Origin of the sequence: Paenibacillus sp. ALJ109b (assembly GCF_010747435.1) — a bacterium.
In the GTDB taxonomy this organism is placed as follows: Bacteria; Bacillota; Bacilli; order Paenibacillales; family Paenibacillaceae; genus Paenibacillus; species Paenibacillus taichungensis.
The window spans coordinates 1-46,053 of record NZ_JAAIFP010000032.1 but is presented as its reverse complement, the minus strand read 5'-3'; the positions used below and the strand labels follow the sequence as shown (position 1 = coordinate 46,053).

Here is a 46,053-nt window from a genome sequence, read left to right as displayed (position 1 = left end):
CCCTGTCTCACAAAAGGGGTTCAGTCCCGTGCTCCTAGGGCTTTCTTTATTGTCGTTTTATTACTCTTATATGAATACAAACACTATTCAAACAGATCCAGACGTAGACGCTTCAGGCTGGTATGCTGGATAAGCCATTGACCATCGATTTTGACAAACGTTTCATGGTAATGTCCAAATCCGTGAAAGGATTTATTGTCATTGCCTTCAGGGAACGTCACCCAATCTTCCATTGGAGAGATGACTTTGGCTTCATTCTCGGATACAAATTCAACTTCGGCGCTATGTACATGATGCACAGTTACGGCAACATCCACCAAATCCCGGAATACTTGAACGATGGTGTCCCGACCTGTTAATACCGGGATTGGATTGCCTTCTGTACTGAAATCAGCTACGGCATCCGGAGCGAACACTTCACCTAATGTATCCCACTGCTTCGTATCAATATAACGGCAATAGCGAGCTTTCGTGTTCCGTATGTTTTCTAGTGCAAGCAGTTGTTCCAGTCCTGTGATAGTTGATTGGCTCATGTGTTGTCCCTCCAGAAATCTAAGATGTAAGCAAATATGTATTAATAATTTTCTTCCTTATTGTACCATTCCACTCATATTAGGTACAATGGCATATTATACGTTTGTATATTAACTATCTTCTCCTATCGTTGAAGCACTCTGATGCTGAGGGTATACCTTACATTACTCTCTTCCAGAGTCCACTGTAGACTTATAACTTCAACTTCAATCCTCATCCGAGTACAGCAAAAAATCCTTCCAACTCCCTTAAACGGGGAGAGAAGGATTTTTAATTCGCGCTTCAACAGGCGCAGCGATAGGATCAACTGGACCTCCGATTCAGGTTATACGGAATGTGCAGCTTTCATCTGGGCAGCCAGCTCAGACATTTTTTTATTGTGCAAATAACTCTCCATTTCTTCTTCCGCACGGACCATCACCTGCTGAATCAGGCAGCCTTCGTTATGATCCTGCGAGCATTCGAACAGGGAAGCCTGTCCTTCAATGGCATGGATAATCTCCAGAAAAGAAGGATCCGGATTCCTCCGGCTAAGCCGATAACCACCATTGGCACCAGAAGTTGATTCGATCATGCCGGCTTTGACCAGCTTGGTCAAGATTTTAGACAAATAGGTTGGAGATACTTTTTGCATCTCAGCTAATTGATGTACACTGACCAGTTGTTCCGGTTCGGTCGCAACCAGAAAAAGCATGGTGTGCAGGGCATAGTTTGTAGCTTTCGAATATTTCATGAGGGCACCTCATTATATACGGATTTAATTTATCTATAATAGACTTGATTGAACACTCTGTCAAACGTCGAAGTTTCCGCAGAGTCAAACAAATGGACATCATACCTTTAACTGTGGTAAAGCCCGCGATAATCCGTCGGAGTCATGCCTTCATGGGCTAAAAACTGGCGGTTAAAATAACTGGCATTGGGATACCCCGCCTCCTCTGCGATCTGTCCAATGTTGGCCGTCGGGCGTTCCAGCAGCCACTGCTTCGCCATCTGCAACCGCGAACGGGTTATAAATTCCATCGGGGTCATCTCCACAGCACTCTTAAACATTTTGCAAAAGTAATACGAACTCACACCCGCCATATCCGCCCAATCCTGTAACAAAAACGGTTGGCATGCCTCCTGCTGCATCTGTGGAAGCAGTCCAAGGATACGACTCTCAGCCTTGCTTGTGCGTGTGCTTTTCAATGGAACCGCATGCTGCACGAACTCAGCCAGCACAGCGTAGGTCAGGGTAGATAGTTGGGCAGGACGCAGCATCCGGTTCTGCTCGGCTTCATTTAGTAGGGCCATATGTGCTTCTTCCCATGGAGCCTGCTGTCGCAAAGTCCACAACAGATTGCGGTGCAACCCCCGCTCTATCATATAATCATGCAGCCGTTCACCGTAAAAATGAACCCATCGCACATCCCATGGATCATCTTCGCTGCTGTAGTAATGCTGCCGCTGCAGTGGGAAATACAGTACAGCCTGACCCGCACGAAGCTCATGCACTACTCCCTCCACTTCCACGTACCCCTTGCCCGCAGCAACGTAGTGAATATTGAAATTGTTAAGTGCGCCAGCCTCACGTAATACGGTGTGCTCGGGGTGGTCGACATAAAGTCCAACAGATTCTGGATAACAAAAATATGGAATATCCTGCAAGGTCAGCAGTACAGTCTGTCTCATCATGGCCCATTCTCTTTTCTAAACAATATTGTGTTAACTCATTTCAATATATTATCATTTTCATTCATCCATCTATTACTTATAATCACAATATACATTCATTCATAGGAGGAAACAACAAATGAATTCAGATCGAAAACTGCGCTGGGGAATTCTTGGTAGCGCTAGCATTGCCGTAGGATCCGTTATTCCAGGTTTGCAGCAATCCGAGTTGAATGAAGTGACTGCCATTGCTAGTCGAGATGAAGAAAAAGCAAAACAAACTGCTGACAAACTCGGCATTCCTCAAGCTTATGGCAGCTATGAATCTTTGCTTGCTGACGATTCCATTGATGCGGTCTACATTCCGCTTCCGAACCATCTGCACCGGGAGTGGACACTCCGTGCCGCAGAAGCTGGTAAACATATTCTGTGTGAGAAACCACTGGCACTGACGGAGCAAGAAGCTCAGGAAATGGTGCAAGCCTGCGAAGACGCTGGTGTGCATCTCGCTGAAGCTCTCATGTACCGACATCATCCACGTTATGATCAGATTAAGGATATTATCGCCAGCGGAGAAATTGGTGAAATCCGCGGCATTCATAGTACATTTTCGTTCAACAGTTCAGGCTCAACAGGTAATGTTCGCTTTCGGCGTGATTGGGGCGGCGGTGCGCTGTATGATATCGGCTGTTATTCCATCAGTGCAGCACGCTTGATACTTGGCCAAGAGCCTTCGGCGGCAACCGTCATTGGCATGTTCTCCCCTGAACATGATCATGTGGATATGATGGCTTCCGGCTTGCTTGAGTTCGACAATCATATTGGCGTCACCTTTGACAGCAGCATGTGGGCAGCCTTCCGCAACACACTGGAGGTACTTGGAACAGATGGCATCCTTGAGGTCCCTTCTGCCTTTATCAGCAATCGGGATCGCAGCTCCAACTTCTTCGTAACTGTTGACGGTGAGCGTAAAGAGATTGAAGTCCCACAGGTCAATCACTACTCCCTCCAGGGCGACGATATGGCACGGGCTGTGCTTCAAGGTAAAGCTCTGCGCTTCGATCCATCCGATGCTATAGCCAATATGAAAGTACTCGAAGCTTGCCTTCGTTCAGCGGAAGAACGTACACGTATTACACTATAAGAAGAGAGGATGAACCGAATTATGGAATACATTGAAATTACTGGTGCAGGCAAACCTATCTCCCGATTGATTAAAGGAACCGATTATTTTTACCATGATTCCTATGAGAAAGCAGCTACGAACATGGATGCATTCCTGGCGATTGGCGGTAATACCGTTGACTCCGCGCATATTTATTGTGGCGGGCAGAGTGAAGAAGTGCTCGGACGTTATATGCAGGAACGGGGTAACCGTAACGAGATCGTTATTTTAACCAAAGGTGCGCATCATGACCAGAACGGCCCACGTGTTAATGCTGATGCTATCCGCAGTGACCTTCTTACCAGTCTGGAGCGGCTGCAAACGGAACATGTGGAGCTCTATGCCCTGCATCGGGATGATCCAAACATCCCTGTTGGCGCGATTCTCGAAGCGTTGAATGAGCATATTGAATCCGGCAAAATCGGCGCGATCGGCGCCTCCAACTGGACCTGGCAGCGGCTGGAGGAAGCTAATGCATATGCAGCTGCTAACGGTCTGAAAGGTTTCACATTCAGCAGTCCGAATCTCAGCCTCGCCAAAGCGAATGAACCGTTCTGGGCCGGCTGTGTATCGGCAGACGAAGAAACACTGGCATGGCATGAACGCACCAAGCTTCCTTTGCTGTCCTGGTCATCCCAGGCTCGTGGCTTCTTTACCGGACGATTCACACCTGAAGTTCGGGACAATGAAGATCTGGTTCGTGTATTTTACAGTGACGGCAACTGGGAACGTTTGCACCGTGCTGAACAATTGGCCGAGTCGAAAAAGACTTCCCCCATCCAGATTGCTCTCGCTTATGTATTAAATCAGCCGTTTCCAACTTGTGCGTTGATAGGTGCCCAGAATCAGGCAGAATTGCTCTCCTGTGACGAAGGATCATCTATCACCCTATCTCCTGAAGAAGTAGCATGGCTGGATCTCGGCAGTGATGTGAAGCCTAGTATCTAATACAGATATATACGCTTTGAATCAAGTTTAAAGATTAAGGGACTGACTCTTCCGCGATGTAGCGGAGTGGTCAGTCCTTTTTGAAATGCCAGTTAACGGTCGTATATCTGATAGTCATGAAAGAAGTAACAAAAAGAGACTACCCACCAGAAATATTTCTCTGGAGGTAAGCCCCTTTTTAATATGAGATAGTCACACTAATTAAAGTAATGATAATGATATCCTTACGATTACAGCTTCACGATCTGACCAGTCTTCTCAGATTCAAATGCTGCCAGAATCACTTGCAGAGAACGCAAACCTTCTTCACCGGAAATGCTTGGAGGTGTTTGCGTTACAATCGATTCTACAAAAGCATCAATAACGCCGCTTGGTACTTGTTTCTCGTTGGTAGACATTGCGCCAACTTTGTATGTTTCAACCGTACCGTTAGTCAGCTCAACGATAACCTCGTCACCATCTACCGTTCCGATCTTCATCACACCATTTTCACACCACAGGACCGTACTGTTATCTCCTGCTCTGTATTGTGTCCAGCTCGCTACCAGCGTACCGATTGCACCGCTCTTCATGCGAAGCAGGCATGTTGCGTTATCGTCCACTTTGGTGTTTTCCTTGTGCAGTGTGCTGATGAAACCAGCAACTTCGGATACTTCATCATCCAGCAAATAACGGATAAAGTCCGATTTGTGCACGCCAAGGTCACCCATGGCACCCATAATCGCTTCTTCTTTGCGGAAGAACCAGCTTTCCGCACCGTCTACGCTCCAGCCTTCCGGACCCGGATGACCAAAGGAAGTACGGAAGTTCAGGACTTTACCCAGTTTGCCGGAGTCCAAAATTTCTTTGGCTTTCACGTGTGGAGGCATCAAACGCTGGTTGTGTCCAACCATCAGATACACACCGTTTTTCTTGGCAGCTTCAATCATTTGCTCGCCTTCTTCGGTTGTAACCGCCATCGGTTTTTCCACCAGTACATGTTTACCGGCATTCGCAGCAGCAATGGCCATCGAAGCATGCAGGTAGTTCGGCGTACAAACGCTGACTGCATCCACTTCTTCGCTTGCAAGCAATTCTTCGTAGCTAGAGTAAGCTTTACCGCCGTAAGTTTCGGCCATCTTCTCCGCACGCTCCACGATCGGATCGGCAAAAGCGACAAGTTCTACGTTCTCATTGGCAGCGTACTCTGGAATATGTCTGCGCTCGGCAATGGCTCCACAGCCGAATACAGCAACTTTAATTTTACTCATGTACAAATGTCTCCTTTGACAAATAAATTAGAATTGGTTCAAGTAATTCTGCTTCAGCCAGTTATGGCTGTTGGCTACGCTTTCAAGCGGTGGATTCTGGCAAACGTCCTGTTCCACGATCAGCCATTCTACACCTGCACTTGTAGCTGCTTCAATAACAGCTGGCAGATTAACGGAACCTTGTCCCAGTTCCAATGTCTTCATTTGGCCCTGTTCGTCTTTACTGAAGTCTTTCAAGTGAAGCAACGGCAGACGACCTGCATATTTGTTGATATACTCAATCGGATTTTGTCCAGCAAATTGTACCCAACAAACGTCCATTTCCACTTGAACCGCTTCAGGTGTCGTTTGTACAAACATTGCATTAAAAGCATTTTCGTCGCCAACCTGACCGTGGAATTCGAAATCATGGTTATGATAACCGAAGATCAGACCCTGTTTAGTCGCTTCTGCACCATATTGTTGCAATTCGTTGAACAATTTGGTCCAACCTTCTGCATTCTCTGGACGATCTTCAGGCATCAGGTAAGGGCAGATCATATATTTAGCCCCAATAGTTTTGAGGTAGTCGATTTGTTGTTGCAGATCTTCACGCATAGCATGTAATGAAACGTGGCTGCTGAAACCTTTCAGTCCAAGCTCATCCAATAGCGCTTTCATTTCTTCGGCAGGAATGTCACCATATCCGGCGAATTCGACACCTTCATAACCAAGCTCTGCTACCTTGCGCAAAGTTCCACGGAAATCTGCTGCAGTTTCATCACGGAGTGTAAACAATTGCAAACCAATATTAAGTTTTTTCATAATAGATGCACCTCTGCTCTCAAATTTGCTTTCATTGCTCTATCTGGTATCATCCTAACGCAAAACAGGCTAGAATGAACATATACAATATCGTCAGAACATGAACTATCTGATCAAATTTTTAAATTTGGAGGATTACATCTTTTGGAAACCTCAGTACTGATCTGTGACTATTCCTATCACTATAAGGCGTTTAACCATAATATGAAGGGCGAATTGCAGACTTATCTGTTCCGTCTGCAAACCGAAGGCACTTGCAAGGTATTTGTGCAGGATGAAGAATTTAAGATGACTGGCGGCGATTTACTACTGCTTAAACCCGGAGACGACTATCATCTCGTGGTAGAAGAACCTCATAAAGAGGGCAGGTTATCCAGCGGAGACTATTATTTGTTCTGTGAAGGGGAATGGATTGATAGCTGGTGGAAGCGTCACCATCGATCCACGGTGAGCCATATCGGGCTGGATGATAAATTGGTCAGTCTCTGGCGCAGTATGCTCTTGGAGAAACGCCGTGGACCGCTGGAGGAAAATATAGAACTGAGTGATGCACTGCTGCGCGGTTTGTGCCTCTATATCGATCGGGCCATCAAGGAGAATATCCAGACGGATCGTTCTGTTTCCTCAACACTGAAGCTGAAACGATTCATTGAAGAGCATGCTACCGTCACCTTCAAACTCGAAGAAGCCGCCCGCTACGCAGGACTAAGCCTGTCTCGTGCGGTGCGACTGTTCAAGGAGCACTATGGACAAACGATGATCCAGTATGCGATTGAGATTCGGCTGAACGCTGCCTTGGAGCGTATGAAGTACAGTGATATGACCTTGGAGCATATTGCCGAAACATGCGGCTTTGCAAGCTATTCTTATTTTCACCGGGTATTCCGATCCCATTTTGGAATGTCCCCGGTTGAATATCTCAAATCCCAGGCCCATCAATCCATCGATCTGGAGCATTTATAAGTATAGTTTTGGCTCAATCCTCTTCTTTCTTCATGATGAATGCAGCTGATTTTTAATCGGCTGCTTTCTTTCAAAAAACCTCTTCTAGTTCACATGACTTCACGAAAACAAACCTGTATAGTTAAAATATAGTATTCTTACAGATTCATACAGATTAATACATAGGTTTAGTCTTATACTCTACCACTCTACTATTTGGAGAGATTTCAATGGAAACCAAACGTAAAATCTTAATTATCGAAGACGAACATGATATTTCGCGAATTTTGCGAGACTATTTGACCAAAAATCAGTATGAAGCCGCAGTGGCCAGCAATGGACAAGACGGGTTGCAGATGATGGATATGCTCCAGCCGGATTACATTATTTTAGATATCATGCTTCCGGATATGGACGGAATCGACGTATGCCGGGAAATTCGCCGGAGAAACAACATTCCCATTCTCATATTGAGTGCACGAGGCAGTGATACCGACAAGGTGCTCGGCCTGGGATTCGGGGCGGATGACTATATGACCAAACCTTTCTCCCTGGGTGAATTACTCGCACGAATTAATGCCCACTTTAGACGATATGACAGTTTAGCTTTAGCGAGCGAGCGGGACAGAACAGATCTGCTACGTTTGGCTAACCTGGAAATTGACAAGAAAGCCTATAAAGTTACCCTAGACGGTAACGAGGTTTCTCTCTCTGCAAAGGAATTTGAGCTGCTGCATTATCTGGCGAGCAATAAAAACCAGGTCTTCTCCAAGTCTCAATTGCTGGATGCGATCTGGGGATATGCTGCATACGGAGATGAAAATACGGTAACCGTGTATATTCGCAGACTAAGAGAAAAAATTGAGGCAGACCCTTCCCATCCTGCTATTCTGAAGACCGTCTGGGGCGTCGGATACAAATTCAATCATGAATAGGCAAAGATTGGAGGAGGCAACTTGTCACTAAACACATGGTCCGCACGATGGCTCAAAACAACATTCATCCTCCTGATTATTCTGGTCGGATGCAGTCTGGTTTTATTTCTTAATCTGCTTGAAGCCAGAAATTCGACTGAGTCTACATTGTCGATCCAGCAAGTTCGTCTCCGGGTTAACCCCATCCTGCTCAACCTGGAGCAGAACATTCATCTCCTGCAGGAAACAAGAGTACGAGAACATCTTCTTTCCATCGTCAAGGAAAATGGGGTTGAGCTTTCCTATATTGGATTGGATGGGACTATATTGCTGTCCTCTTCTCCCACCTCCGAAGGAAAACAAGTCAATCTGCGATCAGTCCTGCATTATGATCTGAATCATGCCGTACAGGCCACGAACGGAAACAATTCGCTTAACATCGCTTTTCCTGTTATGAATGGTCCAGAAGGAAGCCAGATTGGTAATGCCCTCTTCACGATTCCTAAGGCAATGGTTACGGTGAAAGAAACGGTGATATTCCCTTTCTTTATTTTGGGTACGCTTTTGATCACCTCCATGGTTCTCGGCATTTATCTGGTGCTGATGAAGAGAAAATTTAAGACACAGCTGCTCTCCCCCATTCATCAGTTGAAGCAACATGCTGAATCCATTCTCAAAGGTAAATATAGTGAACCGATACAGTATAACCGCATGGATGAGATGAGCGAACTATACGCCATGTTTGATCTGATGCGTACAGAAATTATGCATTTAAGCGAACTTCGTATCCGGCAGGAAACTGCGCAAAAAGAACTCATTACCAATATTTCTCATGATATCAAAACACCGATTACAACAGTAAAAGCCTACATAGAAGCTATTCTGGAAGGAATATGCTCCGATAAAGAAACTCTGATGGAGTATATGAAAGTCATGCAGACCAATACGGACAAAACAGCCCGTCTTGTCGAGGACCTGCTTGTTCATGCATTGCAGGAGCTGGGGCAGATTTCTGTGGAGCCGTATGAAGTATATAGCAGCCCCACCTTTGAGCGTATGTTACAACCGATTGGACATATTGTTCTAACCAGTGGAATGATCTATGAAGCACCCAAAAACATTCCAAATGTATTAATCCAAATGGACCCTGTTCGAATTGAACAAGTCATATCCAATCTCGTCTCAAACGCTCTTAAGCATACTGCTCCGGGAGACGCCATTCGTATAAACGTAGAGCTGGAAGGTGACCAACTCAACTTTACAATCGCTGATTCAGGTCAGGGAATACGTGCACAGGACATGCCTTTTGTTTTTGAACGTTATTTTAAAGGCCAGACTTCCTGGTCAAACAGAAACGCTCACGAAGGGACAGGCCTAGGTTTGTCTATCTGCAAAAGCATTATTGAGGCGCACGGAGGACATATCTCCTTTTCAAGCAAAGAAGGACAGGGTACAATCTTTCAGTTTAATCTCCCGATCTGCTGAGCGAATAAGAGACCCCGTCTGGCCATATGGTGCCTGTAATACTTTATTCATAATTTGATAAGGCTTCATCAATATCCCTCCTTTAGAATGAACCCTATATTACAATCGGGAGTGATCATACGTGGCGAAAAAAACCATCATTCGTGCACAAAATCTGTGCAAAACTTACAATACAGGCAGTGAACAATATCATGCCATTCGCAACGTCGATCTTGATATTTATGAAGGGGACTTCACGGTCATCATGGGCAATTCCGGCTCAGGCAAATCAACGCTACTCTATCTGTTGAGCGGGCTTGACCATGTCACGGCCGGCGAAGTCTATTTTCAGGATCAACGTATTGACGCCTTTAGTGAACAGGAAATGTCCGACTTCCGTATTCGTAGGATCGGATATATCTATCAGAGCATCAACCTGGTCCCTGACCTTTCCATCAAAGAAAATATCGCTTTACCGGGATATATTGCCGGAACTAAGAAAAACGAAGTACAAACAAGAACCGCTCAACTAATGAATGCCATGGATATTGACGGTCAGCGTAATCGACTTCCTTCTCAAACTTCGGGAGGCCAGCAGCAAAGGGCTGCCATTGCACGTGCTCTAATCAATTCTCCGGATATTCTCTTTGCCGATGAACCAACTGGAAGCTTGAATTATGAGCATGGCAAAGCTGTGTTGGATATCTTGACGGATATCAACCAAAAAGGACAATCCGTTGTCATGGTTACACATGATATCAAGGCAGCCTGTAGAGCAGACCGGCTTATTTTCATCCGGGATGGTAAGGTTGGCGGCATTATGGAGTTTGAGAAATATGACGAACATCAGATCCAGGATCGGGAATCGATGGTCTTTGCTTTTGTGTCGGGGAAGGAGTAATCTATGGGTGCCATGTTGAAACTGAGCCTCTCCTACCTGCGCAGAAGTAAAATCCAAAACCTATTTATCGCTCTGCTGATTCTTCTTTCTACACTCCTTGTATCTACGGCGGTCATCATCCTGACCAACACAGGCAATCAATTTAAAGATATGCATGATCAAACCAATGGATCTCATCAGATTCTGACGTTTGAGAAAGGGTTGAATAATCCCAACGAAATACATCAATGGTGGGCTGCTCAGGAAGGAATCGAAGTATCTCCATTGCTGACCTATCGCACATTATCAGGTATCGCCTTTAAGGGTACGGATATTCCCAACGTTTATCTTTACATGCTCAACACCCCTCCACCCCCATGGGGTGTGGATGAACTCATTTTTTCAAACGGAACTTCAAGCGCTATTCCTGAGCAAGGTACGGTCTGGATTCCCACTTCATTGGCGAATGCCTACAATATCTCGGCAGGAGATACGATAGGCTTCAAGACAGGTTCCAGCACACTTGATCTGAAGGTATCCGGCATTGTGGTCGATGTGCCATATGGAGCCCCCTTCACCAACACAGCACGAGTATGGATGAATCCCACAGATTATCAAACGGATTTCGATTCAATCGCGGGTAAAGACAATTATATGATGGGTATCCATTTCGACGATTACAGCACCAATTCAAGCTATTGGGAACGTTATGCCAACGAGATGGGAACTCCTTTCCTGGAAACCAAGATGGAGTTCGAGAGCATCTCCTCTTTCTATCTGATCATCAACCAAATCATTGGATTCATCATGATATTTCTAGGTATTGTTATGCTTGTAATCGCCCTTATTACTATCGGATTCACGATTTCGGATGCCATTCTGGCCAACTACAAAACGATCGGCATTCTCAAATCACTGGGTCTTACTTCAAGCAGAACCATAGGTACATATGTTATTCAGTATTCCTTACTATCCGTTATTGCCATTCTCCCAGGCATCGCACTGAGCGTGGTGGTATCGAAATTTATCATTAATATCTCCGTGTCTTCCCTCCAGGTAGGCAATCGTCATATTGTGATTAACGGAATTAGTGAAGCCATGTTAGTAGGTGTGTCCATGTTTTCACTGGTAATATTATTCGTCATTCTGTATGCCATAAAAACACGCAGCATTCAGCCGGTGCAGGCCATCCGCTATGGAATGTCAGAGACGGATCATGCTCGCATGGCAAACCGAATAAATTCGCCACTAGGTAACTGGATTGGTTTTGCCCAATTGCCTGTAGCCGTGGTCATCGGAATCCGCAATTTGATCAAGAACACCAAAAGTTCTGTTTTGATGCTGCTGCTGACCACAATGGCTTCTTCCGTACTGGTACTGGGGTATGTTCTATTGACCAGTATCACCGGAATTTATCAGACTGCCGCCCAATGGGGTTATGACAATAGCAATATCGCAGCTGTAGTTGTTAACAAAAATACATTTCCCCAGGCTGAGCTGAAGCACGTGTTAGAAAAGGATTCGAGGATTAGAAATGTGGGTTGGCAAGGAAATATTACCGGAGTAGTTAGTCCGGAGTCTACATCAGAAATGCAGGGCCAATCCACCAGCCTATATCTGAGTGTACTCGACGGAAGTTATCAGGGGCTTGGGTTTGAGACGCTAAAAGGAGATAATCCTCGTCAAGCGAATGAAGTTGCTATTGGTGTAAGTGTCGCTAAGACATTAAATAAAGAACTAGGTGACCTCATAGACCTTTACATTGAGGGAGAAAAACGCACTTTCATCATCACCGGAATCTATCAAGCAATCGCCAACATGTCCGTATCAGGGCGGATTACCATCGATGCCATGAGAACGGTGAACCCGTCTTACGGTGATTTCGATGCCATTTTCATCAATTTAAAAGATCCAGTGCAAGCGGATACGGTTGCAGGGGAATTAAATGAGCAATTCAAAGCTTCCGCTTCAGTTGTAACCCAAAAAACACTGCTCGATTCGGTCTATGCAGAAGCAGCTGACATCCTCATTTATCCCATGAGCTTAATTGGGTTATTGTTTATCCTTGCTACATTCATCATTATTTTCAGTACCTCCCGGATCAGTATCCGAAAAGAAAGCAGAACGTACGGAATCTACAAATCCATTGGCATGACATCCCGTCGTATTCGATTCTCGGTTGCCATGGGAATTACGATTTTGTCTGCCATTGGAGCGGTACTGGGTACTGTAGTAGGTGTGTATGTACTACCCCTGCTACTTGAGATGGTCCTGTCCGGATATGGTATCGTACATCTTCCACTTATTTTAAATTGGGGAGGCATTATTCTGTTCGCTTGCCTAAGTATTGGCGCTGCAGCTCTTGGCTCCTGGTTCTCATCAAGAGTTATTCGTGAAGCATCCCCTCGTATGCTGGTCATTGAATAGGTTAGGCATAAGAATAGCTTCCCAAGGGGGGCCTCCCCCTTACTTTTAATCCGTCGATGATCCAGAATCTATGATTTTAATTTTCACACTATAAGTTACGGGAATTTGACTAAACGTTTCATCCCAATTTTTTTTGACCTTTTTCCATACTTTAGGGTGTTTGATCCGTAACTGCTCTCCGAATCCGGCCACTTCCACCCGATAAGTGTTCTGCATTTTGCTCATAACTTGATGTATTTGTTCTTTAACTGTATCAGCAAACTGTACCTCCAAGTCCTGAATGTACTTATCTGTTGAAGGGATCTCTGGAGAACTCCAATCTTCCATGAGTTGGCCCTCTGATTCAATCTTTACATGAAAAGAAATGTTATTACCTTGGATTATTGGAATAATCTTACTCTTGGTAGACTTGATTTCATAAGTCACCGTATGCCCCTTAGGTGAAGCGTACGATTTCACAGCTCCTTCTTGGGCCTCCCCTGTGATCCAGGACAATCCTTCAAGCTCAATCTGGTTAAAGGAGCCGATCCACCTTTTCGTTTCCCCTTTATAGATCTCTGCCCCTGAAAATTTATGTTCCCCCTCAGCTGTAATAACATTCTGCAGCAAAAAGCTTGCTCCTGATTGCATTTTCCCGTCAAGTTTCGCGAGAGATACAGGAGGGAGGATCTTATTGGAACGGTACGAGTTAGCCACCACTCCCTTTAAATAAAAGGCTGGGATTTCCCCAGGTTCTTTGGAGCTAAGAGCTTCGAAGGCTGTTCCATGACTCACCAGAACAAGGGAACTGGGACGGATATCATTATCTCGCAAAATAAAATCAAGTAACTGCTCCAAGCTATATTTTTTGGTCAACTCATGGGAAACAACAATGACTTTTAAATGATGACCAATGAGTGGACGGTCTCTTCTTAGAGCAAACTGACGAAAGATCTGAAACAGGGAATCTCCAGTTAACCTTTCATTCAAAAAAGATTGTCCCTCGGAAGCACCGGTATTTTTTTGAGTTTCCTGTTTGGGTCCAATCCGCGGAACAATCTGTACGGTAGTTGTAAAATTGTTATTTTTGGGATAATGGCCTCCTTGTGCATTAATACTCTTTTCAAATTTCGACTCTTCTGCCACGTCCAGCCCCAGACCCACATAAACACTTAGATCTTCGATCTCTTTACTGCTCCAACACCCTGAAGTAAACACTAGCAGCAACAACGTTAACAAAATGGTTAATCGCCTTCTGAACCTGTTCAATTGTACTTTCCTCCTTTTTTTCGGATCATACTCAACAGCAGAAGCAAAAGTGGTACAACACCAAACAAATATATGGAAACATATCCTACAGCATCTCCCAGTTTGAACGTGTCATTCGCATTCTCTGGTAGCATAGCAATGATATAAATGATGGGAAGCAATATGAACATAAATGGCAGCATTTTTTTCCTGAACAATTGCGAACATCCGAGAGAAGCAGCATAATGGGTAATGGTAAAAGTAGAGAAAATCTGCATAAGCCAGATTACAAGCAATAAAGATTCGAATCGTTCAAAGACCAAACCTTCAATTTCGAAGCTACGCATCAAGTCAAGGGTTGGCCACGTTCTTGTTTTCATGCCTTCGATGGATAAGCTGCCAATGACCATAACTAGGGTGATAAAGTAGATTCCCATAGGAATAAGGATTCCCCAGACCATCGCCTTCTTTCCCTTTTCCGGGTTTCTCATAAAAGCCATTACTACAAACATGATTTCATAACCTGTATACGCTAAAGTTGTAGGCTTAAGTCCCTTAATAACAGGCATAATCCCCTCTCCCAGCACAGGTCTCAAATTATTGATTTCAAACAGATTACTGCTCAGAAAAATGGCCAGCACAAAAAGAATTAGCGTAATGGGCAGAATGATCTCATACAAGCGAGCCATGGAGTTGACACCTCCTGAGATCAGATAAAAACCGATCCACATGAACACCATGACAATGGCCCATGCTGGGGTTCCCTCCAATAAATATAAACCGGTGACATCAGCCATCACCCTAATTTCAAAGGCTGAGATGGTAATGAAATATGCGATGATTATTACTCCCAAGACATAAGCAATCCACTTTCCTGTAATTTCTTCAGTGAATTGGAAAACGGTCTTCCCTGGAAATCGTCGGCACAGAGTTACGAGGATTATACCCAATACCATAACGAACAGACCGGACAATATAATTGAAATCCATACGTCAGGCGTACCTGCAGCCGTCACCGTGGTTCGAGGAAGTGTGAGGATTCCTGCACCCAACATGTAATTGATGATAAAGGCTGCAGCTTGAACTGTCGTCAGTTGGTCTTGTTTACGATTCATTGTTCACCTCCTGAATATCCGATATGACTACTTTTTGCGATCAGGGTCTTTCGGATGCATCATACTTGGACGCTTCTTCATCATTCCTAAAGGTGCTCGAATAAAGAAATCTTTCCAATCCGATAGGCTGTAAGGCACAGCCGGAGTGACATAAGGTACTCCAAAGCTTTTTAACCGAACGAGATGGCTGCAGAGCAATAAGAAAAACATGACTACCCCAAACAATCCATAGATCGCCGCACTGAACATTCCTACAAAGCGTAATATACGAAGTGTTATCCCGGCACTATATGTAGGGATGGAGAACGAAGAAATCGCAGTAACTGCCACAACAATGACCAGAAACGGACTGACAATTCCAGCCTGTACTGCGGCATCCCCAATAATCAGACCGCCTACGATGCCCATTGCCGGTCCAATTGGCTTGGGTAGACGAATGCCTGCTTCCCGCAAAATTTCAATGGAGGTTTCCATAATCAACGCCTCAATAATCGAAGGGAACGGCACGCCTTGTCTGGTTTGAATAATCGTTAAGGCCAGCTTAGTCGGAATAAGACCCGGATGGAACGAGATAAAGGAAATATACAAAGCTGGTGCAAGCAGGGCAATCGTAGCCGCCAAGAAACGAAGCATGCGCAGAAATGTCCCCGGAATCCAGCGCTCGTAATAATCTTCGGGAGATTGGAGTAGCATGCTGAAAGTCGACGGTACTATTAATGCAAATGGTGTTCCATCCAGTAAAATAGCTACACGACCCTCTAACAACCCACTGACTACACGGTCGGGTCTCTCTGTATTCTGAATCTGTTGGAAAGGGCTGAGCTCATCATCTTCAATCAGTTGTTCCACATAACCGGATTCCAGCATGATATCCATGTCCAGGTTCTGGACTCGTTTTTCCACCTCGGTGACCAGATCGACATTGGCAATATCTTCAATATACGCAATAACCAGATCCCTCTTGACCCTAGTGCCCACCTGATGTTTGGTCATAAACAGGGCATTGTTTCCTCCGAATTGCCGCAATATTCCGGTATTATCGCTTAACCGCTCGGTAAAACCGATCCTTGGCCCGCGAAGCAGTGCCTCGGATACCGGCTCTTCCAAACTGCGGCTTTTTCCCTTGGCTGAGCCAACAAGAAGGGCTCCGGTCATTCCTTCAATAAATAGAGCGTTTTTGCCTGTAAGAACTGCATGTGCTGTCTGTTGCAACGTCTCTGCTTCATCAACTTGACTGACTGGCAGCAGCTGACTTCTTACGTAAGCTTTGAGTTCATTTGCATCTCTCGGTTGTTCAAATATTTTCCGCTCAGTATCGGGAACCCCTTCAATCATAAGGGGCGTGAACATGTGAGTATCGATCAGATCATGATCTACTAGCCCATCAACGTATATGACAGCCGCAGGAGTATTCGTTCCTCTTATCGTAAACTCCCTTATAAATACGTCCGCATTCTGACCAAACGTTGCTTTTACACTAATCAGATCCTTAGCATAATCCCCGGTAAGCTGTATATTTGCGTAATTTCCAGTCTCTTCGTCCGAAGAAGAATTGGTCGATGCATCCTGATTTTGTTGATCTTTATTGGAAAAGGTCCCTTTTTTTAAGGATGATCGCAACCACTGATACCCTTTCATGTACAATATCGGTATCAAAAATAATAAAAAGGCCTGTCCCCAAATTGGCCACTCCGGCAAATAAGCAAGTATTTTCGACCACATCCGGCTCACCTCATTATCTAGACTTTCTTGGTAACATTGAATATTGTTTCCCTGATTGCTCACAATAATTCCCGTTTTTTCGAACAACAAAAAAAGCAGATGCCTCTATTGGCACCCGCTTCACTATAGGGTTATGGAGTCTACCTGGTCTATACGATTTTGGTTACGTGCTGCGCCTTCTCATCCAGTAGATGTGCAGATGATGCGATGGTAGTAAAATCATTCAACGCTACCTCGATCTGCTGCTGACTACGCTCCACATATCCTTCAACCTTCTGTGTTCCGCCAGAAATGTTCGTAATCTCTTTCGTTATTCCATTCACACTATCCCGAATCTCATTAATGGAATTTTCGACCATGGCCGATAGTTTGCGTACTTCCTTCGCTACAACATCGAACCCGCGCCCATATTCGCCCGCATGTGCCGCTTCAATCGCAGCATTCAGGGCCAACAGCTGAGTCTGCGACGCAATTTCGCGGATTGTTTTAACAACTCCCTGAATAGAGCGAGCCTGTTCTTGCAAATGACTCAGTGTCGCTCGGTTGTGGGCAGAAACTTCAGATATATATGTGATACTGGACATCAGCTCCCGGCTTCGCTCAATACCGATATCAGCATGTTCGTTCAGATCATGTGACATTGTCTTCAGTTCGTTAACTACAGCTGAAATATTATTTTGACGGCTTGTGATGTTGGTAGCTATTTTGGACACACCCAATATATTCTGATTCAGCTCATCATAGACAGGCATATACGTCGCCTCAAGCCATACGGGATTTCCCTTTGCATCCTTGCGTTCAACCTTGTCCTGGAAGCTAATACCGTTAAATATACTGCTCCAAAACGCGTTATAGTCGGGGCTCTTCACGAATTCGTCAAAGCAAAATTGCTCATGCTGCATGCCATACATCTCAGCTACGGTATAGCCCATCGTCTGGGCAAAGACTTCATTTACATACGTAACGCGACGATCCATATCGAATCGAATGATAGCCAGACTTTTCTCCATCGCCTTAATGACCAATGCATCGGTGACAACATATTTCTTTTCTACATCTACTATAGGCAAAGCGATCCCCACTCCCTGACTCTCCCAAGATTAAACCGTTCTCATTCTGGCAGTTCCTGTTGTATCGCAACTATGTATTCAACTGAATAGAGACGACTCTATTATTGTATACTCCAATTGCAGTCAATTGGATCACTCCCAAATCAATTTATAACAATTCGGTTACGGTTCGACTTTTTATACCCAATAAACTAACTGTCTAAACATTATTTTTCATAAGCAAATGCTAACACAAAAAGGAGCGGATTAACCGCCCCTAATTATGGGATAACATTCCATACCTTTGATGTTATCAGTAGTCATCCCTGTGTATTACGCTACCTATTTTCATCCATCAACCTCGCGGCAATTTGTCTGCGTACCGACTCCGCAGATCAGCCAGCCGCTCCAGCTTGGACAGCGCCTGCTCCTTCTGCCTCAATCCCACCGCCAGCACCAGCTGCTCCATTAACAGGAGCGGAGTAACCATGGAATGAAATTCGCCAAGTTCCCCTCTGCTGACATAAAAAGATAACTCCGTCGCCAATCCATATAACAGGTCTTCCCGATCTGTTACAAGTACGGCTTTGCTGCCTGTATCTCTGGCATAATCCAGAATGACTTCTGCTTCAGACAAGAGTCTTGTAAAACACATCAGCAGCACAACATCCTCCCGCTGCATGTGCATCAGTGTTTCCAATAATTCATGACCACCTCCGGCTAGATGGATGACCGTCAATCCGAATCGGGATAGCCGAAAGGACAATAATTCCGCTAAACCAGCGGAGGGCCCTGGAGCATATACGTATACTCTTCGTGCTTCAGCAAGGATGGATGCTGCGTGCTCCAGATCCCCCTGCTTCATATGTGACAACGTCTCCTGCAAATGGCTGACAGAGGCCTCCAGTAACTGAACAGGAAGGCTGTCCGTATCCATGCGGGATATGGTTTTATTTAATTTGAGGGCAGGTGTAGTGTCTTCGGATGTACGAAGCCGGATTTTGAATGCTTTGGCATTATCATATCCAACCGCACGCCAGAAACGGGATACGGTCGCAATACTGACCCCCAGCCTGTCGGCAATCTCCTGTTCCGTCATGAACAGAATCTCTTCCGGATTCCGTTCAACAAAAGCAGCAATTTTCAGATGGCCTGGTGACAGCTGTTCTTTATGAGTAAACAAATTCATTCCGTATGCACTCCTTTTCTCGCTCTGCACTCAGTATATCAGTTGAGAGAATAAGAAGTGGATTATGTATGTAATATTTTTTTCATTAATCTTAGTATGTGTAATAAAAATTACATCCAATTTACAAATGTCTTCTTTCCCGTTAATACTCTGCCCCTAGACTGTGGCTATGATGATCACCAACTTTCAGGGAGGTATGTATCGATGAAGAAGATGACTGAGCATTATACGCTGACGTCTTCACAGAAAATGATGGTGTTTGTGCTTTCCATGTCACTGTACGGCTTGTCCAACATGTTCACAGAGCTTATTCCCAAGCTCCAGCTTGGACCGATTGAATTGTCTGTTGAGTACTTTGCCTTCATTCCGCTGACACTTTGCATTTTGTTCCACCCCATGATTGCTGCCCTTGGTGCGGCTCTTGGCGAAGTGATCTTCGGTGAGCTGATGCTGGGGCAATTTGGCGGACTGGGCGAGCTGGAGAAATTCCTTACCTTTTCCTTTGCCATGTATGTCGCAGGACGTATGGTCAGTGATCCTCGCAATCGCAGACAGGTCGGAATTGCAGCCATGACAGGTGTCATCATTCATCAGTTCCTTAGTTCACTGGTGGATATCGGTAAAGTATGGATTGGTGTAGAGCAGCTGGAAGCCGTCCCTGGACTTGCGGAAAGTGTTGTACTGATCGAAGGGGTTGGCTTTCTAAATGACGTACTGTTCTCAGGCATACTCTTCGCTCTGCTGCCTACGCTGTATCTCGTCCCCCTGCTCTATGGCAAAATTGAACCCCTGCTCGGCATCAAACCTCGTAATCCAGGGATGAAATATGAAGGTATCGGCTTCTTCCGTCCGAAACTGATCCTGATTGGTGTGCTGCTGCTTGCACTTGCCTTTGGAGCGGAATCCCTATCCGAAATGGATATCAACTTCGCTGTTTGGGAGACGGACTATGCAGATCAATATGGTTCGGCTTCAATATGGATTAGTATCGGAGCTGCTGCATTGGTTGCCGTGGTGACATTACTGATCATGCTCGCTAAACGGAGCAAAAATAAAACGGTACCCGGTACGGAGAATCGCCCTTATGCATAATGAAATGTCTTCATCTTTATCTGCTTCTGTTTCCACATTGGATTCCGCCATTTCCATTCAAAATGTCATCTTTACGTATCCTGGCTCGGAAGAGACTGTCCTGAACGGAGCTTCGCTTGAGCTCTCACGAGGCAGTTTTACAGCCATTATCGGGGGCAACGGGTGCGGCAAATCAACGCTATGCAAATTGTTCAATGGCCTCATTCCCCAATTCTACACAGGGGACTTCTCCGGTGAAGTGCATGTGCTTGGCATGCCTGCCGAAGGCCGAAGTGTTGCAGACCTGTCCAGAAAGATCGGCTACGTCTATCAGGATTTCGATAACCAGCTCGTGCGGCCCACCGTATTGGACGAGGCATGCTTTGCACCACTCAATTACGGACTGCCCAACTATCGGGAGCTCGGTGAACGCGCACTTGCCATGTGTGGTCTGGATGCCATTCATAACCGATACATCTGGGAATTGAGTGGTGGGCAGAAACATCTGCTCGCTCTGGCCGGAGCTCTGTCGCTCGACCCGGATATCCTGATCGTGGATGAACCTGTCTCACAGCTTGACCCGCAGCATGCGAGACTCATCTATGAGTGCCTTTCGAGATTGAATACGGAGTATGGTAAGACGATTATCGTCATCGAACACCATACTGAATTTATCGCCGACTTTTGCGCCGACGTGGTACTGATGGACAAAGGCCGGGTCTTGTGGAATCTTCCTGTTAGTGAAGGTTTGAATCGCATTGCGGATCTGGAACGGCTTGGCATTCAGCCTCCTGAGGTGACACGTGCGGCTATCCAGGCTGCGAAGTTATCGCAGGGAGAAAGAATAAATGCGGACCCCTCAAGTTCAGGACAACGCTTCCCGATTACTGTGGAAGAAGCAAACGTTTATTTTGCCGAGCATTACCCGTCCATTCCATATGCTTTGCAAAATGAACCTTCATCCTATTCGAACTTGGCACACAACGTTCCTAATCAGATGTTGAATTCCGAGCGCCTAACGATTGCTTCTGCTGCTGAACCGTTGATTCCTATCGTTCAGTTTCATCAAACTCGGCTGCGTTACAGAGGACTAGGCAAAAAAGAACATGAAGTCATTCGTGGTGTTAATATTTCACTCCATGAAGGAGAACGGATTGCCTTGATTGGCAATAATGGTGCCGGCAAATCCTCCTTACTGAAGCTGATGGCTGGCATTAGTCTGCCCCAGGAAGGCAGTGTCAGTGTTCTGGGTGAAGTTACGCACCGTTCCTCTTTGGAGCAGTTGGCGGGTAAGGTCGCCTATATTTTTCAGAACTCTTCCGAAATGTTTATCGAAGACAGTGTCCGCAAAGAAGTCGCGTATTTCCTGAAGAATCGTCGCATCCCGGAAGCTGACCAGCAAATTGCACATGTACTGGAGCGTTTCCGGCTTACTCCGCTGAAAGAGCGGGATGCCCGGCTTCTCAGTGGCGGACAACAGCGACGTGTCACACTTGCCATCGGTGCAGCCATGAAGCCTTCACTTATGCTGTTGGATGAGCCTACCGCCAATCTGGATCTCGCCACTCGCGAGGAACTGATAGGTGTGCTGGATGAGCTGGATCAGCATGTGCGAACAACCGTCATCGCCACGCATGACATGCAGCTGGTTACCCAGTGGGCTAGTCGCGTTATCGTGCTTCACAATGGTCAGGTGGAAGCAGACGGCACACCTGCCGACGTGTTTGCAGATGAATCCCTTCTACGCCGCTCCGGACTTGCGCTTACACAGATTATGGAGCTCTCCCACCGGATGGGACTGCCGACACTTTCACCGACAATCGAGGCTTTTGTTAATAGCCTGTTGAATCAATCACTCACCAAGGAGGATATGCATCATGCAGCTTGTCCGCAACTGGTTTGACAAAATATCCATTGAACGCATTCAGCTTGAGCTGATGAATACTGTATATGGCAGCGGACATGCCAGCCTGTCTCGGATTGATCCCCGTGCCATGCTGATCTGGTATCTCTTTTTTGCCATCGTTCCCTGGTTTGTTCATAACGGGACTGTGCTGCTCGGCATGTTTCTATTGATGGTCACGACCACCATATTGTCCAGAGCCGCTCCCTTTATCATTATCATTCTCTGCCTGGGGTTGATCGGTCAGGTCGGGTGGATGTTTATCATCTCGCTGTTCTTCGGCGGCAATCTGGAATCTGCATTCCCCCTGCTGCTGCTTACCTTGAAGCTGTCCATCGTCTCACTAGCGAGTATCACCGTCTTTTCCGGCATGGACCCGGAACGGATTGGTGATGGGTTGCTTGCGCTAGGCATGCCTGCTACGTTCTCTTTCAGCCTCTCTTATGCTTATCGCATATTGCCGGTGCTGTTCGGTGAATTCCGCAACATCATGCTGTCCTACAGACTGCGGGGTCAGGTTCCCTTCCGGCACGGATGGCTCTACTGGCGACTCGTTGTCTACTATATGAAGCTGTTCATTGTGTCTTTCTTCCCGCTAATGCTGGCTACCGCCAAACGTTCCCGCACAACGGTGGAAGCACTGGAGACACGCGGTTTTTCGTACGGCATGAAGCATCCCGAATCCAAACGCCTGAAGCTCGCCCATCTGAAAATCACCTCACGTGATCTCGGATTTCTCGCCGGATCGGCAATCTATGTTGCACTGCTGTTTTGGGTCGGCGGGTATTACGAGATTCTATAATTCAAAATAAAATGCTGTAACTATTCATACCATTAATCATTCATGGAATAAAGGAGTGTCTTCTATGCGCATTGATCTTCATACTCACGGAAAATTATCCAAAAACTCTGATTTCTCGGTTGATTACTTCACCGAAATGGTCAACGAAGCCAAGGCCAGCGGGCTCGAAGCCCTCGCACTCACTGAACATTTTAACACCCGTAACTTCTACGAGGTCTATGAGACGCTGGATCGTCTCTATCCATACAACGGAGAGTACTACGAGGCAGATGGACTGCGCATTTTTCCCGGCATGGAAGTGGATATTCAGGAGACAGGACATATTTTGCTGGTGGGCCAAAAAGAACATATCCTTGCCGTCCGCAGCGGCCTGGAACCATATACAGCCAAAGGTTCATTCATTCCTTTTGCCGAGTTGCTGAATATGGCCGAAGCCTGGCCTTTGCTCAAAATTGGCGCACACCCTTTCCGCGAGTCCACCCCGCTGTATCAGTTGGACCGTGATTTATTGGGACGTTTGGATGCTTTTGATCTGAACGCCAAGGATATGTACCAATACGGCATCGAGACGTGCCGCGGGCAGGTTGAACCATTCGCCGAGTCCCTCGGTAAACCGGTCACTGCCGGAAGCGATACCCACCAGTGTCTGCAATACGGTAGTGTATTCAATGTACTGGATCGACCGTGTTCATCGGTCGCCGAGCTCAAAGAGCAGATTCTCGCCGGTTCATACAGCATCGAAATATCCAACGATCTTCCTCTCCGTGTCAAAGCCTCCGTTATGCTGAAGAAAGTGATGAAACGTCTTGCCAAGTTGGACACTACCCGTTTGCAGAAAGTTTAGAGAGAAGAAAACTACAACTTCTAAAGAATTCAAAATGAGCCCAAAGGATATACATCCTTCAGGCTCATCACGGATTCATTTTTACTGTTATTAAAAATCATGCACAGTCACACAGAGCTGAATGACGATTCCGAACGGATCACGGACAATTCCATACCCCGGACTAAACTCGTTTTGTTCATAAGGCACCAGCACCTTAACCTCATCATGTTGTACCAGCGAATTATACAGCTCCGTCATCGTACTTTTATCTTTCGATTGAATGCATAATGACGTGCTGTTTCCCAGCTGCCACGGGCGACCGGTATCCATTTCTTCCTCAGCAATCATCAATTTGTTTACCCCGATCTGGAGTACCGAATGTGTAATATATTCATCCTGCCCTTCAGGATACTCAAACCCCGGATTCATTTCCTTCATCTCTTTGTAATTTTTCTTGAATAACACATTAGCCCCCAGGTACTTCTCATAAAAAGCAATGGCTGCCGCAGCATCACCATTCATCGACAGAAACGGAATCACTTCAAAATTCATCTGTATTGCCTCCTTCGTTTGATTGGATTACACTGTTTACTATAACGAAAAAAGGTGCCAACTCATGGCACCATTGAGAGGTTTTTTATGAAAAAATCAGAACGCATGAACCAGATGCTGCGCTTTATCAATCAAAAACAACACTTCACCCTGCAAGATCTCATGCAGGAGTTTCAGATATCCAAGAGAACTGCATTACGAGACATCGCGTCATTGGAGGAAATCGGTGCTCCCATTTATGCCGAATACGGACGTTATGGCGGGTATCGTTTGCTTCAGCAGATGCAGCTGCCCCCCATTTCGTTTAATACGAGTGAGCTTCATGCTCTCTACTTTGCGATGCAGGCATTACGCAGCTTTACCAACCTACCCTTTCAGGTCTCTTTTCGTTCCATCCACGAGAAGTTTCTATGTGCCCTTTCCGAAAACCAGAGACAGAATATTGAGCAAATCCAGCATCGGGTCTCTTTCCGACATACCGAGCAAATCCGGGATAGTGAGCATCTGGAGTTTCTATTGATGGCCGCTGTACAGAATATAGTGATACAGATTACGTATCAACATATTCGCAGCAGTAGTAGTAACCCATATTACAGCTCAAATTCCGACAAACCCAAGCCCAGCATACGCACCATTCAGCCCATCGCCCTCTATGCCATGAAAGGCTACTGGTATTGCCAGGCGTATGATCTCGATAAACAGGCGTACCGTGTGTTCCGATGTGACCGAATCACCTCATCCGAGGCGACAGACATCGAACCTATACCACATATTAATGAACTCAATATACAGGATACCCATTCTTTATGGAAACCATCAGTGAGCGCCATCCCATTCAAATGTCTGATCAATGAAGCCGGGGTTGAGCTGTTTCAGCAAGAACAGTTTCCATCCATGCGGATCATTAACGAATCTGGAACTGATACTGGACAAACTGGATACGCCTATTTAGTCGGTTCATATGAAGCCCATGAGCTTGAGTTCATCATTCGCTATCTCGCAAACTTTGGTAAGTCCATTAAGATCTTGGAGCCTGAAACCTTAAAGGAATCCTTAAGACAGCACTATCTGGATTTGCTTGAAAATGTTTAACTATTGCCACCCCAAATAACCGCTTGATGTTTACGACCTCATCGCACATCAATATCAATCTTTTTTCGTCAAACTCTGGACTCTGATTTATCATGAACCGTTGGAAAGCTTTTTTTATTGCCTATCGCCAACTGAACTATGATTTGCAGCACGATGATTATTGCCAGACCATAGAACGCTTGGACAAAGCTGCCTGTGGTATCATGGAGCCAACCGATCGCCAGTGGACCGAGCGCGCCCAGAATGTAACCGCCCGATTGAGTCATGGCTGACCAGGCGCTGGCTTCCTGAGCGTTATTCGTCTCATCAATAGGCAGCATCAGAGCGATCGGAAACAGTCCCCCGGCACCAATGCCAAGTGGGATTACGGCCAGCCAAGGACTGACGGACAGGTTCAGCATTAAGACACCTATCAACTCCATTAACGCACATCCAACAAGCCAGAATACACGTCTTTGGTAACGGTGAACGAGCATTGGAATGAATAACGTAGACGGCAATGAAATTAACGTAAATAACGTTTGGATGCTTCCGGCAGTCTCTTTCGTATATCCCTGGCTCTGGATCGCAGGCGCAAGCCATGCAGTCAATGAATAGAAGATCGCTGCCATCAGTCCGAAGAACAATGTCAGTACCCATGCTCGACTATTTTTCACTGGAAGAGCTTCAACGTTCATAGCTGAAATCTGCCCCAATTGTCGATCCTTACGTGCTGACAAGGCTAATTTCATCCAGACGGGCAAAGCAATGACGGCGATCAATGCCCAAATCGCTAACGATCCCTTCCACGAACCCCCCAGGAGATTTTGAAGGGGAACCGATAATCCAACACTAATGCTGGCCCCTACAACCATTGCTGTAGAGTAGAGCCCCACCATGGCAGCAACTCGCGTAGGAAAGTATTGCTTGATAAAGCTGGACAACAACGGACCGGCCAATGCAATCCCTACTCCGGATAGAAATGAAGTAAACATCATTAAAGGCGTTGCACCTACAAACAACCGCAATGCCGTACCTGTTCCAATGAGGATTAAAGCCAAAACGATTGCGCCCTCATTCCCCCACCTCCTGCTCAGCTTTACGGAAAAAGGAGCGAATATACCCATACATAATACAGGAAGCGTAGTTAACAGACTTGCAGTAATTCCGCTAATACTCAAATCACTTTGTATGGTACTCATTAAGGGAGAAATGGATGTAATAGGTGGTCGCAAATTCAATGAAGCCAGAATAAGCGCCAGGACGATATAAAATAGTTTCACTATAGATCACCTGGAACTCCATTTCACACGTGCAGCAGATAAAATCGGCATTTCTCAACCTACCTTAAGTCAACAAATTCGAGCGTTGGAGGATGAGTTGGGCGTTCCCTTATTCGACCGGGTGGGCAAAAAAATTGTGATGACTCAGGCGGGAACTTTGTTCCTGGAGCATTGTATACAAATGGTTCGCCATTTACAGAATACCCAGGATGCGTTAGCTGAATTTCGTAATGATCAACGAGGCAAGCTGGTGATTGGAGTCCTACCGTCGGATTTGGACTACCGTCTTACTCCGTTGCTCGTTAATTTTCATGCCCATTTTCCCAAAGTGAAATTAAAGGTTGTTTCTTCGATTTATGTATTGAATCAAGTGTTGGATAACGAAGTCGACATCGGCATCGAGCTTACTTCGATTACCGATGATCGTCTTGTTCGCATTCCTTTGTGCAGCGAGGAATACGTACTCGTCGTTTCGGAGAACCACGCTTGGGCTGAACGAAATGAGATTGGAATTAAAGAACTTCGCGATATTCAGACCGTAATGTTCCCGGAAGGGTTCACAGGCAGAGAACTGGTTGATGGCTATTGCCGCAAATATGGCTTTACCTTGAATACAATCATGGAGACAAGTTCGGCAACCTCTATTATTAGTCTGGTCAAAGCTAACGTTGGCGGAACAGTGCTACCATATCCACTGATCAAGGCAATGAATGAACCGACACTACGCATCATCCGAATTACGGACGATGCCCCTTACCGTCATTTTGAGATCATTCATCGGTCCGACCGTTACCTGACCCAATCTGCCAAAGCATTTATTGAGAAAACCATTGATTATTTTAATCAAGGATAAGTTTTCAGAGGGAGAGTGACTTGAATGCAAATAAAAGAGGTTAACAAGTTCACAGATCAAATGGAGGCCATGAAGCTGTTTTACGGTACGTTAATGGAGTTGGAGCTACTGGAGGATAGTACATCGGCCGTATCGTTCCGCGCAGGAGATTCGATCCTTTCATTTCAGCAAACTTCTGGTCAGGAAAAGCCCTTCTATCATGTCGCATTTACGATTCCGACAAACCAACTGCCTGAAGCCAGGAAGTGGGTTCAAGATCGAAACATCTCTTTGCTTTCCAAGGACGATAAAGATGAGTTCTATTTCCCCTACTGGGATGCGACTGCTTTCTATTTCTATGACCCGAGTGGTAATTTGATGGAGTTCATCGCTCACCATTCGTTGCATAATGCAGTCGAAGAAACCTTTGATTCCAGGCAGCTGCTATGCATTAGCGAGATTGGTCTGCCTGTCGATGATGTACCCGATACCATAAGCAAAATGAATGGGCAGTATCACCTTGAACCCTTTGCTGGAGACGGAAAACAATTTGCCCCGATCGGTGACGCAGAAGGCATGTTTATTGTAATCGACAAAAAGATGCCCTGGTTCCCAGACAGGCGTATGCCTGGTGTATTTGCCACTGAGGTAAAAGTTGAAACTGGACAGACTGGGAACATTTCGTTGCAGAATGGTTTGTACTCTATTGATTCAAATTAAATTGGAGAGTCGTGGACTGATTCCCCCTATATTCAACTGAAAGGGATTAGCTCTCTTCTCACAGATAAAAATGCCTTTATATTTAGATGGTCATGACACAAATAATTTAATTTGATTATTTGTCCATAGCAAAAGGTCCTGATGACTGTTTTGTCATCAGGAACCTTTACTTAAACATTATGATTTAACATCATTGTCAGGTGTAAAAATCTCGGAACATTCTGGAAACACCGAAGATACTATTAAAAAAGGTGGGAATCATTTTGCTAACTTATTTCACCCCTGTTCCCTCATGCCCCTTTCATCGTTTAGATTTAAACCCGTACTTTTTCGCTTTCCATGCGACGAACATAGCCAAAATTAACAAAACAAATCCTACCCACGGGAATGAAGACATCCCTGCCGTATTAAGTAATATTCCACCTGCGGCACCACCACAAGCAATAGCAAAATTCCATGTGGTTGAGCTCAACGACAATGCGATATCTACAGCCTGATCATCCACAGCTTCAGCAATTGCAGTCTGTAAGAGTGATGCTGCGCCACCGAATACAAATCCCCACAGAATGATAGCTACATAGATGCCAACCGGTAAGTTGCTACTGATACTAAATAGAACGGTAACTAAAATAAATGCTATTAAACTCCCAATTACTAAGGGACGTAAGTAACGATCAATTAACCTACCTATTAAAAAGGTACTCACGATCGAAGCAATACCATATATGAGCAATATGAATTCGATCTGATTGAAGCCTACAGAAGCTAGCAATGGAGAAATATAGGTATAGAGTATATTGTGAGCTGTCATCCAAGCCAAAACGACAAACAATACGGAACGTACTCCAGGTGTTCTGAAAACACTCCAAACCGAAACTGAACTTTTATCAGACTGCCCTGGAAAATCAGGCAATTTCCATAAAATCCATCCTATTAGAACAGCGGCAACCAAGGACACAACTCCAAATAAACTGCGCCAACCAATAAAAGAACTAAGAAATGTTCCGAGAGGCAAACCAAAGGTCAATGCAATAGGAATCCCCATCATAGCGATCGACACGGCACGGCCTTTTAGTTCATCTGATACCATACGTCTCGCATATCCTGTAAGCATTCCCCATACAACACCTGCCGCTACACCTGCAAAAAAGCGAGCAATCAGAGTTAATATATAGATAGATGATATGGCCGTAATCGTGTTAAAAACAAAGAAAATGCCGACAGTCAGTAATAGAAGCGATCGACGTCTCCAATTTCGAGTTGCTGTGATGATCGGGACAGCACCTAATACCGAACCGATCGCATAAAATGTGGTCAATTGACCCGCCATACTTTGTGAAACACCGAGACCTTGGCTTAATTGAGGCAGCAAACCGGCCGGCAGGATCTCTGATAGCAACGCGAGAAAACCTGTCATTGCCAAGGCTAAGAGTCCCGCTATTGGAAGTCGTTTGGCGGCATTTGCATTTGTGTTCATTTTCTTCCCCCTAAATACTTTTTCAGAATGAATATTAATATAAGATTATTGCTTCTCTAGACGAATCAAATCGAATGCATATCCAGCTTTTCGTCAAACCAGATTAATGTACGATACCACGCATCCTGAGCTGCTACTGGATGATAGCTCTGCCGTTCATTACAGAAGAATCCGTGATCGGCTTCCGGATAATAAAAAATCGTATGGTCGTTGTTAGAAGCATTCAATGCTTGATCCACTTGCTCTACGACTTCTTTCGGAATCCCTCGATCCATTCCTCCAAAGAAGCCTAGTATAGGCACCTTGATCTGATTCGTTCTCTCCACCGGAGCAACCGGAAATTGAGGATTTCGAGAAGTCAGCCCCCCACCGTAATAGACAACAGACGTTTTAATTCTGTCGGAGAAATGGCTGGCAGTAAAGTAGGAAAGCATGCCTCCTATACAGTAACCGATGACACCAACTCTCGTTTTGTCGGCACCTTCCAGATCGGCAATATAGTCAAGAGATGCCTGAATGTCACCCATTGTTCTCTCCTCATTCAGCGGCTCTCGGGCACTGGCACTTGCTGGATATTCTGTATAGGCGAAGGTTTGCCATAGTCCCGTACGATAATACAAATCAGGCGAAACGACGACATAGCCTTGTGCGGCAAAACGACGGGCTACATCCTGAATGTGACTGGTAACGCCAAATGCTTCTTGAATTAAAAGAATGACAGGCAGATTCGATTTTGAAACTCCTTTTGGTCTGACGATGAACAAAGGAATTTCTGTAGGAGAGCCGTCAGCCGGGTCCCGCTTGGTGAAGACTTTTTCTGATACTACTTCTGTAGGTAATAGCATGAACAACACACTCCTTTTTTTCAGTGAAACCTTACTTTAATTGTGAAAGGGTATTGAAATCTTCATCGCTGAGCGTAATACCGGCTGCGGCAATATTCTCCTCCAAGTGCGAGACGGTCGAAGTCCCCGGAATTGGCAGCATAACCGGTGAACGTTTTAACAGCCAGGCAAGCGCGAGTTGAGCGGGCTTCGCATTCAGTCGCACAGCCATTTCATCAAGCGGACTTCCCTCACGTGCAAGCGCGCCCGTCGCCAGTGGAAACCAAGGAATGAAGGCGATGCCCTTCGCTTCTGCGTATTCGAGCACCGGCTCCGAATCACGTTTCACTAGGTTATACAAGTTTTGCACGGAAGCGATCGGTGTGATTTTCTCCGCTGCTCTCAATTGATCCACCGTGACTTCGCTGAGACCAATATGCCGAATTTTCCCTTCTTCCTTCAGAAGTGCCAGCTCGCCAAGCTGTTCTTCGATCGGTACTTTAGGATCGATTCGGTGCAGCTGCATGAGATCGATACGTTCGAGTCCCAGATGACGCAAGCTCAGTTCGACCTGTTGACGTATGTATTCGGGACGCCCAACCGGGAGCCATTCGTCCGGTCCTGGACGCGTGAGGCCAGCTTTTGTGGCGATCACAAGATCTTCGTTGTATGGATGAAGAGCCTGTTTGATCAGTCGCTCGGAGACGAAGGGCCCATAGGAATCAGCGGTATCGATGAATGTGACGCCAAGCTCTACCGATCGCTGCAGAACACGCAGGGCTTCCTCCGGATCGGCGGGATCACCCCATACTCCTGGGCCTGTCAATTGCATCGTCCCATAGCCTAACCGGTTAACCTGAAGATCTATTCCTATTTTTATATTGCCGGAAGCGGCTGCCGTAATTTGTTGCTTTGACATTTCAATTCCTCCTTTTTTTTAAGATCTTCTCCATCTTGGATAGTACGATTTCTTGCAAGATCCGGAAAACCCTATCAATACTGGCCATCCCTGACTCCTGCTACTAGCCTTCGAAAATCATCCATACTCCGTTGATGTGCCAGAGCAGTTCAAATTAGCTCCAACGATCTTACAACACTTAGATACTTGTCAAAGTATCTCATTGAGATTTATTTTTGTCAAGTTATTCGATCAAATATAATTTGATTAACAATGTATCGCATACATACGCGCTTAAACGAACGCAAAAAACCCCCTCATGGAACATGAGGGGGCACAGATGAATATTTAAATTGAATTCAATCGGGGTGTTTCTTCAATTCGCATCAATTTTCGAGAGTCTATCCAAATAAGTGCGAAGAGTATCGGATTGCAGAACAAGATTTTTAAATTTGCCTTCGCGTATGACATGGATTAACCCTGCCGTCTCCAACTCTTTAATATGGTGAGACATGGTTGGTGCACTTACGTTATGGTTATTTTGAAGTATGCTGCAGGCAAGGGGGGCTTTTGAAGCGCCGATTTCTTTAAGCATCTGGTAACGTCTCGGCTCGGCAAGAGCGCGGGAAATTAACGTAAACTGATGATCTGATAATTCAGTCATGAAAACTTCGCTCCTTTCTTGGATTTCGTCTGCTGAAAGATTAACACAATTATAGCACATTTCAAACTTCTCAAAACAATCGATGGCGGTTTCTGTAAGCTTGAGGGCGAGACGAGGCAATTAGTGAAGCAGAAATTCGGTTTTCACAGAATTAGATAAGTGCTTTAGTTTGCAGTCGGAACTATATTATCTAGAGAAATACTATGACCTGTTCCTGTTGGTATGATCATTCATAATTATGTATTGTACATAACAATGCTGCTTACGCAGGAAAGTCACGTGCAGCTTCAACCACTTCATTTTTGCATACTGTAAACTTCCATTAACAATATTCACTATCTTTATACCTCATCTTCATAACTTAAGTAGAAAATCGGTTTTGTTGGTAGCATTCGCTTATCTTAAAAAGAGCATGAGTTTAGCAAGTCAGACGCCTATACGATACAGAAAATTTTCAATCATTTTGGGTCTCATATTCAAACTTGTAATTTCCGAATACGTCTATCCGCTCCCCTACAGTTTAAAAGTCATCCCCTATTTAAAAATACAGAAAGTCCTGTTGACTTAGAGTCAACAGGACAAATAATCTTATCAGAAATTATTTAGTTACTGGTAGCAGCAATATTTGATTGATTTATCAACCAGAATGTTAACGTACAATAACACAGTAAATAAACAATTAATACGAGAACATTCGTAAGAATAAAAAAGTCCCGATGACATATTAAATATCATCGGGACTATTCTTTCATTTCAGTGATTTAAAAATTAAAATTAATCCCTTACTCTACCGTTACGCTTTTCGCCAAGTTACGTGGTTTATCCACATCGTGGCCCAGTGCCAGGGAAGCGTAGTAGGCAAGCAATTGCAATGCTACAACAGACAGAGCCGGGCTAAGCAGTGGCAACGTCTTAGGAATCGCAAACGCTTGGTCAACGGATTTCAGCAATGGTGCCACGTGCTCTTCGTACGTAATTGCCAGTACGTCTGCACCACGTGCTTTCACTTCTTTGATATTGCTCACAGTTTTCTCCAGAACGTTCTCCTGCGTTGCCAGAGCAATGACAGGGATACCGTCCTCGATCAATGCGAGCGTACCATGTTTCAACTCACCCGCAGCATACGCTTCGGAGTGAATATAAGAGATCTCTTTCAGTTTCAACGATCCTTCTTGTGCTACTGCATAATCCAGACCGCGGCCGATGAAGAAGAGATGTTCATGTTTAGAGATTTGCTCTGCATATCCTTTAATAGCTTCCGCTTGCTCCAGCATGGATTCAACTTGCTCAGGCAATGCTTGCATTGCTGCGAGCGTGTGAACAATCTCTTCTGCTGTTTGTGTGCCACGAACTTGTGCAAGGTACAGACCCAGCAGGTTGAACGCGATCAATTGCGAAGTGTACGCTTTAGTGGAAGCTACAGCAATTTCAGGTCCTGCCAGTGTTGCAATCACATCGTCCGCATCACGTGCAATGGAGCTACCTACAACGTTAGTGATGGCGAGTACATGTGCACCATTTGACTGTGCTTCGCGCAGTGCAGCAAGTGTATCAGCCGTTTCACCGGATTGGCTCACCACGATCACAAGTGTATCTTTGCTTACGATCGGGGAACGATAGCGGTATTCGGAAGCAACATCTGTTTCTACCGGAATACGTACCAGTTGCTCGATTACAGTACGTCCAACCAGACCTGCATGGTACGCTGTACCACAAGCGATGATTTGAACGTTACGAATATTTTTAATTTGCTCTTCTGTCATTTTCAACTCAGGAAGTTGAACTTTTTTGCCTTCATTGTCGATGCGACCCAGCATTGTATCACGATATGCTTTTGGTTGCTCATGAATTTCTTTCAACATGAAGTGCTCGAATCCGCCTTTTTCTGCAGTTACAGCATCCCAATCGACACGAATCATTTCCCGAGAAATAAAGTTACCTTCAATCGTCATCAATTCGACAGCATCATGTGTCAAAACAGCCATCTCACCGTCATTCAGAATGTACACGTTACGTGTATGTTCCAGAATTGCCGGGATGTCGGAACCAATGAAGTTCTCGCCTTCACCAATACCAATAATCAATGGGCTTGCTTGACGCACAGCTACGAGTTTCTCAGGCTCATGCTCTGTCAATACACCCAGTGCGAATGCGCCACGCAACAACTTGATCACTTTTTGCACTGTTTTAACGATATCACCATTGTATTCACGTGCGATCAGGTGAGAAATAACCTCAGTATCTGTCTCGGAAGTGAACGTGTGGCCTTGAGCCATCAATTCGTCCTTCAGATCCAGATAGTTCTCAATAATACCGTTATGCACAACAGAGAACTTCTGGCTTCCATCCGTGTGTGGATGAGAGTTCTCATCCGATGGTTTACCATGAGTTGCCCAACGTGTGTGTCCGATTCCGGCATTGCCTACCAGTGGTGCTCCATCCAGCTTAGCTTCAAGGTTCGCAAGACGACCAAGAGCTTTCGTGATTTGCAGACCTTCCGGTGTGAATACCGCGATACCTGCAGAATCATAACCACGATACTCGAGTTTCTTCAAGCCTTCGACCAATACCGATTGAGTGTTCTTATTACCAATATATCCAACAATACCGCACATAGTTTATTTCCTCCGTTTGTATATGAATACTGTGTCACGAAGAGAAACAGGCTGGCACGGCATATCGAAAAAATGAAAATGATTGCCTAACGTATCATGAAAACTTTCAATTATTCAATTATCAATGATCAGAGCAGCCTCTTGCCGCTCCGCAGTCATAAGCTGTTATTAGATGCAATCATGAATGTACATCATTTTCCCGTCCGCGCACTGTTCACGCTCTTCGCGCACATTCATTTGAATTTTAGTTGAATCTTGCACCTACCGGCGCGTTGTGTGGACAGTCACCCATCCATTTTCCGCAATCCGGTTTACGGCTCTGGTGCATCACCGGGAGGTCCCCGCCGAACAATCCGAACACCTCCACCTCGTCAGCTTGATTGCCGTTGATTTAGATCAGTAACATCTTCATGGTTTCAAGATTCGTACTGTTCAAAATACTTCCCGCGCAACTTCAAGCTCTGGCGCTTGTGTAACTAGTACCTTACGATCCTCACTTTCTGTGTCTGAATGACGACTCCACTCATTATATGCACGTCAGGTTCATTTTGCAATGGAGCAAAGTACCTGTGACAATTTCGGCATATTTACCCACAATCCCGACCAGATAAACAGACCCATGGTCTCACTAGGCCGGGACGTAGGAATATGGGTTTGTATGGCATAAACCCTGTTAGATTAAACCTTATGAGACAGTGATTCCCTTGAAACAACCGTGTTTGGAAGGCCTATAGATCAGGTCCTATACCAGTTCTTTTTGCACAACATCTGCAATTTGAGATACGAATTGTTCAAGTTCATCTTTATCTGGTCCTTCCGCCATAACGCGGATCAAGGATTCGGTCCCGGACGCACGAACAAGTACACGTCCATTATCGCCCAGATGCTGCTCCACTGTAGCAATAGCTTGCTCAATCGCAGAATTGCCCTCGTATTTACTCTTATCTTCAACACGCACGTTCACCAATACTTGTGGATACTGGGTCATCAGCGCCTTAAGTTCACTCAGTTTTTTACCGGAAGCCTTCATCGTGTCCACAAGCTGAATCGCTGTCAGCATACCGTCGCCTGTTGTGTTGTAATCCAAGAAAATAACATGACCGGATTGCTCTCCACCCAGGTTATAACCCCCACGGCGCATTTCTTCCATCACATAACGGTCACCCACAGCAGTCTTAGCTGTTTTCAGTGCCAGTTTCTCCGTTGCTTTGTAGAATCCAATGTTACTCATTACGGTAGATACTACGGTATTGTCTTTCAGCTTGCCTGCACGATTCATCGCATCACCACAGATGCACAGAATGAAGTCACCATCAACCTCAGCTCCTGTCTCATCAATAGCAATCAGACGATCCGCATCCCCGTCAAAAGCAAGGCCCAGATCCGCATTATGTTTCAGCACCTCTTTTTTCAAATGCTCCGGGTGAGTTGATCCGCATTGCTCATTGATATTCAGGCCGTTAGGCTCAGCGCCAATGGCAATGACTTCTGCACCAAGTTCTCTGAACAATTTGGGTGCGAGCTCATAAGCTGCTCCGTTAGCACAGTCCAGAACAATTTTGAGTCCTGAGAACGATTCATTTACCGTTGTTTTCAGGTAGTCCAAATAGCGATAACGGGATTCTTCATCCACAGTAACGGTCCCCAAACCACCACCTACAGGGCGCGGCAATTGATCCGTTTCTGCATCCATCAGTTCTTCGATCCGGTTCTCCGTCTCATCGGACAGCTTGAAGCCATCTCCCCCGAAAAATTTGATTCCGTTATCCTCAACCGGATTGTGAGATGCCGAAATCATTACCCCTGCATCGGCTTTCAGCAGACGAGCAATATACGCCACTCCAGGAGTGGATACAACACCCAGACGAATTACATCGGCGCCAATGGACAGCAAACCTGCAACCAGTGCGGATTCCAGCATAAGCCCCGAGATTCGGGTATCCATACCGATAACCACTTTTGGTCTTTCCACACCGCCTGCAAGCACATAACCACCACAACGTCCGATGCTGTAAGCCAGCTCCGCCGTTAATTCTTTATTGGCAACACCTCTTACGCCGTCTGTACCAAAATATTTCCCCATGATCTAACTCCTTCTATTCGCATCATATAAGAGCATAAAACGTTATTTTAAAAATTTCTGATCTGAACATTTTCTATTACGGATTGGAGCCACTATTACTGCTAACGCTGTTATTGGAGTTACCTCGACTGGTGTTCCCCTGCTGGCTCTGCTCCTGATTGTCCGTATTCGATTCTGTTTCTTCTTCTCCAGGAGCAGTTTCGGTATCCCCATTCTCGACTTCGGCTGGTGAAGGATCAGGCCCCAGCGTTTCTTCATCACTCGGCTCCTCGCCGGGAGCAACCGTCGTATCATCAGCCTTTTCGCTAATTTTGACGGTAGCGCTCAGATCGACTGATGATTCATCCAGTTTAGCAAAACGAGGCAAGTCAGCCTCAAGCTTTATTTCATGCGTGCCTACCGCAAGTCCAGCAAGATCTGCAGTCAGCTTGATATCATCACTACTTAGACCTTCAAGCATCGTTGAAGAACCTCTAAGCGTAATATTCAAGCCACCACTTTTGGGAGTAACCAGTGTCCCTTCCAGCCCGTTCCCCGCGTCAGTAAGCGTAATGGGTACGTTCGGAAAGACTTTGGTCGTCTCCTGAAGCTCATCGTAAGGCGATACCGTCACCTTAAGCTGAATCGAACTAGGCTCGATTTTCTCAAAACCGGGAGGCGGCGTCAAGTCCACGTTAACTGTAGACGTTCCTGCCTCATTGAACTGTGTAAGATCAAGGGTTACTTGGTCGTAGGACTGTATACCCGCAAGCGCATCCTCTGTTCCGTAAACCGAGACTTCTTTCACGCTTGGTTCAACCGTGGAGAGCACCATCCCCTCCGGCAGCTGTCCCGAATATTTGATTCTTAAGGGCACAGTTGTATAGGGCTGACTGACCGGAATACGGACTTCAACGGTTTCTGGTGTAACAATCGCATTTTCAATGACCTTGCCTTCGGCATCGTATGCCTGAAGCTTCACTTTTTTCTGCGTTACGTCATCCTTCGCATCCTTCACGCTCACACTGCCCTGAACCTTCGCTACGGCGTCAAGCTGCCCTTCCGGCAGAGTTACCTTAACTGGCCCTGAAGGTTCAACAACGGGCGTTCCAGCGTTATATCCGGCGGATGGTTCTCCTTCGGGTACAATATTCACATTGAAGGATTTGGTGCCCAATTTCTCCACGTTGACCGTAACCATGGAAGGCTCCATGCTGACTACCTCAACCCCGGAAGGCAGATCGGGTACTAGCGGTAACGTATTGGACCCATCTTTCACCTGACTAAGATCCACTAGCACCTTATAATCATCATTCGTAAAAATCGAAGTTAACATCGAACGTTGCCCTTTAATCTCCAGACGCACCTCATCCGTACTTAATGAAGTAAGTACATAGGAGTTACTGTCGAGTCCATAAGGCTGAACAGGCACAGTACGCTCCACAACCTTATTAGTTGTCCCTGTCGTGATCGTTGGCGTAGTTGGTACTTCATCCAGATGTATCATGAACCAGAGCAACAAACTCACCGCTAAAGCGAGAATCTTGGCAAAATTGTTGTTATTGAACCATTTATCCATTTTTACGTCCCCCCTTCCGTTTCCAGAAGGTAGTCCAACCATTCTTTTTAGTCAGATTGGATGTTGGACGCAGTTCTTCGTACAGTTTGGCAATCAACGATTCTTCCTTAATATCACGAACAACCTGTCCATTCATCGCAAGCGACACTTGTCCCGTCTCCTCCGAAACAACCAAACAGATCGCATCTGCAACCTCAGTAATCCCAATTGCTGCACGGTGACGCGTTCCTAGCTCTTTGCTAATAAACGGATTCTCGGACAAAGGCAAATAACAGGCTGCCGCCGAAATCTGTTTGCCCTGTATAATGACGGCTCCATCATGGAGCGGTGTATTCGGAATAAAAATGTTAATCATCAGCTCTGAGCTAACCAGAGATTGCATCTGAATGCCGGACTCCGTGTAATCGTTCAGACCTGTTTCTCGTTCAAATACAACCAGTGCACCAATTTTACGTCGTGACAAATAATTTACGGACTTAATAATCTCACCAATTAAAACCGTTAATTCTTCATCACTTGCTGCTGCCGAGCGTCCAAACAGTTTACCTCTACCCAATTGCTCCAGACCACGGCGCAGTTCCGGTTGAAAGATAATAAAGACCGCAACGACACCAAACGTAAACATCTGGTTCATCAGCCATTTGAGCGTATACAGGTTTAGCCACGTACTTAGTGCCCAGATCACTACAAGGAACAGAATACCTTTAAGCAGCTGAACCGCTCGGGTGCCCCGTACAAGCAAAATCAATTTGTACATAATATAGGTAACGATCAATATATCGATAACGTCCTTAATGGACTCTTTCCACGTTAAGTCAGCAAAATAGTTCATAAGCCAGCCCCCGCTATCCCCATTGATGAGTAAACCCTGCTCTCATATTAACCCATTAGGATTTAATTAATCCTTTATCGCATTTGCATAATCCATTCAGACTCACTCTCAGGTACAAAAGTTGGCCAGAAACGAACACTCTGATCTAATCAGCGTAAAGACGAACAGAATCATTTCGATCTATAATTTGCTGATTGAAAGACGCTCTTTGGATTTATGCAAAAAGCTTATCTATATGTAGTAGTATGTTCTCTTTAGTATCTAGGTTATAACGTTAACGTTCATGTTGCAAGTTACGGGAGTCACAAACTGCGCATAAACAACACAAATCCCATAAATTACAAAGTTATCAGATAAAAAAAGAGTACCCCAGCAATCTGGAGGTACCCTGCTTGGTGTATACCATTGAAGAATTTACCCTGTTTTAGCGATAAGCCACTTCATTTACCATATTGGTTATTTTGTACCAGAACCAGTCCAGCGCCTGATCAATACTTTTCACCTGACCGGAAATATGTGCCGTTGAAGCCTGATACAACTGTCCGTCGATGACCGTAAGATTGCCATTTACATCACCGTATACCTGAGCAGTTCCATTCTCTATCGTAAGATCGCCAGCAATGGACTTGCCCTCCGGAACAATAACCGTGTTTCCTTCAATCACGATCTGGTCCAGATTATTTCCCTTAACGACCATTTCGTTATTCTGATTCCAGAAATTCCAGGCGCTAAAGAGCATCACGACCAAAAAGAAGGCTGCCGCCGTCAGCGCGGGATGTCCTTTGACCCATTTGAGCCATACTTGCTGTCTCTTGGGCTGGGGCAGAGCATTCATAATTCGATTGGTCAGCTCATCCGAGGCAGACGGTGAATAGTGTTTCATGGCAAAGAGTAGCATTTCCGTCTGTTCCAACTCTTTAAAGCGCATGCGACAATCCGGACAGGTCACAAGGTGACTTTTCAGTTCAACCTTCTGGGCCGGGGACAACGACTCATCCAAACATTCATGCATTAAAGAGACGGCCGAGTTGCAATCCATATGAGAGCCAATCCTTTCTTAGATCACTTAGTCCTTGCATTGCCAAAAAGCACGCATAAGACTTGCATACATTACATACGCATCCGTTTCGGATATGTTTCAAATAATTTCGCCCAAAATACAGACGTTTTACATTTATAACTTATACTCCAGTTTTTTACGCAAAAAATCACGGCCCCGATGAACACGAGTCTTAATCGTTGTTACGGGCATACCTGTCACATCACTGATTTCCTGTAGCGACAAGTCCTGTAAATATCTTAAAATCATGACTGATTTATACTTGGCCGGCAAACTGTCAATCGCTTCACGGATTAGTGTCTGCGTTTCAGACAAAAGTGCTTCACTCTCTGGTGTACGATCATCGCTTGGAAGCATTGCATAACCATCAGATCCTTCCTGATCATTCAGCTCTGCATCCAATGAATAAGAAGGTTTCTTCCGCCGTAAGCGGTCAATACACAGATTGGTTGCAATCCGGTATATCCAGGTTGAGAACTTCTGGTTCGGATCATACTTCTCCATATTGCGAAACACACGTAAAAACGTCTCCTGTACAACGTCTTCAGCTTCATGACGATTGTTCAGCATCCGGTATGCCAGATGAAACAGCTTGTCCTTGTATAATTCAACGATTTCTGCAAAGGCTCGCTGGTCACCCTTCAGTACCAGCTTAATAAGCCTGTTCTCCAAATTGTCCACCCTTATTCCCCCAGACATGCTGATGGGTCTTCCGCCTTCTGATACCCGTCCACACTTGTAATTCACCAATCAAATCGTAAATCAACTTTGGTCAAAAATCAAGACTGTGCCGGAAAATAACCGCCAAAAACAGTAAAAACGGGAACTCCCGAAGGAGTCCCGTTTCATCTCTCACTCATGCCGAGGAAAGAATTAGGCTTTTACTATCTATATGGCTAGAAAATTCACTTCATATATTGTTAAGCAGGTTAATGATCAGCCCGTATTCCGAAGTCCTGCAGCAATGCCGTTAATTGTAAGCAGCACTTCACGCAGCAACTCTGTGTCATCCTCGCCACGCTCACGCATGTCTCTGAGCTCACTCAGAAGTTGGACCTGCATGTAGGACAAAGGATCGACATACGGATTACGAAGTCGGATTGACTCTTGAATCACCGGTACATCGTCCAGAATTTCAGCTTCTCCCGTAATTTTCAGAATCAGCTCTTTGGTAAGTTTGAATTCAGATTCAATCTGACCATAGATGCGATCACGTGCTTCCTCATTGGAAGTCATGGCCGAGTATTCCTTCGCAATAACCAGATCTGCTTTGGCAACAGCCATCTGCACCGTATCAATTAGTGTACGGAAGAATGGGAAGTTTTCATACATTTCTTTCAGGACAACCAGATTTTCTTCTTTATCCTGATAGTAACTTTGAAGTCCCGTTCCTGCCGCATACCATGCGGGAAGCAGATAACGACTTTGGGTCCAGGCAAATACCCAAGGGATCGCTCTCAGATCTTCGAACTTGTCGCTGTTTTTCCGTTTGGATGGACGTGAACCAATATTCAGTTCCCCAACCTCAGGCAGCGGTGTCGATTCCTTGAAGAAAGTAAAGAAGTCTGGATCACGGAAGATGAGATCCTGGTATTTTGTCAGGGATACTTCGGAAATATCTTTGATGATGCTGTCCCACTGACGCTCTGAGTCCGACTCTTGCGGCTCCAGACCGTTTAGAGCAGCTGTAATCAAAGCCGATGTAGCCTGCTCAAGACTGCGGTATGCAATTCCCTGAAGGGAATAACGGGAAGAGATAACCTCACCCTGCTCTGTAATCTTGATGCCCCCACCAATGGTGTGTGGTGGTTGAGCAAGAATACTGCGGTTGAGAGGCATGCCCCCACGTCCAAGCGCTCCACCTCTACCATGGAAGAACTTCAGTTTAACGCCGTGTTTATTACCAACAGCGGTGATAGCATTCATCGCTACGCGCAGTTCCCAGTTGGCTGTAACAACCCCGCCATCCTTGTTGCTGTCCGAGTAACCCAACATGATTTCATGCAGTTCATTCCGTCCACTCACACTTGCGCGATATACCGGAAGGTTGAACAGCTTCTCCATAATTTCCGAAGCGGCATGAAGATCATCAATCGTTTCAAACAATGGAACCGCTTGAAGCGTAGATACCACTTCACCGTTATGCTCTTTGCGGAACAAACCTACTTCTTTGGCAAATACCATAACCTCAAGCAGATCACTTGCTCCTTGGGTCATACTAATCAGGTAGCTTGTGATACAGCCGGTCCCAAACTCGCTCTGAGCACGTTTGATCGTACGGAATACATCCAGAGTTTCTTTGGTCCCCTCAGTGTATTGGTGATAAGGGGAAGTCAGCGGACGAGGATCATCCAGCAAACGAGCCAGCAAATCGATTTTGCCATCTTCCGTCAAACGAGCATAGTCTTCTACGATGTTCATCTTGGCCAAAATCTCCGACATCGCATTTTCATGCTCTTTGCTGTGCTGACGCACATCCAATGCAGCTGTATGGAAACCGAACAACTCCACTTGACGAATCATTTTGCGAATGGTGGTATCTGCTACATAGTCCGCAAAATGATGACGTAGGCTGCGATCGATAATCATCAGATCATCCATCAGTCCTTGAGCGCTGTCATAGCGGTCAGGCTGTCCTACTTTGTTCTCATCCAGAACATTGTTCAGCTTGGCAATCATATAAGCCAATTTAATACGATATGGCTCTTTTTCATTCCGCCACATGTCCACTTTTTTCAACGTTACACAACTACGGTCTTGCTCAATCGACTGCACCAGCTCATCCGATACGTGGATGATGTTCGTGCTGAAGCTGAGATGTCCCATAAGTTCAATCATAATCCGTTGATACTCACGTAAAGCGAGCTTACGCTGCATCAACAGTGTCTGCCATGTTACATCTGAAGTTACCGAAGGATTTCCATCCCGGTCTCCACCGATCCAGGAACCGAACCGCAAATACGTCGGCACATGCCAGTCATGGTCAGGATAAAATTTATTCAGGCAGCGTTCAAGCTCCTGGTATACATCCGGAAGTACATGGAACAACGTTTCATGAAAGTAATACATTCCGTTCCGTACTTCATCAAGCACAGTCGGTTTACGGTCACGAAGCTCATCAGTCTGCCATAGAGTAATGACTTCATTCAGCAGCTTCTCCCGCAACTGCTCACGTTCACGCAACGTCAGCGTAGGATTATCAAGTGACATGACATCTTCGGATATCCGTTTGTGGATGTCCAGTATAACCCGACGCATGGCTTCGGTTGGATGAGCTGTCATCACCAATTCCAGCGATAAATCTTCTAGAATATCCTCTACTTCCGTGTGAGACAGTCCACGTTCCTTCAGATCTTGTACTGCTTTTTCAATCGATCCTGGCTGCACAGCGTCCCCTGCAGAACGTTCATAATCCCGTTTACGCCGGATCCGATGGTTTTGTTCAGCAATGTTAACTAATTGAAAATAAATCGCAAAAGCTCGAATCACCTGATGTCGATTTTCCGAGTCTAATTCCTGGATCATCGTTTTGAACTCTGCATAAAGTTCTGGCAAGAACTCTGCACGCAACGATTTGCTCGTTTCCCGAATCTTCTCAACGATATCTAGAAGCTCCGTGCCTCCTTGATGGACAAGAACTTCTCCGAGTATATTGCCCAGGAACCGCACGTCTCGCCGAAGCAGGTTGTTGGATTGGCTTTTGCTGGCGGTTACCATAGTTTCAGTCATGCTTATCCTCCCATCTGATCGTTCCATTCGTACACGTAAATTTGACACCTTCATAACATCATACAATAAATTGGTACGAAAATCTTTATTTTTCTACTAGTAAAAATGGGGATTTACCCTGATTTACAGCACAAAAACACGCTTTATTATTCATTTTCTTGTTCTGCTTCGATTAATGGTCAAATGCTGTCGCATGATACCTTTTTCACGTACTTTTCATTACTCGAATAACTCATACCTATTCTTAATTTTTCATAAATATACAGTTAGACTGGGAATGTTCGTTGCACCTGAATGGATTTGTATCTGCATGTTTTCCATTATTACAAACCAGACGAAACATAAAGAAACATGACCGGCAAAGCAAGCTTTTGTATACTTTATCACAGTGACGCAATAAATTAAAGAGTGTTTTTATAATTTTTGATTCTTTTAGCAGAAATTAATGAAGGGGTCGGAGGTATTCTTTCACTTATCAAACGAATATAGGGGAGATTGGTATAATAATGAGATGTTGTTTCTATAAATAAAAGAAAAGCCCCTGTATATACAGAGACTTTTCAATGAATCATGAAGCGGGTGATGGGAATCGAACCCACGCTATTAGCTTGGAAGGCTAAAGTTCTACCATTGAACTACACCCGCAAATAAAAATCGGGATGACACGATTTGAACATGCGACCCCCTGGTCCCAAACCAGGTGCTCTACCAAGCTGAGCTACATCCCGATACTTATGAAAATAATGGCGCGCCCTGAGAGATTCGAACTCCCGGCCTTTTGATTCGTAGTCAAACGCTCTATCCAGCTGAGCTAAGGGCGCAAATATTGGAGCGGAAGACGGGAATCGAACCCGCGACCCTCGCCTTGGCAAGGCGATGCTCTACCGCTGAGCCACTTCCGCAAAACCTATGCGCGTGGAGGGACTTGAACCCCCACGTCGTGAAACGCTAGATCCTAAGTCTAGTGCGTCTGCCAATTCCGCCACACGCGCATGTAATGGTGAGTCATGAAGGGCTCGAACCTTCGACACCCTGATTAAAAGTCAGGTGCTCTACCAACTGAGCTAATGACTCAAACTAAAAACTAAAATGGCTGGGGATATAGGATTTGAACCTATGCATGACGGAGTCAAAGTCCGTTGCCTTACCGCTTGGCTAATCCCCATTAAGTTAAGTGGTGGAGGCTGAGGGGATCGAACCCCCGACCCTCTGCTTGTAAGGCAGATGCTCTCCCAGCTGAGCTAAGCCTCCATCCTATGACCCGTAGGGGATACTCTCACTTCGTTCGAGACTGCGAAGCCATTGCTAACGAAGTTTATCCTCCGACGAACCTTTGGGATTCTCATCCCTTTTTTAAGCTAATAAATATAGCTATGACCCGTAGGGGATTCGAACCCCTGTTACCTCCGTGAAAGGGAGGTGTCTTAACCCCTTGACCAACGGGCCCCATTTCCAAAGCTCTCAACCGGGATCGAACCGGTGACCTCATCCTTACCATGGATGCACTCTACCTACTGAGCTATGAGAGCAAATGGCTCCCCGAACAGGGCTCGAACCTGTGACAACTCGATTAACAGTCGAGTGCTCTACCAACTGAGCTATCAGGGAATAATATGCATTTGCAGTGCAAATGCATTTCATCATACAACGTTAACATGCAGAGCCTGTTTTCTATGTAGGATGAAAGAGTTCGCTTGGCGGCGTCCTACTCTCCCAGGACCCTGCGGTCCAAGTACCATCGGCGCTAGAGGGCTTAACGGTCGTGTTCGGGATGGGTACGTGTGGAACCCCTCCGCCATCGCCACCAAACGCGATTTGTCGAAGCATAGCTTCTTGAAATCATTGTGGAACTGAAAATCATACACACATTCTGTGATGTACCAATTTTCATTTCAGAGTTTATTCTCTGAAAACTAGATCCGAAACGAAATTTGCGACTTACAACTTGCATATTGGATAAGCCCTCG

37 protein-coding genes, 11 tRNA genes and 1 rRNA gene are annotated in these 46,053 nt (G+C 45.5%); 14 read left to right on the top strand and 35 right to left on the bottom strand.

The features are described 5' to 3' along the window. Positions 1-83: 83 nt before the first annotated feature. The 3 genes from G3352_RS26970 to G3352_RS26960 all read right to left on the bottom strand — a co-directional run bounded on the left by G3352_RS26970 (position 84) and on the right by G3352_RS26960 (position 2,211). Positions 84-533 carry a nuclear transport factor 2 family protein gene (locus tag G3352_RS26970; protein WP_163761210.1) on the bottom strand — a complete coding sequence of 150 codons (450 nt, stop codon included), beginning with the start codon at positions 531-533 and terminating at the stop codon, positions 84-86. A 326-nt stretch (positions 534-859) separates the two neighbouring features. Beyond that, positions 860-1,267, bottom strand: coding sequence for an Rrf2 family transcriptional regulator (locus G3352_RS26965; protein ID WP_163761209.1), 408 nt, complete (start codon positions 1,265-1,267; stop codon positions 860-862). A 107-nt stretch (positions 1,268-1,374) separates the two neighbouring features. Next, entirely contained in the window at positions 1,375-2,211 is an 837-nt protein-coding gene (locus G3352_RS26960; protein ID WP_072735596.1) for an AraC family transcriptional regulator, read from the bottom strand. Positions 2,212-2,329: 118 nt separating this feature from the next. Here G3352_RS26960 and G3352_RS26955 point away from each other — a divergent pair, with 118 nt between their 5' ends. After that, the gene (locus tag G3352_RS26955) at positions 2,330-3,334 is read left to right on the top strand and encodes a Gfo/Idh/MocA family protein (RefSeq protein ID WP_163761208.1); all 1,005 of its coding nucleotides are present in this window, start codon (positions 2,330-2,332) and stop codon (positions 3,332-3,334) included. Positions 3,335-3,355: 21 nt separating this feature from the next. After that, a complete protein-coding gene (locus G3352_RS26950; protein ID WP_163761207.1) occupies positions 3,356-4,303 on the top strand; it encodes an aldo/keto reductase in 948 nt (315 codons plus the stop codon). Positions 4,304-4,533: 230 nt separating this feature from the next. Here G3352_RS26950 and G3352_RS26945 read toward each other — a convergent pair whose 3' ends face one another. Continuing rightward, complete coding sequence (locus G3352_RS26945) at positions 4,534-5,553, bottom strand: Gfo/Idh/MocA family protein (RefSeq protein ID WP_063567071.1); 1,020 nt, start codon at positions 5,551-5,553, stop codon at positions 4,534-4,536. 27 nt (positions 5,554-5,580) lie between these two features. Continuing rightward, on the bottom strand, positions 5,581-6,357 hold the full coding sequence (locus G3352_RS26940; RefSeq protein ID WP_163761206.1) for a sugar phosphate isomerase/epimerase family protein: 777 nt from the start codon (positions 6,355-6,357) through the stop codon (positions 5,581-5,583). Between the two features lie 144 nt (positions 6,358-6,501). Here G3352_RS26940 and G3352_RS26935 point away from each other — a divergent pair, with 144 nt between their 5' ends. The 5 genes from G3352_RS26935 to G3352_RS26915 all read left to right on the top strand — a co-directional run bounded on the left by G3352_RS26935 (position 6,502) and on the right by G3352_RS26915 (position 12,984). Next, on the top strand, positions 6,502-7,320 hold the full coding sequence (locus tag G3352_RS26935) for a helix-turn-helix domain-containing protein (RefSeq protein ID WP_163761205.1): 819 nt from the start codon (positions 6,502-6,504) through the stop codon (positions 7,318-7,320). Positions 7,321-7,529: 209 nt separating this feature from the next. Further along, entirely contained in the window at positions 7,530-8,234 is a 705-nt protein-coding gene (locus G3352_RS26930; protein ID WP_163761204.1) for a response regulator transcription factor, read from the top strand. A gap of 21 nt (positions 8,235-8,255) precedes the next feature. Next, entirely contained in the window at positions 8,256-9,698 is a 1,443-nt protein-coding gene (locus G3352_RS26925; RefSeq protein WP_163761203.1) for a sensor histidine kinase, read from the top strand. A gap of 121 nt (positions 9,699-9,819) precedes the next feature. Then, on the top strand, positions 9,820-10,578 hold the full coding sequence (locus G3352_RS26920) for an ATP-binding cassette domain-containing protein (protein WP_163761202.1): 759 nt from the start codon (positions 9,820-9,822) through the stop codon (positions 10,576-10,578). Between the two features lie 12 nt (positions 10,579-10,590). Then, positions 10,591-12,984 carry an ABC transporter permease gene (locus G3352_RS26915; protein ID WP_240343244.1) on the top strand — a complete coding sequence of 798 codons (2,394 nt, stop codon included), beginning with the start codon at positions 10,591-10,593 and terminating at the stop codon, positions 12,982-12,984. A gap of 45 nt (positions 12,985-13,029) precedes the next feature. Here the strand turns inward: G3352_RS26915 and G3352_RS26910 are convergent, their stop codons facing one another. The 5 genes from G3352_RS26910 to G3352_RS26890 form a co-directional block, all read right to left on the bottom strand. Continuing rightward, the gene (locus G3352_RS26910) at positions 13,030-14,232 is read right to left on the bottom strand and encodes a Ger(x)C family spore germination protein (protein WP_163761200.1); all 1,203 of its coding nucleotides are present in this window, start codon (positions 14,230-14,232) and stop codon (positions 13,030-13,032) included. Continuing rightward, a complete protein-coding gene (locus tag G3352_RS26905) occupies positions 14,229-15,326 on the bottom strand; it encodes a spore germination protein (protein WP_163761199.1) in 1,098 nt (365 codons plus the stop codon). Before G3352_RS26905 ends, G3352_RS26910 begins: the two co-directional genes overlap by 4 nt. 27 nt (positions 15,327-15,353) lie before the next feature. Further along, a complete protein-coding gene (locus G3352_RS26900) occupies positions 15,354-17,048 on the bottom strand; it encodes a spore germination protein (RefSeq protein ID WP_163761198.1) in 1,695 nt (564 codons plus the stop codon). 149 nt (positions 17,049-17,197) lie between these two features. After that, the gene (locus tag G3352_RS26895; RefSeq protein WP_205525085.1) at positions 17,198-18,058 is read right to left on the bottom strand and encodes a methyl-accepting chemotaxis protein; all 861 of its coding nucleotides are present in this window, start codon (positions 18,056-18,058) and stop codon (positions 17,198-17,200) included. A gap of 394 nt (positions 18,059-18,452) precedes the next feature. Further along, the gene (locus G3352_RS26890; protein ID WP_163761197.1) at positions 18,453-19,286 is read right to left on the bottom strand and encodes a MurR/RpiR family transcriptional regulator; all 834 of its coding nucleotides are present in this window, start codon (positions 19,284-19,286) and stop codon (positions 18,453-18,455) included. A gap of 204 nt (positions 19,287-19,490) precedes the next feature. On the opposite strand from G3352_RS26890, the gene G3352_RS26885 reads away from it, so the two are divergent. The 4 genes from G3352_RS26885 (at position 19,491) to G3352_RS26870 (ending at position 23,906) form a co-directional block, all read left to right on the top strand. Beyond that, the gene (locus G3352_RS26885; RefSeq protein WP_163761196.1) at positions 19,491-20,378 is read left to right on the top strand and encodes a DUF8171 family membrane protein; all 888 of its coding nucleotides are present in this window, start codon (positions 19,491-19,493) and stop codon (positions 20,376-20,378) included. Continuing rightward, positions 20,371-22,260 carry an ABC transporter ATP-binding protein gene (locus G3352_RS26880; RefSeq protein WP_240343243.1) on the top strand — a complete coding sequence of 630 codons (1,890 nt, stop codon included), beginning with the start codon at positions 20,371-20,373 and terminating at the stop codon, positions 22,258-22,260. The genes G3352_RS26885 and G3352_RS26880 overlap by 8 nt, the downstream gene beginning before the upstream one ends. Next, positions 22,235-23,062 carry an energy-coupling factor transporter transmembrane component T family protein gene (locus tag G3352_RS26875; protein WP_163761194.1) on the top strand — a complete coding sequence of 276 codons (828 nt, stop codon included), beginning with the start codon at positions 22,235-22,237 and terminating at the stop codon, positions 23,060-23,062. Before G3352_RS26880 ends, G3352_RS26875 begins: the two co-directional genes overlap by 26 nt. A gap of 64 nt (positions 23,063-23,126) precedes the next feature. Then, the gene (locus G3352_RS26870) at positions 23,127-23,906 is read left to right on the top strand and encodes a PHP domain-containing protein (RefSeq protein ID WP_163761193.1); all 780 of its coding nucleotides are present in this window, start codon (positions 23,127-23,129) and stop codon (positions 23,904-23,906) included. A gap of 90 nt (positions 23,907-23,996) precedes the next feature. Here the strand turns inward: G3352_RS26870 and G3352_RS26865 are convergent, their stop codons facing one another. Further along, positions 23,997-24,440 carry a VOC family protein gene (locus G3352_RS26865; protein WP_163761192.1) on the bottom strand — a complete coding sequence of 148 codons (444 nt, stop codon included), beginning with the start codon at positions 24,438-24,440 and terminating at the stop codon, positions 23,997-23,999. Positions 24,441-24,527: 87 nt separating this feature from the next. On the opposite strand from G3352_RS26865, the gene G3352_RS26860 reads away from it, so the two are divergent. Then, positions 24,528-25,532: a helix-turn-helix transcriptional regulator gene (locus tag G3352_RS26860; protein WP_163761191.1), complete on the top strand. Its 1,005-nt coding sequence runs from the start codon at positions 24,528-24,530 to the stop codon at positions 25,530-25,532. A 68-nt stretch (positions 25,533-25,600) separates the two neighbouring features. Here the strand turns inward: G3352_RS26860 and G3352_RS26855 are convergent, their stop codons facing one another. Beyond that, entirely contained in the window at positions 25,601-26,794 is a 1,194-nt protein-coding gene (locus G3352_RS26855; RefSeq protein WP_163761190.1) for an MFS transporter, read from the bottom strand. 1 nt (position 26,795) lies between these two features. Here G3352_RS26855 and G3352_RS26850 point away from each other — a divergent pair, with 1 nt between their 5' ends. Continuing rightward, complete coding sequence (locus G3352_RS26850) at positions 26,796-27,647, top strand: LysR substrate-binding domain-containing protein (RefSeq protein ID WP_163761211.1); 852 nt, start codon at positions 26,796-26,798, stop codon at positions 27,645-27,647. Positions 27,648-27,671: 24 nt separating this feature from the next. Continuing rightward, positions 27,672-28,346: a VOC family protein gene (locus G3352_RS26845; protein WP_163761189.1), complete on the top strand. Its 675-nt coding sequence runs from the start codon at positions 27,672-27,674 to the stop codon at positions 28,344-28,346. A 301-nt stretch (positions 28,347-28,647) separates the two neighbouring features. On the opposite strand, the gene G3352_RS26840 is transcribed toward G3352_RS26845, so the two are convergent. The 23 genes from G3352_RS26840 to rrf form a co-directional block, all read right to left on the bottom strand. Beyond that, positions 28,648-29,823 carry an MFS transporter gene (locus tag G3352_RS26840; protein WP_163761188.1) on the bottom strand — a complete coding sequence of 392 codons (1,176 nt, stop codon included), beginning with the start codon at positions 29,821-29,823 and terminating at the stop codon, positions 28,648-28,650. 65 nt (positions 29,824-29,888) lie between these two features. Next, positions 29,889-30,668 carry a dienelactone hydrolase family protein gene (locus G3352_RS26835; RefSeq protein ID WP_163761187.1) on the bottom strand — a complete coding sequence of 260 codons (780 nt, stop codon included), beginning with the start codon at positions 30,666-30,668 and terminating at the stop codon, positions 29,889-29,891. 31 nt (positions 30,669-30,699) lie between these two features. Continuing rightward, positions 30,700-31,566 carry an aldo/keto reductase gene (locus G3352_RS26830; protein WP_163761186.1) on the bottom strand — a complete coding sequence of 289 codons (867 nt, stop codon included), beginning with the start codon at positions 31,564-31,566 and terminating at the stop codon, positions 30,700-30,702. 355 nt (positions 31,567-31,921) lie between these two features. Further along, the gene (locus G3352_RS26825) at positions 31,922-32,209 is read right to left on the bottom strand and encodes a winged helix-turn-helix domain-containing protein (protein WP_163761185.1); all 288 of its coding nucleotides are present in this window, start codon (positions 32,207-32,209) and stop codon (positions 31,922-31,924) included. 782 nt (positions 32,210-32,991) lie between these two features. Further along, positions 32,992-34,824: a glutamine--fructose-6-phosphate transaminase (isomerizing) gene (glmS, locus tag G3352_RS26820; RefSeq protein WP_163761184.1), complete on the bottom strand. Its 1,833-nt coding sequence runs from the start codon at positions 34,822-34,824 to the stop codon at positions 32,992-32,994. A 742-nt stretch (positions 34,825-35,566) separates the two neighbouring features. After that, on the bottom strand, positions 35,567-36,907 hold the full coding sequence (gene glmM, locus G3352_RS26815; protein WP_163761183.1) for a phosphoglucosamine mutase: 1,341 nt from the start codon (positions 36,905-36,907) through the stop codon (positions 35,567-35,569). 76 nt (positions 36,908-36,983) lie between these two features. Then, positions 36,984-38,465 (bottom strand): CdaR family protein, encoded by a 1,482-nt coding sequence (locus tag G3352_RS26810; protein ID WP_163761182.1) that lies wholly within the window; start codon positions 38,463-38,465, stop codon positions 36,984-36,986. Further along, a complete protein-coding gene (gene cdaA, locus G3352_RS26805) occupies positions 38,458-39,297 on the bottom strand; it encodes a diadenylate cyclase CdaA (protein WP_063567044.1) in 840 nt (279 codons plus the stop codon). Before cdaA ends, G3352_RS26810 begins: the two co-directional genes overlap by 8 nt. 424 nt (positions 39,298-39,721) lie before the next feature. Continuing rightward, the gene (locus tag G3352_RS26800) at positions 39,722-40,336 is read right to left on the bottom strand and encodes a zf-HC2 domain-containing protein (RefSeq protein WP_062329949.1); all 615 of its coding nucleotides are present in this window, start codon (positions 40,334-40,336) and stop codon (positions 39,722-39,724) included. A gap of 135 nt (positions 40,337-40,471) precedes the next feature. Continuing rightward, the gene (sigW, locus tag G3352_RS26795; RefSeq protein WP_036614044.1) at positions 40,472-41,038 is read right to left on the bottom strand and encodes an RNA polymerase sigma factor SigW; all 567 of its coding nucleotides are present in this window, start codon (positions 41,036-41,038) and stop codon (positions 40,472-40,474) included. A gap of 255 nt (positions 41,039-41,293) precedes the next feature. After that, positions 41,294-44,086, bottom strand: a complete 2,793-nt coding sequence (ppc, locus tag G3352_RS26790; RefSeq protein WP_163761181.1) for a phosphoenolpyruvate carboxylase — start codon at positions 44,084-44,086, stop codon at positions 41,294-41,296. Between the two features lie 574 nt (positions 44,087-44,660). After that, positions 44,661-44,731 (bottom strand) — tRNA-Gly (locus tag G3352_RS26785). 9 nt (positions 44,732-44,740) lie between these two features. Beyond that, positions 44,741-44,814 (bottom strand) — tRNA-Pro (locus G3352_RS26780). 16 nt (positions 44,815-44,830) lie between these two features. Next, positions 44,831-44,907 (bottom strand) — tRNA-Arg (locus G3352_RS26775). Between the two features lie 6 nt (positions 44,908-44,913). After that, a tRNA-Gly gene (locus G3352_RS26770) sits at positions 44,914-44,988 on the bottom strand. 8 nt (positions 44,989-44,996) lie between these two features. After that, positions 44,997-45,078 (bottom strand) — tRNA-Leu (locus tag G3352_RS26765). Positions 45,079-45,084: 6 nt separating this feature from the next. Then, positions 45,085-45,160: transfer RNA gene (locus G3352_RS26760), tRNA-Lys, on the bottom strand. A gap of 16 nt (positions 45,161-45,176) precedes the next feature. Next, positions 45,177-45,251 (bottom strand) — tRNA-Gln (locus G3352_RS26755). 10 nt (positions 45,252-45,261) lie between these two features. Next, positions 45,262-45,337 (bottom strand) — tRNA-Val (locus G3352_RS26750). Positions 45,338-45,460: 123 nt separating this feature from the next. Beyond that, positions 45,461-45,532, bottom strand: a tRNA-Glu gene (locus G3352_RS26745). A gap of 10 nt (positions 45,533-45,542) precedes the next feature. Then, positions 45,543-45,615 (bottom strand) — tRNA-Thr (locus tag G3352_RS26740). A 3-nt stretch (positions 45,616-45,618) separates the two neighbouring features. Continuing rightward, positions 45,619-45,694 (bottom strand) — tRNA-Asn (locus G3352_RS26735). Positions 45,695-45,778: 84 nt separating this feature from the next. Then, positions 45,779-45,895 (bottom strand): 5S ribosomal RNA (gene rrf, locus G3352_RS26730). Between the last annotated feature and the right edge of the window lie 158 nt (positions 45,896-46,053).

Excerpts from the sequence above, each read along its gene's own strand:
- G3352_RS26955 (WP_163761208.1), top strand. The coding sequence starts at position 2,330 with ATGAATTCAGATCGAAAACTGCGCTGGGGAATTCTTGGTAGCGCTAGC.
- G3352_RS26965 (WP_163761209.1), bottom strand. The coding sequence starts at position 1,267 with ATGAAATATTCGAAAGCTACAAACTATGCCCTGCACACCATGCTTTTT.
- G3352_RS26890 (WP_163761197.1), bottom strand. The coding sequence starts at position 19,286 with ATGAATTTGTTTACTCATAAAGAACAGCTGTCACCAGGCCATCTGAAA.
- glmS (WP_163761184.1), bottom strand. The coding sequence starts at position 34,824 with ATGTGCGGTATTGTTGGATATATTGGTAATAAGAACACTCAATCGGTA.
- glmM (WP_163761183.1), bottom strand. The coding sequence starts at position 36,907 with ATGGGGAAATATTTTGGTACAGACGGCGTAAGAGGTGTTGCCAATAAA.
- G3352_RS26970 (WP_163761210.1), bottom strand. The coding sequence starts at position 533 with ATGAGCCAATCAACTATCACAGGACTGGAACAACTGCTTGCACTAGAA.
- G3352_RS26885 (WP_163761196.1), top strand. The coding sequence starts at position 19,491 with ATGAAGAAGATGACTGAGCATTATACGCTGACGTCTTCACAGAAAATG.
- G3352_RS26915 (WP_240343244.1), top strand. The coding sequence starts at position 10,591 with ATGTTGAAACTGAGCCTCTCCTACCTGCGCAGAAGTAAAATCCAAAAC.
- G3352_RS26950 (WP_163761207.1), top strand. The coding sequence starts at position 3,356 with ATGGAATACATTGAAATTACTGGTGCAGGCAAACCTATCTCCCGATTG.
- G3352_RS26800 (WP_062329949.1), bottom strand. The coding sequence starts at position 40,336 with ATGGATTGCAACTCGGCCGTCTCTTTAATGCATGAATGTTTGGATGAG.
- G3352_RS26835 (WP_163761187.1), bottom strand. The coding sequence starts at position 30,668 with ATGCTATTACCTACAGAAGTAGTATCAGAAAAAGTCTTCACCAAGCGG.
- G3352_RS26945 (WP_063567071.1), bottom strand. The coding sequence starts at position 5,553 with ATGAGTAAAATTAAAGTTGCTGTATTCGGCTGTGGAGCCATTGCCGAG.
- G3352_RS26825 (WP_163761185.1), bottom strand. The coding sequence starts at position 32,209 with ATGACTGAATTATCAGATCATCAGTTTACGTTAATTTCCCGCGCTCTT.
- G3352_RS26870 (WP_163761193.1), top strand. The coding sequence starts at position 23,127 with ATGCGCATTGATCTTCATACTCACGGAAAATTATCCAAAAACTCTGAT.
- cdaA (WP_063567044.1), bottom strand. The coding sequence starts at position 39,297 with ATGAACTATTTTGCTGACTTAACGTGGAAAGAGTCCATTAAGGACGTT.
- ppc (WP_163761181.1), bottom strand. The coding sequence starts at position 44,086 with ATGACTGAAACTATGGTAACCGCCAGCAAAAGCCAATCCAACAACCTG.
- G3352_RS26845 (WP_163761189.1), top strand. The coding sequence starts at position 27,672 with ATGCAAATAAAAGAGGTTAACAAGTTCACAGATCAAATGGAGGCCATG.
- G3352_RS26810 (WP_163761182.1), bottom strand. The coding sequence starts at position 38,465 with ATGGATAAATGGTTCAATAACAACAATTTTGCCAAGATTCTCGCTTTA.
- G3352_RS26865 (WP_163761192.1), bottom strand. The coding sequence starts at position 24,440 with ATGAATTTTGAAGTGATTCCGTTTCTGTCGATGAATGGTGATGCTGCG.
- G3352_RS26895 (WP_205525085.1), bottom strand. The coding sequence starts at position 18,058 with ATGGAGAAAAGTCTGGCTATCATTCGATTCGATATGGATCGTCGCGTT.
- G3352_RS26940 (WP_163761206.1), bottom strand. The coding sequence starts at position 6,357 with ATGAAAAAACTTAATATTGGTTTGCAATTGTTTACACTCCGTGATGAA.
- G3352_RS26830 (WP_163761186.1), bottom strand. The coding sequence starts at position 31,566 with ATGTCAAAGCAACAAATTACGGCAGCCGCTTCCGGCAATATAAAAATA.
- G3352_RS26900 (WP_163761198.1), bottom strand. The coding sequence starts at position 17,048 with ATGTGGTCGAAAATACTTGCTTATTTGCCGGAGTGGCCAATTTGGGGA.
- G3352_RS26880 (WP_240343243.1), top strand. The coding sequence starts at position 20,371 with ATGCATAATGAAATGTCTTCATCTTTATCTGCTTCTGTTTCCACATTG.
- G3352_RS26840 (WP_163761188.1), bottom strand. The coding sequence starts at position 29,823 with ATGAACACAAATGCAAATGCCGCCAAACGACTTCCAATAGCGGGACTC.
- G3352_RS26905 (WP_163761199.1), bottom strand. The coding sequence starts at position 15,326 with ATGAATCGTAAACAAGACCAACTGACGACAGTTCAAGCTGCAGCCTTT.
- G3352_RS26860 (WP_163761191.1), top strand. The coding sequence starts at position 24,528 with ATGAAAAAATCAGAACGCATGAACCAGATGCTGCGCTTTATCAATCAA.
- G3352_RS26960 (WP_072735596.1), bottom strand. The coding sequence starts at position 2,211 with ATGATGAGACAGACTGTACTGCTGACCTTGCAGGATATTCCATATTTT.
- G3352_RS26875 (WP_163761194.1), top strand. The coding sequence starts at position 22,235 with ATGCAGCTTGTCCGCAACTGGTTTGACAAAATATCCATTGAACGCATT.
- G3352_RS26930 (WP_163761204.1), top strand. The coding sequence starts at position 7,530 with ATGGAAACCAAACGTAAAATCTTAATTATCGAAGACGAACATGATATT.